General features: G+C 56.7%; 51 protein-coding genes, 3 tRNA genes, 1 other RNA gene and 3 pseudogenes. 36 read left to right on the top strand and 22 right to left on the bottom strand.

The annotated features are described in order from the left end of the window. Positions 1-14: 14 nt before the first annotated feature. The 7 genes from prfB (at position 15) to ssrA (ending at position 6,600) form a co-directional block, all read left to right on the top strand. Positions 15-1,151 carry a peptide chain release factor 2 gene (gene prfB, locus BLT47_RS06455; RefSeq protein ID WP_074662954.1) on the top strand — a complete coding sequence of 379 codons (1,137 nt, stop codon included), beginning with the start codon at positions 15-17 and terminating at the stop codon, positions 1,149-1,151. 82 nt (positions 1,152-1,233) lie between these two features. Then, a complete protein-coding gene (ftsE, locus tag BLT47_RS06450; protein WP_049619302.1) occupies positions 1,234-1,926 on the top strand; it encodes a cell division ATP-binding protein FtsE in 693 nt (230 codons plus the stop codon). Further along, on the top strand, positions 1,926-2,840 hold the full coding sequence (ftsX, locus tag BLT47_RS06445; RefSeq protein WP_049619303.1) for a permease-like cell division protein FtsX: 915 nt from the start codon (positions 1,926-1,928) through the stop codon (positions 2,838-2,840). Before ftsE ends, ftsX begins: the two co-directional genes overlap by 1 nt. A 95-nt stretch (positions 2,841-2,935) precedes the next feature. Beyond that, positions 2,936-4,276, top strand: coding sequence for a M23 family metallopeptidase (locus tag BLT47_RS09650; RefSeq protein WP_276330073.1), 1,341 nt, complete (start codon positions 2,936-2,938; stop codon positions 4,274-4,276). A 52-nt stretch (positions 4,277-4,328) separates the two neighbouring features. Further along, positions 4,329-5,216, top strand: coding sequence for an ABC transporter permease (locus tag BLT47_RS06435; protein WP_074662947.1), 888 nt, complete (start codon positions 4,329-4,331; stop codon positions 5,214-5,216). 262 nt (positions 5,217-5,478) lie between these two features. After that, positions 5,479-6,009 carry an SsrA-binding protein SmpB gene (gene smpB, locus BLT47_RS06430; RefSeq protein WP_049619306.1) on the top strand — a complete coding sequence of 177 codons (531 nt, stop codon included), beginning with the start codon at positions 5,479-5,481 and terminating at the stop codon, positions 6,007-6,009. 213 nt (positions 6,010-6,222) lie between these two features. Beyond that, positions 6,223-6,600: a transfer-messenger RNA gene (gene ssrA, locus BLT47_RS06425) on the top strand. A gap of 154 nt (positions 6,601-6,754) precedes the next feature. Here ssrA and BLT47_RS06420 read toward each other — a convergent pair. Both BLT47_RS06420 and BLT47_RS06415 read right to left on the bottom strand, forming a co-directional pair. Next, positions 6,755-7,021, bottom strand: coding sequence for a hypothetical protein (locus tag BLT47_RS06420; RefSeq protein WP_074662943.1), 267 nt, complete (start codon positions 7,019-7,021; stop codon positions 6,755-6,757). Continuing rightward, positions 7,018-7,260, bottom strand: a complete 243-nt coding sequence (locus tag BLT47_RS06415) for a helix-turn-helix transcriptional regulator (protein WP_083078392.1) — start codon at positions 7,258-7,260, stop codon at positions 7,018-7,020. Before BLT47_RS06415 ends, BLT47_RS06420 begins: the two co-directional genes overlap by 4 nt. A gap of 46 nt (positions 7,261-7,306) precedes the next feature. Between BLT47_RS06415 and BLT47_RS06410 the strand changes: the two genes are divergently transcribed. The 5 genes from BLT47_RS06410 (at position 7,307) to BLT47_RS06390 (ending at position 11,964) form a co-directional block, all read left to right on the top strand. Further along, positions 7,307-7,570, top strand: a complete 264-nt coding sequence (locus BLT47_RS06410) for a helix-turn-helix domain-containing protein (protein ID WP_049619307.1) — start codon at positions 7,307-7,309, stop codon at positions 7,568-7,570. Then, positions 7,563-8,780: a type II toxin-antitoxin system HipA family toxin gene (locus tag BLT47_RS06405; RefSeq protein WP_074662939.1), complete on the top strand. Its 1,218-nt coding sequence runs from the start codon at positions 7,563-7,565 to the stop codon at positions 8,778-8,780. The genes BLT47_RS06410 and BLT47_RS06405 overlap by 8 nt, the downstream gene beginning before the upstream one ends. A 355-nt stretch (positions 8,781-9,135) precedes the next feature. Beyond that, positions 9,136-9,846: a CAP domain-containing protein gene (locus tag BLT47_RS06400; protein ID WP_176764493.1), complete on the top strand. Its 711-nt coding sequence runs from the start codon at positions 9,136-9,138 to the stop codon at positions 9,844-9,846. A gap of 22 nt (positions 9,847-9,868) precedes the next feature. Continuing rightward, on the top strand, positions 9,869-11,089 hold the full coding sequence (locus BLT47_RS06395) for a hypothetical protein (RefSeq protein WP_074662930.1): 1,221 nt from the start codon (positions 9,869-9,871) through the stop codon (positions 11,087-11,089). A 164-nt stretch (positions 11,090-11,253) separates the two neighbouring features. After that, the gene (locus tag BLT47_RS06390; RefSeq protein ID WP_074662927.1) at positions 11,254-11,964 is read left to right on the top strand and encodes a DUF6518 family protein; all 711 of its coding nucleotides are present in this window, start codon (positions 11,254-11,256) and stop codon (positions 11,962-11,964) included. Here the strand turns inward: BLT47_RS06390 and BLT47_RS06385 are convergent. From BLT47_RS06385 to BLT47_RS06370, 4 genes are all read right to left on the bottom strand, one after another. After that, on the bottom strand, positions 11,961-13,043 hold the full coding sequence (locus tag BLT47_RS06385; protein ID WP_083330125.1) for a glycine betaine ABC transporter substrate-binding protein: 1,083 nt from the start codon (positions 13,041-13,043) through the stop codon (positions 11,961-11,963). The two genes, BLT47_RS06390 and BLT47_RS06385, sit on opposite strands and share 4 nt — an antisense overlap. An 8-nt stretch (positions 13,044-13,051) precedes the next feature. Further along, on the bottom strand, positions 13,052-13,939 hold the full coding sequence (locus tag BLT47_RS06380; protein WP_049619312.1) for an ABC transporter permease: 888 nt from the start codon (positions 13,937-13,939) through the stop codon (positions 13,052-13,054). After that, positions 13,939-15,384 (bottom strand): quaternary amine ABC transporter ATP-binding protein, encoded by a 1,446-nt coding sequence (locus BLT47_RS06375; RefSeq protein WP_083330133.1) that lies wholly within the window; start codon positions 15,382-15,384, stop codon positions 13,939-13,941. The genes BLT47_RS06380 and BLT47_RS06375 overlap by 1 nt, the downstream gene beginning before the upstream one ends. Positions 15,385-15,878: 494 nt before the next feature. Continuing rightward, positions 15,879-16,475: a TetR/AcrR family transcriptional regulator gene (locus BLT47_RS06370; RefSeq protein WP_074662920.1), complete on the bottom strand. Its 597-nt coding sequence runs from the start codon at positions 16,473-16,475 to the stop codon at positions 15,879-15,881. Between the two features lie 265 nt (positions 16,476-16,740). Here BLT47_RS06370 and BLT47_RS06365 point away from each other — a divergent pair, with 265 nt between their 5' ends. Next, positions 16,741-18,183 (top strand): ABC transporter permease, encoded by a 1,443-nt coding sequence (locus BLT47_RS06365; protein ID WP_074662917.1) that lies wholly within the window; start codon positions 16,741-16,743, stop codon positions 18,181-18,183. 291 nt (positions 18,184-18,474) lie between these two features. Next, entirely contained in the window at positions 18,475-19,326 is an 852-nt protein-coding gene (locus BLT47_RS06360) for a nucleoside/nucleotide kinase family protein (RefSeq protein ID WP_083330123.1), read from the top strand. Positions 19,327-19,530: 204 nt separating this feature from the next. On the opposite strand, the gene BLT47_RS06355 is transcribed toward BLT47_RS06360, so the two are convergent. Next, positions 19,531-20,628, bottom strand: a complete 1,098-nt coding sequence (locus BLT47_RS06355; RefSeq protein ID WP_074662913.1) for a PfkB family carbohydrate kinase — start codon at positions 20,626-20,628, stop codon at positions 19,531-19,533. Between the two features lie 567 nt (positions 20,629-21,195). Here BLT47_RS06355 and BLT47_RS06350 point away from each other — a divergent pair. Both BLT47_RS06350 and BLT47_RS09745 read left to right on the top strand, forming a co-directional pair. Beyond that, positions 21,196-21,495, top strand: a complete 300-nt coding sequence (locus BLT47_RS06350) for a ribosomal protein L7/L12 (protein ID WP_074662910.1) — start codon at positions 21,196-21,198, stop codon at positions 21,493-21,495. A gap of 86 nt (positions 21,496-21,581) precedes the next feature. Further along, positions 21,582-21,803 (top strand): pentapeptide repeat-containing protein, encoded by a 222-nt coding sequence (locus tag BLT47_RS09745; RefSeq protein WP_083330132.1) that lies wholly within the window; start codon positions 21,582-21,584, stop codon positions 21,801-21,803. Positions 21,804-21,869: 66 nt separating this feature from the next. On the opposite strand, the pseudogene mprF reads toward BLT47_RS09745, so the two are convergent. Together mprF and BLT47_RS06340 are read right to left on the bottom strand one after the other, a co-directional pair. After that, a pseudogene (gene mprF, locus BLT47_RS06345) lies at positions 21,870-24,320 on the bottom strand (bifunctional lysylphosphatidylglycerol flippase/synthetase MprF); the annotation flags it as partial. Continuing rightward, on the bottom strand, positions 24,317-24,562 hold the full coding sequence (locus BLT47_RS06340) for a hypothetical protein (protein WP_074662907.1): 246 nt from the start codon (positions 24,560-24,562) through the stop codon (positions 24,317-24,319). The pseudogene mprF and the gene BLT47_RS06340, both read right to left, overlap by 4 nt. Before the next feature lie 258 nt (positions 24,563-24,820). On the opposite strand from BLT47_RS06340, the gene BLT47_RS06335 reads away from it, so the two are divergent. From BLT47_RS06335 to BLT47_RS06315, 5 genes are all read left to right on the top strand, one after another. Then, the gene (locus BLT47_RS06335) at positions 24,821-25,102 is read left to right on the top strand and encodes an HU family DNA-binding protein (RefSeq protein WP_049619317.1); all 282 of its coding nucleotides are present in this window, start codon (positions 24,821-24,823) and stop codon (positions 25,100-25,102) included. 343 nt (positions 25,103-25,445) lie between these two features. Continuing rightward, the gene (locus BLT47_RS09740; protein WP_083330131.1) at positions 25,446-26,021 is read left to right on the top strand and encodes a DUF3039 domain-containing protein; all 576 of its coding nucleotides are present in this window, start codon (positions 25,446-25,448) and stop codon (positions 26,019-26,021) included. Further along, the gene (locus BLT47_RS06325; protein WP_074662905.1) at positions 26,018-27,799 is read left to right on the top strand and encodes a DEAD/DEAH box helicase; all 1,782 of its coding nucleotides are present in this window, start codon (positions 26,018-26,020) and stop codon (positions 27,797-27,799) included. Before BLT47_RS09740 ends, BLT47_RS06325 begins: the two co-directional genes overlap by 4 nt. Before the next feature lie 345 nt (positions 27,800-28,144). After that, positions 28,145-29,875: a purine-cytosine permease family protein gene (locus tag BLT47_RS09590; RefSeq protein ID WP_074662903.1), complete on the top strand. Its 1,731-nt coding sequence runs from the start codon at positions 28,145-28,147 to the stop codon at positions 29,873-29,875. Positions 29,876-29,938: 63 nt separating this feature from the next. Further along, positions 29,939-31,699 carry an adenine deaminase gene (locus BLT47_RS06315; protein WP_074662901.1) on the top strand — a complete coding sequence of 587 codons (1,761 nt, stop codon included), beginning with the start codon at positions 29,939-29,941 and terminating at the stop codon, positions 31,697-31,699. Between the two features lie 276 nt (positions 31,700-31,975). Here BLT47_RS06315 and BLT47_RS06310 read toward each other — a convergent pair whose 3' ends face one another. Beyond that, entirely contained in the window at positions 31,976-33,340 is a 1,365-nt protein-coding gene (locus BLT47_RS06310; RefSeq protein WP_256332563.1) for a nicotinate phosphoribosyltransferase, read from the bottom strand. A 153-nt stretch (positions 33,341-33,493) separates the two neighbouring features. On the opposite strand from BLT47_RS06310, the gene clpS reads away from it, so the two are divergent. The 6 genes from clpS (at position 33,494) to rdgB (ending at position 38,252) form a co-directional block, all read left to right on the top strand. Beyond that, on the top strand, positions 33,494-34,306 hold the full coding sequence (gene clpS, locus BLT47_RS09670) for an ATP-dependent Clp protease adapter ClpS (protein ID WP_083330121.1): 813 nt from the start codon (positions 33,494-33,496) through the stop codon (positions 34,304-34,306). Continuing rightward, entirely contained in the window at positions 34,303-34,986 is a 684-nt protein-coding gene (locus tag BLT47_RS06295; protein ID WP_074662899.1) for a DUF2017 family protein, read from the top strand. The genes clpS and BLT47_RS06295 overlap by 4 nt, the downstream gene beginning before the upstream one ends. 9 nt (positions 34,987-34,995) lie before the next feature. Continuing rightward, on the top strand, positions 34,996-35,805 hold the full coding sequence (murI, locus tag BLT47_RS06290; protein ID WP_065414543.1) for a glutamate racemase: 810 nt from the start codon (positions 34,996-34,998) through the stop codon (positions 35,803-35,805). Next, on the top strand, positions 35,805-36,737 hold the full coding sequence (locus tag BLT47_RS09580; RefSeq protein ID WP_049619323.1) for an MBL fold metallo-hydrolase: 933 nt from the start codon (positions 35,805-35,807) through the stop codon (positions 36,735-36,737). The genes murI and BLT47_RS09580 overlap by 1 nt, the downstream gene beginning before the upstream one ends. A 133-nt stretch (positions 36,738-36,870) precedes the next feature. After that, positions 36,871-37,632, top strand: coding sequence for a ribonuclease PH (gene rph / locus BLT47_RS06280; RefSeq protein WP_074662897.1), 762 nt, complete (start codon positions 36,871-36,873; stop codon positions 37,630-37,632). After that, entirely contained in the window at positions 37,629-38,252 is a 624-nt protein-coding gene (gene rdgB / locus BLT47_RS06275; protein WP_074662895.1) for an RdgB/HAM1 family non-canonical purine NTP pyrophosphatase, read from the top strand. Before rph ends, rdgB begins: the two co-directional genes overlap by 4 nt. Positions 38,253-38,263: 11 nt before the next feature. Here the strand turns inward: rdgB and BLT47_RS06270 are convergent, their stop codons facing one another. Then, positions 38,264-38,794, bottom strand: coding sequence for a DUF4916 domain-containing protein (locus tag BLT47_RS06270; RefSeq protein WP_074663007.1), 531 nt, complete (start codon positions 38,792-38,794; stop codon positions 38,264-38,266). 94 nt (positions 38,795-38,888) lie between these two features. On the opposite strand from BLT47_RS06270, the gene BLT47_RS06265 reads away from it, so the two are divergent. From BLT47_RS06265 to BLT47_RS06255, 3 genes are all read left to right on the top strand, one after another. Further along, positions 38,889-39,206, top strand: a complete 318-nt coding sequence (locus BLT47_RS06265; RefSeq protein WP_049619326.1) for a hypothetical protein — start codon at positions 38,889-38,891, stop codon at positions 39,204-39,206. Beyond that, positions 39,199-39,741: a peroxiredoxin gene (locus BLT47_RS06260; protein WP_074662892.1), complete on the top strand. Its 543-nt coding sequence runs from the start codon at positions 39,199-39,201 to the stop codon at positions 39,739-39,741. Before BLT47_RS06265 ends, BLT47_RS06260 begins: the two co-directional genes overlap by 8 nt. A 185-nt stretch (positions 39,742-39,926) precedes the next feature. Next, positions 39,927-40,011 (top strand) — tRNA-Leu (locus BLT47_RS06255). 79 nt (positions 40,012-40,090) lie between these two features. On the opposite strand, the gene BLT47_RS06250 is transcribed toward BLT47_RS06255, so the two are convergent. Next, entirely contained in the window at positions 40,091-41,914 is a 1,824-nt protein-coding gene (locus BLT47_RS06250; protein ID WP_074663004.1) for an AMP-dependent synthetase/ligase, read from the bottom strand. 387 nt (positions 41,915-42,301) lie between these two features. Between BLT47_RS06250 and BLT47_RS06245 the strand changes: the two genes are divergently transcribed. Next, entirely contained in the window at positions 42,302-43,063 is a 762-nt protein-coding gene (locus BLT47_RS06245) for a fumarylacetoacetate hydrolase family protein (RefSeq protein WP_049619329.1), read from the top strand. Between the two features lie 274 nt (positions 43,064-43,337). On the opposite strand, the gene BLT47_RS06240 is transcribed toward BLT47_RS06245, so the two are convergent. Continuing rightward, positions 43,338-44,492: a MalY/PatB family protein gene (locus BLT47_RS06240; protein ID WP_065414544.1), complete on the bottom strand. Its 1,155-nt coding sequence runs from the start codon at positions 44,490-44,492 to the stop codon at positions 43,338-43,340. A gap of 26 nt (positions 44,493-44,518) precedes the next feature. Here BLT47_RS06240 and gltX point away from each other — a divergent pair, with 26 nt between their 5' ends. From gltX to BLT47_RS06225, 3 genes are all read left to right on the top strand, one after another. After that, complete coding sequence (gene gltX / locus BLT47_RS06235) at positions 44,519-46,045, top strand: glutamate--tRNA ligase (RefSeq protein WP_074662889.1); 1,527 nt, start codon at positions 44,519-44,521, stop codon at positions 46,043-46,045. 182 nt (positions 46,046-46,227) lie between these two features. Then, positions 46,228-46,299: transfer RNA gene (locus BLT47_RS06230), tRNA-Gln, on the top strand. Positions 46,300-46,319: 20 nt separating this feature from the next. Further along, a tRNA-Glu gene (locus BLT47_RS06225) sits at positions 46,320-46,392 on the top strand. A gap of 68 nt (positions 46,393-46,460) precedes the next feature. Here the strand turns inward: BLT47_RS06225 and BLT47_RS06220 are convergent. The 3 genes from BLT47_RS06220 to BLT47_RS06210 form a co-directional block, all read right to left on the bottom strand. Continuing rightward, on the bottom strand, positions 46,461-46,658 hold the full coding sequence (locus tag BLT47_RS06220; RefSeq protein ID WP_049619332.1) for a helix-turn-helix transcriptional regulator: 198 nt from the start codon (positions 46,656-46,658) through the stop codon (positions 46,461-46,463). Between the two features lie 3 nt (positions 46,659-46,661). Continuing rightward, complete coding sequence (locus tag BLT47_RS06215) at positions 46,662-47,102, bottom strand: hypothetical protein (RefSeq protein ID WP_256332561.1); 441 nt, start codon at positions 47,100-47,102, stop codon at positions 46,662-46,664. Between the two features lie 676 nt (positions 47,103-47,778). Then, positions 47,779-48,384: a hypothetical protein gene (locus BLT47_RS06210; RefSeq protein WP_218122551.1), complete on the bottom strand. Its 606-nt coding sequence runs from the start codon at positions 48,382-48,384 to the stop codon at positions 47,779-47,781. A 278-nt stretch (positions 48,385-48,662) separates the two neighbouring features. On the opposite strand from BLT47_RS06210, the pseudogene BLT47_RS06205 reads away from it, so the two are divergent. Continuing rightward, positions 48,663-48,847 (top strand): annotated as a pseudogene (locus BLT47_RS06205) (IS30 family transposase); the annotation flags it as partial. A 15-nt stretch (positions 48,848-48,862) separates the two neighbouring features. Here the strand turns inward: BLT47_RS06205 and BLT47_RS09575 are convergent. Continuing rightward, positions 48,863-48,967 (bottom strand): annotated as a pseudogene (locus BLT47_RS09575) (terminase); the annotation flags it as partial. Positions 48,968-49,024: 57 nt separating this feature from the next. On the opposite strand from BLT47_RS09575, the gene BLT47_RS06195 reads away from it, so the two are divergent. Next, on the top strand, positions 49,025-49,498 hold the full coding sequence (locus BLT47_RS06195; RefSeq protein WP_074662879.1) for a hypothetical protein: 474 nt from the start codon (positions 49,025-49,027) through the stop codon (positions 49,496-49,498). A gap of 335 nt (positions 49,499-49,833) precedes the next feature. Here BLT47_RS06195 and BLT47_RS06190 read toward each other — a convergent pair whose 3' ends face one another. The 5 genes from BLT47_RS06190 to BLT47_RS09570 form a co-directional block, all read right to left on the bottom strand. Continuing rightward, positions 49,834-52,881 (bottom strand): type I restriction endonuclease subunit R, encoded by a 3,048-nt coding sequence (locus BLT47_RS06190; RefSeq protein ID WP_074662876.1) that lies wholly within the window; start codon positions 52,879-52,881, stop codon positions 49,834-49,836. Continuing rightward, the gene (locus BLT47_RS06185) at positions 52,874-54,010 is read right to left on the bottom strand and encodes a restriction endonuclease subunit S (RefSeq protein ID WP_074662873.1); all 1,137 of its coding nucleotides are present in this window, start codon (positions 54,008-54,010) and stop codon (positions 52,874-52,876) included. The genes BLT47_RS06190 and BLT47_RS06185 overlap by 8 nt, the downstream gene beginning before the upstream one ends. Then, positions 54,010-55,716, bottom strand: a complete 1,707-nt coding sequence (locus tag BLT47_RS06180) for a type I restriction-modification system subunit M (RefSeq protein WP_083330120.1) — start codon at positions 55,714-55,716, stop codon at positions 54,010-54,012. Before BLT47_RS06180 ends, BLT47_RS06185 begins: the two co-directional genes overlap by 1 nt. A 68-nt stretch (positions 55,717-55,784) precedes the next feature. Then, complete coding sequence (locus BLT47_RS09150; protein ID WP_141670063.1) at positions 55,785-56,087, bottom strand: hypothetical protein; 303 nt, start codon at positions 56,085-56,087, stop codon at positions 55,785-55,787. Between the two features lie 119 nt (positions 56,088-56,206). Further along, positions 56,207-57,671: Abi family protein (locus BLT47_RS09570; RefSeq protein WP_256332558.1), on the bottom strand; the 1,465-nt coding region annotated here is incomplete at its 5' end.

The following is a 57,671-nucleotide window of genomic DNA, read 5'->3' as shown; positions in this document are numbered from 1 at the left end:
GTAGCCTGGAACGCGTGGCAAGCGAGTATGCAGAAAGTATTGAAAAACTCCGCGCGGTTCTCACGCAGGTGGAGGCAGTTACTGACCCCGCGAAACTGCGGGAACAAATAGCGCAACTTACCCGCGAATCGAGCGCTCCGGATCTGTGGGATGATCCGGAACACGCGCAAGCGGTGACCTCGCGGCTCAGCCACGTGCAAGGCGAACTAGCGAAACTAACCGCGATGGAGAATCGCATTGACGATATCGAAGCGCTCCTCGAAATCGCGGAAGAAGAAGCGGAAACCGACGCCGCATCCGCGAAAGCTATTTACGCAGATTTGCGCACGGAAATTAATGACGTCGAAAAAGAGCTCGATGACCTGCATATTCGTACCCTGCTTTCCGGAAAATACGATGAGCGAGAAGCGGTGGTTACGATCCGTGCGGGTGCGGGCGGGGTAGACGCCGCCGACTTTACGCAAATGCTACAAAGAATGTATTTACGTTGGGCGGCGCATCACGGATATGCCACGAAAGTGCTCGATACGTCTTATGCGGAAGAAGCGGGCATAAAATCCACGACCTTCGAGGTAAAAGCACCCTACGCGTACGGCACGCTTTCCGTGGAAGCAGGAACGCATCGTTTGGTTCGCATCTCGCCCTTCGATAATCAAAGCCGGCGGCAAACTTCTTTTGCCGCGGTGGAAGTAATCCCCGTTATTGAACAAACCGACCATATTGAGGTTCCCGATTCGGAAATCCGGGTAGATGTTTTCCGTTCCTCCGGCCCGGGCGGGCAGTCCGTGAATACTACCGATTCGGCCGTGCGAATCACGCATATTCCTACCGGAATCGTGGTTTCTATGCAGGATGAAAAATCGCAGATCCAAAACCGGGCGGCGGCAATGCGGGTGTTGCAGTCGCGGTTGCTGCTCCTGAAACAGCAAGAAGAAGAAGCGGAAAAGAAGGAACTGCGCGGCGATATTAAAGCCTCCTGGGGAAACCAGATGCGTTCCTATGTGCTCCAGCCCTTCCAAATGGTAAAAGACCTGCGCACCGGGTATGAGACGGGGAACACGGATGCGGTGTTCGACGGCGAAATTGATGGCTTCATTGAGGCCGGAATCCGGTGGCGGGCCACTGGCGAAACACACGAAGGAGAACAATAACGGGAAATGCGGCGCGCCGCCGCGCGAATTCCAGTTGAGTTTCGTAGGGTAAGCGCGAAACGTCTCGAGCTAGGCAACTTATATGATCAGATTCAGTAACGTAACGAAGTTGTACCAGAAGGGTGCGAAACCCGCACTCGACGGGGTCAACTTGAATATCAACCGAGGGGAATTCGTATTCCTGGTAGGCCCTTCGGGCTCCGGAAAATCCACGATGCTTTCGCTCATTATTGTGCAGGAGCGGCCTACCGCCGGGCACGTGGAAGTCTTGGGGAAAGATCTTTCGCAGGTCTCCCAGCGGCGCGTACCTTTCTTGCGCCGCCAGATTGGCACCGTGTTCCAAGATTTCCGTTTGCTCATGGATAAGAACGTGTATGACAATGTGGCGCTCGCCCTGCAAGTAATTGGGGCGCCGCGGCACCGGATCAAAACCGAAGTGCCGGAAGTGCTTTCTATGGTTGGCCTAGACGGGAAAGAAAAACGGCGCATCCACGAGCTGTCTGGTGGGGAACAGCAGCGTGTAGCCATCGCCCGCGCGATGGTAAACCATCCGGAAATCCTCCTCGCAGACGAACCAACCGGAAACTTGGATAACAACACCGGGCTTTCGATTATGCGGCTCCTGGATCGCATTAATCGGCAGGGAACCACGGTTATTATGGCTACCCACGATTCGGCGATTGTGAATCAGATGCGCAAGCGCGTGATCGAACTTTCGAACGGGGTAGTGGTCCGCGATCAAGACCGTGGCGTGTACGGAGGGGTCCAAAACTAATGCGTTTCCGCTTTATTATTTCGCAGACCTTTAAGGGACTGGTTGGCAATAAAGCCATGACGGCTTCCGTTATGCTCGTGACTTTCGTTTCCCTGCTGTTCGTGGGAGCGGGGGCGCTTTTGCAAACCCAGATTTCCAATCTGAAAGACGAATGGTATGACAAAGTAGAAGTCTCCGTTTTCATGTGCCCGCGCAATGGCGTGACCGAAGCTTGCGCGGCCGGAGAAGCCACCCAGGAACAAATTGACGATATTGATGCTTATCTGAAAACTCCCGAAATGCAGGCCTACGTAGAAAACGTTATGTTTGAAACGAAAGAACAGGCGCTGCAAAACTATCGGGAACAGATGCGAGATACCGCCTGGACGGAAGATATTACCGCTGATCAAATGCAGGTTTCCTTCCGCATTAAGCTCAAGGATCCGCAGCAGTACCAGGTGGTGGCCGATCAGCTTTCCGGCCGGCCCGGGGTAGAAGTGGTGCGTGACCAACGCGAACAGTTAGAACCGATTTTCGCGGTGATGAATAGGTTTACCGTGGTGGCTGGTTTGTTGGCTGGGGTCATGATCCTCACGGCTCTGCTACTAATCCCGACGACGATTCGCCTTTCCGCGATGTCACGCGCCACGGAAACGGGGATTATGCGCCTGGTGGGAGCTTCAAACTTCTTCATTGAATTACCCTTTGTGCTGGAAGGAGCTATCGCAGCCCTAATGGGATCACTGCTCTCCGTGGGCGGTTTATTTTTGGTAGCAAAATTCTTCCTCGAAGACTGGATCGGCGCCGCTTTGCCGTGGATGAAAATCGTGGGCACCGCCGATGTGTGGATACTCGCCCCCTGGCTAATAATCGGCGCGGTGCTGGTGGCAGGCTTTGCCTCCTGGCTCTCTTTGCGCCGGTATGTGCGGGTATAAGTTTGCGGTAGATAACAGTGTGGATAGCAGTAGATAAATAAGGGGCTCGGGGCCCGGCAGTTCATATAATCCGGAGAAGGAGGATTGAATAAAGGGTGACACGGCGAAAGCTCATGCCGCTAGCTGCGGGTTTGGTGTTGGCTTTGACCTTGGTGCAAACAACTGCCCAAGGCTCAGATCGCGACGATTTGGTACGCCAAAAAGAGCAACAAACCCAGCAAATGGAATCCATTCAATCCGAACTGGAAGGTGTGGACGTTAACCTGCAAAAGGTGTACATGGATTTGCAGGAAACTCGGGGAAAGCTTCCGGGCGCCCAAGCTGAACTGGCAAATGCGCAAGCAGAAGTAGCCACAGCCCAGCGTGAACAGGAAGCGGTAGGGGCCCGCTTGGACGCTGCCCAAGGGGAACTGGAAACGATTGGCACGGAGATAAAAGCGGGGGAGGAGAAGCTCGCCCAAACCCGCGATCAGATTGGGGAAATCGCCCGCGCCCAATACCGGGGTGAAACCACGCCTTCTACGGTAGAGCTCCTGGTGGGCTCCCAATCTTCCGAAGATTTTTTGACTGCCTTTGCTGCGAACGAGACCGCGCAACGCGTCCAGTCGGTAACTTTGACCGAGGTTTCGCAAACGACGGCGAGTAACCGTATGCGCCAGCAACGCCAGACTGCCGTGGAATCGGAAATCGGGGAATTGAAAGCCCAGGCCGATCAAGCTTTGGCCGATAAAAAACAGAAAGAACAGGCGGCTACCGAAAAGAAACAGGCTCTAGATGAACTGGAAGCTTCGATTTCTGATCAGCAAAAAGCCTTGGAAGGGCAAAAGGACGCTTTCCAAGCTTCTCTAAACCAGATGGCTGCCGACCGTGATTCCACGGCCGCGCAAATCGCGGCTATCGACGCCGAAAATGCGCGCAAGGCAGCCGAAGAAGCACGCCAGCGGCAAGCTGCTGCGGCAGCCCCGCGGAGCGGCGGAGGTGGCGGTGGCGGTGGCCGCGGAGGTAGCGCGCCGAATACCGGCCAGCAGATTATCCCGCCAATTTCCGGCCCGCTCTACGTGACCTCGCCCTTCGGGTGGCGGATCTATCCCTTCGATGGGCAGCGTTGGTTCCACAACGGTGTTGATTTGCGTTCCGCGTGCGGAAATCCGCAATTTGCGGCCAGTGATGGTACGGTTTCGGCGGTGCGCCCGGCCGCGGGCAATGGCACCCACGGAAACCAGGTGATCCTCAATTTGGGCAATATCAACGGTTCGAGTTACGTGGCCGTGTACAACCATCTTTCCGGTTTCAATGTAAGCGTTGGCCAGCGGGTTTCGCGCGGCGATATTATCGGCTGGACGGGCCAAACCGGCATGGTGACCGGCTGCCACGTACATTTCGAAATTTGGAAAGACGGCCAGGTTATCGACCCCATGACGCTCCCCGGGTTCTAGAATTGAAAGGTCCGGGTAAGCAAGGTTCGCTTCGGGAATGAGGGCTCACATTATGGCAACTGAGGAAAAAGGCCAATTCGCTACGGCTCCACAGGGCCCGGCGTCCGAATCTGGCAGAACTGAAAAAGGGGCGGAAGATCCGGCGTCGTACGCGGCCACCAACGCTAACCCTAACGCGGCGGCGTTCCCGACCAAAACGGCAGCTACCGGGCAGGAAAGTAGCGGCGGGCGGCAAGTTTTGCAGCCGACGTCGATAATCTCGGCAGGTGCGCGCGGGAAAGAAAACGAAACCGCGGCAAATACTGGGGAACCGAGCAAGACGCCCGGCGGAAAAACTGCGAATAAACTTGGCAAGACTGCGCGCAAGTCAATTTTCGGGCGCCCGGGGAAAGCTGCCGGGAAGCAGTCTGCAGGTAAGCAAGCCACCAGTAAACCGGCTTCTGGGGGAGCTTCTGGGGGAGCGGCTTCTGGGGGAGCTACGAAAGCAGCGTGGGATAAGGCTGCCGGTACGAAAACTGGGAGCACAGCAGCTGCGGTGCGTGAGTCGAATGGCTGGTGGGAGATTCTTACCGGCGCCTTGGCGATTGTGCTTGCCTGGTTCGTGTGGGATCGGGCGAAGCTAGTGGACTCGCCATATTCTACCGGGACGCTGTTCTTCTCTTTGGGGTTGGCGGTTTCCGTGGTTTTGCTGCTAATCCGGCGCATGTTGGGTTCGCGGCAGGTGCGGCGAACTCTAGCGCTAATCGGCCTGGCGGTATCGATTGCGGCTTTTGTGCTCGGGCTGGTTTTCGCTTTTACGGCTTCCACTGATCAAGCAGCCACGCAGTATTTCTTTAGCATGCACCTGCTGGATGTTACCGCACCGGCAATCGTGGACCTAATATTTGTGTTCGTATTTCTTTGGTTCTCCTTCCGGGACAACCGGGCCACTCGCGATTAACACCGCTGGGCAAACGCGCAACTAGTGGAACGCGCAACCTGGGGAATTCGCAACCAGGGAAACGCACAACCCGCAAATATACAGGCGAGGGAGCGCGTAACCAGGGAATGCACAAACGGCAAACGCGCAACCAGGGGAATGCGCAACTTGGAAGCGGCGCAACCTGGGGAACTCGCAACCAGGGAAACGCGCCCGGGGGATCGTGCACGCTAACGGGTACGATAGGCGCTCAGTACGGTAGCGAAGAGAGAAGGGGGATGAGATGGCTAAAAAGCGAGGGAAGCTTTCGGCAGGGGAGAAAGCGAAGGCAGCGGCAGATGCGAAGCAGGTGATTGCCCGCAACCGCAAGGCTCGGCACGATTATTTTATTGAGGACACTTACGAGGCCGGGCTTTCCCTGGCAGGCACGGAAGTCAAGGCACTTCGCATGGGCCGCGCCTCGATTACAGAAGCGTGGGTGGAAATCGACGAAGACTTACAAGCTTGGGCGCATGGCATCAATATTCCGGTGTATGCGATGGCCTCGTGGACGAATCACGCGCCAACCCGGAAACGGCGGCTGTTGTTGCACAAGCGCGAGATTGCCAAGCTTGCGCAGGCGGCAGACCGGAAGGGCTACACCATTGTGCCCTTGGAACTGTATTTCATTCGCGGGATCGCCAAGCTGGAAATCGCCGTGGCTCGCGGTAAACAAGAATGGGATAAGCGCGAAACCATTAAGCGGCGAGAAGCTGATCGGGAAGCAGAACGCGCAATGAGTGCGGCCCGACGCCGTGAAGGGCTCGTCAGGTAGCGTGGCTGTTAGTGCCGCGGGAACCTAGGGGAGCATTAGAAACGATCAGTTTGCGCAAGCACCGGTGTTGCGAAGAAGCCTAGTGGCGCGAAAACACCGGTGTAAGTAGGGGCCTGACCTGGTAGGGCTGGCATAAGTAGAACAGATCAGCTATACTGTTATACCCGAGAAGTTCTGGGTTAGTGATTTCTCGGGTTGGTTCATAACCGCATAGGGGATGATCGGTTTCGACGGTGGTAGTTAGTTGGAGGGAAGCGGGTCGAGGAGGCAGGGTCCACTCGATAACGATCTCTGCAAACCAATAGGTGCCAACAAGAACAAGAGCACCGATTTCGCCCTCGCTGCCTAAGATAGCGAGCTTCGAAATCTGTCGGCCTTAGCGTAGCTTTCCGCTAGGGGTCCGGCATCGTTTAGAAAGCCACTGGGTGGCGGGCCTGCTACGGGTTCGTCTCCGACATTTAGTAGATAGGTTCGTCAGGGCCTGGTTCGCGTGGAACCCTGGAGCCGAAAATAACTAGCAAGCGAACTGCACCCGGAGAAGTCTTCAGTAGGTACCATCGGACCGGGGTTCGATTCCCCGCATCTCCACAACAAGAAGCCTGAACGGCGATTGAAGTCGTTCAGGCTTCTAGTCATTAAGGGGAGGTGACCATTAAGGGAGGCGACGAGGTGGTTGCAGCTTTCCCCGAAGGTTGCAACCATCAGGTGATGTCTCGCCGCGACGTCTTAGTGGTATCGCGGGGCCTCACAGTTTATGGCTCCAGTAGCCAGTTAGGGCGAATGTGGTAATTAGTTGGAATGATGCTACGCATTGGAGGGTGATGAACGCGGGAATGCTGAATGGACCTACAATTAGTGAAGCGCCAACGAGAGCCATGGAGAGCACGGTGATAATGGGCCTGCCAGACTTTACACGAATGGCCGCTTCTCGCTCGTCGGTTTCGCGGATGTAAGCCTGCTTGAGAGTGTGGCGTTTCGTCAGGTCGCTGCGGTATTGTTCGAGTTCGTTCATTTTGATTCCTCCAAGTCGGTAAAGTCGAAGACGTCCTCAATGGCGTAGCCAAAGTAGCGAGCGATTTTGTAAGCCAGTGGCAGAGAAGCCACGTATTTGCCGGTCTCAATCGAGGTGATTGTTTGCCGGGTGACGCCAACAGCAGTGGCTATGGGTGGAGTGCCGGGACGGCGTTTGACGTGGATAATGACGTCATAGTGTTTGACGTCAATAATGGAGTCAGATACTCTGACTCTCATAACGAAGTCAGTTTGCGAGCAGTGTTGCGGTGGGGTGGGATATTGAATGCAGTACGAAGGTAAGGTCACGGGTCCGGAGTCTCTTGGGCGCATACTGCAGCAGGCCCGTCTTGTGGCTGGGTTGACGCAACGCGAGTTGGCAGCGCAGCTGGGTACCACCCAGAAATATATTTGGGAGCTAGAATCTGGCAAGCCATCCATCATCATGGAACGGCTGTTTGCTGCGATGCGGGCCACCGGCATGGAGCTTACTGCCACCATCAATGTTCCTGACGGTGATTTAGCGCGGGATGAGGTTGACCATGGGTGACCTCGTGGTTGAGCTATATGGCCAGCGGCTTGGGGTATTGCGCGGCGACTGGCGTACATTTGACCTGGTTCCCGATCCGGCTAGTGTGCTTCACTTCGGCCTTGATTCAATGGTGATGTCGATCGCCGTCCCTTTGCAAGTACGGTCTACGCGTTCACGGGCGCCCACCCGGCGTAATTTTTTTGCTGAACTGTTGCCGGAAGGGCGAATGCGAACGCGACTAGCGCAGATCTCTCGCGTGGCGGAGCATGACGTGATCGGGCTGCTCCGCCAGTTTGGGCGCGACGTAGCCGGAGCTCTGCAAATCTGGGATCCAGAGGAACCCGGTGAACCCAAGATTCCTAGATGCGAACCCGTTACGCACGGCGATATTGCACGAATGCTTACCGAAGTGGCGGAAGAGCCGCTGGGAAATAAACTGCCCGGTGGAAAGACGTCACTTGCGGGCGTCCAAGACAAGATAGTTTTGGCTCGAAGCGGTGATGGCTCGTGGAACCGAGTGCTCGACGGAGCGCCATCCACGCATATTCTCAAGCCTATTAATTCGCGATTTCCTACACTTATATACGACGAAGAGTACGGGGCCAGGCTAGCGCGCTTCGTTGGTTTGACCGACTACGCCACCTGGGTCGAAGAATTCGAAGGGGTGCAGGCCCTGGTGATTGAACGCTATGACCGTGATCCTGCGGCACCGCGAGGGCGGGTGCACCAAGAGGACGGTAACCAAGTGCTTGGTGCCTCCGGCGTGCAGAAGTACCAACGCCAAGGTGGAGTGGTCACCCTGGAACGACTCGCACGCGCTTTCCGGCGGACGGGTAACGCGGCGCTGGCAGAAACACTGTTCCGGCAGCTCGTGGTGGCAGTAGCCGTCGGCGACCTTGATATGCACGCCAAGAACATTTCTGTCCTTCACCTGCCAGACGGATCTCTCCGATTGGCTCCCGTATACGACATGGTGCCGCAAACTCACCTGCCTACCGATGGGGAGCTAGCGCTGGCGGTCAACGATATATATCAGCATGCCCTGGTGACAGGCGCTGATCTGGTAGCTGAAGGCGAACGGTGGGGGATAAATAATGCGGCCTCCATTGCGGAGGAGACGCTCGCCCGTCTAGCCGTTGTGGTTAACTCCGAGGCGCCACTACCGGGCGCCCATCCTGGCTTGGTGGATGAGATTGGTGGCTTTATCGAACGTCTCCGTCAGCAATAGTGTGGAGAAGTTGTTCCTCTACTGCTGGCCCGGCACTTCCTTTTCGTAGCAGTTGCCTGGCATGCCTATGCTGTGCGGCACCGTGAGGACTTGCGCAGCTTGCGCCGGTAATGTGAATAAAATGCGGCAAACCGGCACCCAGTAGCATGAACATTAAATACTTGTCAACTTGGTTGAATGTTGCGATTTTTTCAGTGTCGTTGAATAAACAAGTGGTGCCACCTGCATTGCCTGTTCTGATAATTCACCCTTATTTTTCGTTAAGGATCGGTTTTGTAGGTAGCGGTACCTTGGTGCAGCAAAAGTAAAGGTGCTGGAATTGAGCAAAAACTTCAGGAAGCATATGCAGCGCGGCGTGGCTGCAGTGCTCGCGATAGCAATTTCTGGTTTTGGGGGAGTTGCGCAAACATTTGCGGAGGAACCGCAAGATCCGCAAGTGGAAAATGTTGAGCAAGCAGCGGACGCGGCGGCCGTGCAGGCAGCCTACGAGGCAACTGTTTCGGCGCGCGATGCAATAAAAGCGAAGGTGGAATCCGCTCAAGAAGCGTACGCACAGGCAGCCGCCGAGCAAGCACAGGCGCAAGCCGCTTATGAGGCGGCAACCGGTGGCAAGAAAACTCACCAGTTAGTTTCCCGAGATTCACTGAATCGCCAGGAAGAACTCGCTCTCGCGGAAGCAACCATTTTCGAATACGTCAACGGTTTCCGTGAACAGTTGGGGATTGCGCCGGTGGTGCGAGTTGATGGAACTCTGGCTGAAGAAACACGGGACTTCACGCAACGGATGGCCGATACCGGCGTGTTTGGTCACGACTATTCTTTGCTCCCAGGTAACGATATTGGGCGATACAGCCGCGAAAACATCGTGATGTCCACGATATTCACTGATCTGGAAAACATGGCAGATCTATTCTTCGAGCTTTGGTTCAATTCCAAGGACGGCCATTACGATGCGCTGATTTACCCGCGGGCGGTCGCAGTTTCGGAGGCCGCGGCGCTTACTGGGCTTTCTGAGCGCGATTTACCCGCGGGCGGTCGCAGTTTCGATATCCGTTCGGGAAAATGATCGGGGCGAGGCTTACGCAACTTTGCGTTCCTATACGAAGCCTTATCTGGAGATGCGGGAAAAAGAACAGCACGATTTCTCGTTTGATAATCTCTACCAACCAACGGCGATTGCAGATACGGTGAGCAATCCTGCGGCGTCGTGGGAAAAAGCAAAAGAGTCCGGCCGATTTTACGAGCGTCCGGCGGGGCCCGGTGCGAGCGTGATCAGCCCGGAACAGAAAAAGGCAAGCTACGAAAACCGGCTCAAAGTCGAAAGAACCGTGGATTTGCTGAGCGGGCAAGAAGTTTCTGCAAACAATCCGGATGCGCGGGGGCAAAACTTGGCCAGCGCGAGAGCAAACCTTGCCGCCGCAACGGCTAAAGCAGACGCCGCAAAATCTGCACTCGAAAGCGCAAAAGCCGAACTGGCACAAAAACAAGCAGAAGTGGATTCCGCGAAAGCTGAACTTGACCGCCTCACACACGGAGAAGGCGCCGCGTCCGCTAGTGAAAATCCCGAAGACGCACCGGGAGCTAATGCTGGTGACGGCGAGAAGGCAAGTGTGTGGACAGATGCTGCTAGCCAGAATGGGGCGCTATATGTAAACAGCTGGGATAAGGAACGGGCCGATCGGGCTGTCAACTACGGAAATCCGCAAGATGAAATCATTTTTGGGGATTGGAATGGGGATGGTGTAGATACGCCGATGGTGCGGCGTGGCAACACATTCCTGGGCACGAATCGGTTTAGCGGCCTGTCCCAGTTCCAGTTCACTTATGGGGTACCGGGAGACACGATTCTGGTAGGGGACTGGAACGGAAACGGTAAAGACACGATCGCGGTGGTACGTGGTAACAAGGCCTACGTGCGTAACAGTTTGACAACGGGCGTGGCCGATAAGGTTTATGCCTACGGCAACCCGGACGATACTCTGGTTGCCGGTGACTGGGACGGATCTGGCCGTACTGCTTTAGCAGCCGTGCGAGGTAATAGATTCTATGTACAAAACAAGCTAGAAGATCCTTTTGCTTCGTTCCAATTTGCCTTTGGTTCACCTGGTGACCGTGTGATCGTCGGTGATTGGCGCGGTACCGGTAAAGACGGCGTTGGCGTAGTACGTGGAAACAAGTTCTTCCTCAAGTTGGGTCTCAATAGCGGCATTGCTGATCTGGTGTTTAGCTTCGGCAATATGCGAGACGCATCTGTAGTGGGAGATTGGGACGGAGACGGCGTCGATACTCCGGCCGTAGACCGCCGCTGACCGTAGACCGCCGCTGATCGTAGACCGCCGCTGATCGTAGACCGCCGCTGACTGTAGAACGCCGCTGACCGTAGCCCGCCGCCAAATGTAACTCGCTCGAACATGGAAATCCGTGCACCGATGCGGTGAAGCGTGCCATAATTTGAATCGTGCGCGAGGCGAATGTGACCGAGACGCGGTCTGCAGAAGTCGAAATACCCGAGGAGCCGGGGGAGAAGCTACTTGCCAAAGCTCGGCAGTATCCGCCGAGTGGTTTCACCGCGGCACTCGGGGCGGGCCTGGCGATGCTGATTGGAATTGGTTCCGTGGCTCATGACGCGCTGGCTTTTCCCGGCCCCTTATTACGCGTACTGACGCAGCTGGCCAGTTCCGGTTTGGGGTATGTCATGATTGCGGTGCTGGTGGGCTGGTTTTCCAGGTCCTGGCGGGTTGCGGCGGGCGTGGCTAGCGGTGCGATTCTGGGCGCTTTGCTGATCTATTACGGCGCTACAGTTGTGTGTAACTTGCGCCCGAGCGGGGGCGGCACAGAACTAGCGCGAATCGCCATCGTGTGGATAATTCTTGGTTTAGCGTGCGGGGTGATTGTGGGGCCCACGGCGTTCTTCGCCCATTATGGGAATTTGCCGCAACGTTCCATTGCTACGGGACTGCCGCTGGGCCTAATTCTTGGCCCAGCGGCAGCATCCATCTTTAGCGGCGTTGACCTGCGCAGCCCCGAAATCCTGGCCGTAGTGTTAGTCACCGTAGCCATTCCCTGCGTGGGCCTGCTTATATCGCTTCGCCGCACCCGGCCGGCGTTACTCCTAGCTTCTACCCTTACGGGCACGATCCTCGCCGGCGGGCTGTTCCTGATCGTATATACCTTGTACTACTAGCTCTTATTCACATTGAATTTGGCCCGGGTTTCCGGATTATCAGCAAACCAGGCTTTGATGGCATCCATCCGGTCCAAATCCTTGTTTTCGTTGAGCACATAGTTTTCTGCGTCCGCGAGCTCTTCTTCGGTCAACTCCAGCTCGGCCAACATGGCGGCGATTTCCGGCCGGTCTTCCGCAAAGCCCGTCCGTCCAAAAGCGTGGAGCTCTTCGGCGTCGCCCATGGCACCGAGGGGATCTTCAAGGTTGCGGATATCGTACGCGCCGTAGGCCCAGTGCGGCGTCCACAGCGTGACTGCGATATCTTCGCCCTTTTTCATTGCCCCGTCTAGTTCGGCGAGCATCGCCGCGGTAGAAGAGGTTTTCAGTGGCATTACGCCGTCCAAATCATATTGCGGGATTGCATCTTCTTGCACAACGCGCGTGATCCCGGCACCGCCGTCGATCCCAATAATCTGGTTACCAAAAACGCCGGCATTATCTTTCAGGTCCGCAATAGACTCCACCGGAGCGTCATTGTTAACTGTGATGGCCAGCCGTGCGTCGTCGTACCACACGCCGAGGCTTTCAATGGAATCCCCGTAACGTTCCAGGTAGTTTTCGTGCGTATTGGGCAACCACACGTCCAAGAGCAAATCCATATCACCCTTGGAAAGCGCGGCGAAAATCAACCCAACGTCGGCATCGGTGAGCCGTACCGTGTACCCCTGGTCTTCCAGTGCTTGCGCAAACATTGCGGAGACGACGACGCCTTCATCCCAACCCGTCGGTACCCCCACAGAAATTGCGTCGGCGGAATGTTCCCCCAGAGAACAGCCCACCAAACCCAAGGTACAGGCCAGCGCTAGGAGTATCCGTGCCAGCAAGGTTCGCACCCGCCCGCGCGGCCGGGCCCCCGCACCCCGGGAAGCATCATCCAGGGTACTGGCCGGCCCTGCATCGCCTTGCGAAAAAGCTTGCCGAGCCGCTGCCTTTTGTGAAGTGTGCTCCCGGGAAACGAGCTGCCGGGTTGCCAGCTCCCGGGAGGCGATCTGCCCCGCCGGCGAAGAGTGAACCGGAATAGAAACGTGTGTAGTCATTACGCCTCCTACTCTGCTTCTACTTCGCGCCGGCCGCGGGCGGAAAGCCCGGCGGTAACGCGATCGAGGTAGACGGCGAGGATCACAACCGCCAGTCCGGCTTCCGCGCCGAGCCGCATATCTACCGAGGTCAGCGCCGAGTAGACGGCCTGCCCCAAGCCTCCGGCACCCACCATGCCGGCCGTAACCACCATGGAAAGCGAGAGCATAATTACCTGGTTCACGCCGGCCATAATCGTGGGCAGGGAGAGGGGCAGTTCGATTTGCCCGAGCACGCGGCGCGGGGAAGCCCCAAAGGAATAAGCAGCTTCTACCACGGAAGCATCCACTTGGATAATGCCCAAGCGGGTGAAGCGCACGGCCGGAGCGATGGCGAAGAAGATCGTGGCCACGATGCCCGGTACTACCCCCACGGAGAACATAACTACCAGCGGAATCAGGTACACGAAGGCCGGCATGGTCTGTAAGAAGTCCAGAATCGGCCGCAACACTCGCCATGCGGTAGCAGATTTGGCCGCCCAAATCCCCAGTGGGATGCCGAGCAGAATCGCAATCAGTGACGATTCGAGCACCAAGGCCAAGGAGGCCATAGAGTTATCCCACTGATTCGTAAACACGAGCAGGAGCATGCCCAAGGTAGCGGCAATCGCCATTCCCCACCCGCGCGCGAAGTACGCGAGTACCGCGAAAACTGCGATCACGAGCCAGAACGGCGGGGCGGAAAGAATCAGGAAAAATAGGTCGTAAATCCAGGTGAGTGCCACCTGCAAAGCATCGAATAGGCCCTCCAGATGGGTGGTTAGCCAATCGATGAAAGTATCAACCCACTCGCCGAGTGGGATGCGGAAGCGTTGTGCCGCTTCACTAGCATTTAGAGCCACACTCAGATGAGTCATTAGTTTCGGTCCTCTTTCCCTTCGAAGGAATCACGCGTACGCCGCCGGTTTTCCTTTTTCGCGGCTTTCTCCATAAGTGCACCCGTTGCCGAACCGAGGGGGCCGCTGGCCACGCCTTGGCGCCGGCCCTTGCGCAAGATTGTTTCAGAAGGCGTCTCTAAGGGTTCGTGGAATTCGGCACTGGTGCGGGCTGCTTCCCGCCGTGCCCGCCGGCCCGCCAGTACTTCTGTAGCGTCTGCGGATTCTGCCGGGTAGGGAACCGTATCGGGAACTGCTTGAATTTCGTCTGCGGCTGGTTGTGCCGGCTCGATCGTTTCGTCCTCAAAGTCATCACGATCCGAAAGAGCACGCAGGATCTGAATGCGGGGTACTACGCCCAGCAAGCGTTCATGTTCGTCAACTACCGGCACGCGAATCGCGGTTTCCGCCAGCGCGGTAACCAGTTCTGCTACCGGAGTTTCCGGGGAAGCAGCCATATAGTCAGTGCGTACCAGATCGCGAACCGTGCGGGGCGGTTCTGGCCCGCGCATCGCCGCAATAATGTCTTTCGAGTAGAGCAAGCCTGCCAAACGGCGCGAACCGGGGTTTACCACCCAGCCGGCTTCATCATCCACGCTGGAAAGCTTGCGCAATACCAGGTTCGGACCATCCGTCGTGTAAAGCCGTACGGGCGGGGGAACCATAACGGAACCGGCGGTGATTACCCGCGAACGGTCCACATCGCTAATGAATTTCTCGATGTATTCATTGGCCGGATTCGTCAGAATTTCTTCAGCGGTACCGATCTGGTCTACTTTGCCGTGGCGCATTACCGCGATGCGATCGCCCAAATACATGGCTTCGTTCAGATCGTGCGTAATGAAGACGATCGTGCGCCGCTTCTGGTCTTGAATTTCCAATAGCAGTTCTTGCATTTCGCGGCGAATTAGCGGATCGAGCGCGGAGAAAGCTTCATCCATCAGCAAGATCGGCGAATCGGCAGTAAGCGCACGGGCAATACCTACGCGTTGCTGCATCCCACCCGAAAGCTGGTCAGGATATTTATTTTCCCACCCCAAAAGATTGCAGGTTTTGAGGGATTCCAGGGCACGCTCTTCACGTTCAGCTTTGTCGATTCCGCGAATTTCCAGCGGGTAGGCCGCATTTTCTATAACAGTGCGGTGAGGTAGCAACCCGAAATGTTGGAATACCATGGCCATTTTTTCGGCCCGGATCCGGCGGATCTCCTCGTCATTAGCGGCAGTTATTTCCTCGCCATCCACCCAAATTTTGCCGCCCGTAGCCGGGCCGAGCGCATTTAAGGTGCGAAGTAAAGTGGATTTGCCGGAGCCCGAAAGCCCCATGACAACGAATATTTCGCCTGCCTTGATTTCTAGGGAGACGTTATTGACAGCAACTACGCTTCCTTCGGGAAGCTCCTCGGGCGAGGCTCCCTGCTGGAGCATGCGAGTTGCTTTATCGGCGTCCTTTCCAAAAACTTTATATACGTTCTCACATTTGAGAGCGATCAATTACCTTCACTGTCCTTCCGTGGGTGCGCGCCGGTAATTGCGGCGGCGAGACCCGCGCGCAAGGCATGCACCCGATCGGCTGTCGATGGAATGCATCCGCGAAGGCCGGGTTGGCCGGACGAAAGTTTAGGCACATTCCTTGTTCGCAAGCGCTCTCACGTCGCGAACCAATAAGCACCATTGCAAGGATGAGAATCGAGCGCAAGGAAATAAACCCTATGCGTGGTGCAAAAAGTTCAAAAAATCTGATTTGTGGATCACGGGAAATCGGCACGGTTATGCGGAAAAAGGATGACGCCCGCAAGAATGCAGGAGATCTTACAGTGCGATATTTATCACTGGGAGGTCGAGGTTATTTTTCTTGCAAACAATAATATTCGGAAATTGAAAATCGGGCTTAAATGGTATTTTCTCGCACCATTAACTAATTAGGACGTGCTGTTTTCTTCTGGTTTCGAGACGTTTTTGAGATGCGGAATGATGATGTGATCTACCAAGCTGAGTAGTTCCGCCTCATCTATGGCCCCGCGGGCAAGTATGTCGCCCACGAGTAGCAGTAGCGGGAAGCGAATGTAGAGCGGTTCGAGTACGGCCTCGCTCAACTCGCCGCGCGCAATGGCAAATTTATATGAATTGGTCAGTGCTACGAAACCTGGGAGCACCGTGGTGGTAAGTAGCTCTTCGCGCACTTCCGGGCCTGCTTCCGAAAGTAAGCCAAAAAGTGCGGAGATGCCGATGTGGTCCAGGCGCGTGCGCGTGGCTTCGATGAGGGCTACAAATGCGGCGCGCAGCGAAGGAGCGGTGGCGACGTCGTGGAGCATGGCGGGTGCGGTGCGCAGGGCGGCAAAAACTACCATTTCCGCGCGCGAAGCAAAGCGCCTATACAGCACCGACTTGCTGGTCTGGGCGGCGCGGGCCACGCCTTCAAAGCTCAAATTCTGGTATCCCTGCGCGGCAAGTTCTTCCATGATGGCGGCGGCGAGGGCATCCTCCAGCTCTTTCCCAGTGCGGCGTTGCTTCGTCATATAGCGATTATAAGCAGGATTTTACAGGGGTTTGGAGCCCGGCAGCGTTTTGGTGCTGGGGGTTTAGGGGGTCGGACCTGAGGAGCGATGAAGGCAGTTTCGCCTGGCAGGGCGTGGAGCGCTTAAAGAAATGGCGCGGAGTGCTTAGAGAATTTGGAGTTAAGAGACGCTTAGCACCCTACGAGACGCGAGCCGTATCTAGTGTGCTACCTTCTGCAAGGTACGAACCGTATCTAAAGTGTGAATTAATTTGGAGGGTACTTCCATGTCCGAAAAAACTCCCAGCGGCAAATGCACACAAACTACAACCGCGCAATCGCCCTCGCCCGGCCTTAGGAAAACGGCGGCAACTGCACCGGCGCAGGCACCGGCAACGGCGTCGGCACGAACTAAGCAGTCAAGTTTTAGCGGCCTGATACAGGCCGTGCTGGCGGCAAGCCTCACTGTGCTCGTGTTTTGTTTCGCTTTCACACCTATGTTGCGAATGGACGTCAAAGAGTTGCCGGTAGTGGCATTTTCTGCGGATACGGGCGTAAAAACTCCGCGCGGCGAAATCAAAATTGGCGATCAGGTGCTCGCGCAAATGGTGGAGAAAGTAAATGCGCAGGGCGCATTAAAAGTCACGGTGGTAGATGCTCCGCTCGACGCCGCGCACTTAGATTCCTATTACGCGGCACTGGTTATCCCCGCGGATTTCAGCCAAAAAGTATTAGCTACCGCGCAGCCACCCGCCGCGGCTACAACCGTGCTGCCGGATTCTGCGCCGGATTCTGCTCTGGAATCTGCTCCCGAATCTGCAGCGGTATCTGCAGCGGGGGAGGTGCCGGCGCCGGCAGACACAGGCGCTGCAGGCCCAACGATAACGCTGAAAATAAACCAGGGGAAGAACCCGTTAGCGGCTTCGATTATTGCCCAAGGAGTGCAGGAACTGACTGGCGCACTAGCCAGCGAACTAGAACTGACCGGTGAACTGCCCAGTGAACTAGCTAGCGCACTACCGGGCGCGCTAACTAAGGAAAATATGGGCAACCCTAACGCAGACAGCGCGAACTTGGCCCGGGAAGGGCAAGCTGCCGCGTCGCTTCCCGAATTGCAAGTGGAGTACTACAACCCGGTTCCCGCAGCTTTGGGCATTGCGGGCAGTTTGGCTCCGATGGGTTTCGTGATGTTGCTTCTGTGGCCGAGTAATGTAGGTGGCCTCCTTCTCGCTAACGCTACGCGGCAGCAAAATGGCTGGAAAGCTTTTGCTAATCAGCTACTTGGCATGGTGGTTACGGCTGCGGCCATTGCCGCAATAGCGGTGGGGTTATTGAGTGCATTGCTACGCACACAGGTACCTTTTGGCACCATGTTCGCATTTTCGTGGATCGTCACGCTGGCGTTACTGGCCCTTGTGGTCGGATGCGTGGGGTTGTGCGGAAGATGGGGGATGGCTATCCCCGTCTGCGTGCACATTATTTCCATGACTACCGTGACCTTCCCGGCAGAGTTCTTGCCGCCACTGTGGCGCGACTGGATTTACCCTTGGACTCCCTTGCAGTTCTTTGGCAACGGCGTGCGGGAAGTGCTTTACCTCGACCAAACTTCCTTGCCCTCGCAAACCGGCGCCTTCCTGGTGATTTTCGGAGTGGGTGTGGTACTCATGCTCCTGGGTTTGGGGCGCACCGCGTTAGCACGGCGAAAGGCTGGCGCGACGGTAGCGGTGTAAACGCGAGCCAAACCCGTAGCGCGGGTGCTAGGTGCCGGGCGCGGGGTGCCGGGTGCTAGGTGCCGGGTGCGGGGTGTCGGGTGCTAGGTGCCGGGTGCGGGGTGTCGGTGCCCAGTGGCTAGGTGTCCGGTGGCCAGGTGCTTGGCGTGGATGTCCGGTGGCCAGGTGCGGCGAGCTTGACCCCAGCCTAGTTTGCTGCCCCTTTTTTTCCAACTCGCAAGTACTCGCAAGTAGCTGGCTCGAAGTTTTACCATAACTTGCAGGAAAGTAAGGAAAAGAAGGAGGTGGAAAGTGCGCCGAATCGAGTTCGCAAATATTGCGCAGGCAAGCGCTTTCATCGAGTCCCTGGTATCCATGGAATCCCGGCCAACCTCGGCGTCGGAGGCGCCCACTCCGGCAAGCATGCCGCCCGTGCCAACCCAGCTGCCGCCGGTGCCAACCCAGCTGCCGCCGGTGCCAACCCAGCTGCCGCCCGAGTCAACCCCGGCGTCGCAGGTGCCAACCCCGCCTCCACCTGCCGCTACTTCGCGTGGCGTGCGGCAAATCATCGGGGTGAGCGGGCCGCCCGGTACAGGTAAATCCACCTTCGCAAAGGATTTGGTGGCGGAGCTAAACCGGCGAGCCGGTACCAATTTTGCGGCCTATTTGCCGATGGACGGATTCCATTTCTCGAATGCGATCCTGGAGGCCAAAGGCCTGGCCGCACACAAAGGCGCCCCGCAGACTTTCGACGTAGCTGGGTATTGTGCTTTGCTACGCCGCGTGCGGGAACGCCCTGCCGGCAGTATTTACGCGCCCGACTATGTGCGATCCAAGCACGAGCCGATCGCCGCTTCCATAGAAATAGGGGAAGAGGTGAGCGTCGTCGTCACGGAAGGGAACTACCTGGGGTTGGAAACCGGCGGGTGGGGCGGGGTGCGCGCATATCTCGACACCCTGCTCTATCTGGATACCCCGCACGCAGATTTGCACGAGCGGCTAATCGCGCGGCAATTGGCGGGCGGCAGAACGCGCGCGCAGGCGGAGGAGTGGTTCCGTACCGTCGATGAGCCGAACGCGTTTTTGGTGGAAGCTACCGCGGCGCGTGCCGATTACGTAGTGCGTATGCGGTACGACGCCGCACCTACCGGCACCGCTTCCTAAACGCTTTCGAACCGCTCTTGAAACTGCTCTCGAAACCACACCCGAAACTGTATTCAAGCCGTTCTTGAACCACTCTGGAAGGGCCCTAAAACCGCTCCGAAGTACTTCCGAAGTGTCCGCGAACTATTCTCGAGCCGTGGCACTGAGCTTAGATAGCTTGCTTCGCATAAGAAGCCAAGCGGCGAAGAACCGTGGCACCCCGGCTTAGCGTAACCAGGTGCGCGTGCCGAAGGACTGGATGGATTGCGCGGCGATTTGGGCGCCGTGATGCAAGCCGGCAACGAAAGTGGTTTCGTTGAGGGGTTTGCCAGCGATGGATTTGGTGAAGGCCCCGTGGAAGAAATCCCCGGCGCCCAGGGTGTCTACCGCCGCTACTTGGCAGGGCCGGACTTCGCCGTATTTTCCGGCGGCGTGGTAGAGGATCGGCCGGGGGCCGCGCGTGATGGCCGCATACTGGACGCCGAATTGTTCCAGGTAGGCAAAGAGCGCGTGCGAGGCCTCGCTTGCCCGGGTGTGCCTTACCTGGCTGCTGCTCTCGGGGCCGGGGCTAAGCTGCGCACAAGTGCCCACGAAAGCTTCGGAAACGATGGCGACGTCGATATAAGGCAGTAGCTGCTCCATGTAGGGTTTCCAGCTACCGCCATCGAGGACGGTAGGGATACCGTGGGCGCGGCCTGCCTGCAGGACGGCCAAAGTGAGGTCAGTTTCGTAGCCGTCGGTTTCGATTACATCAATATTGCGCAGATCGTGCAGATCGAGACCAATTTCAGCCGGTTCGGGTTGGACCGGGCGCTGATCGGTAGCAGAAATAACGGCGCGTTCCCCGGTGCTTTCCGTTACCAGAATCGTGGCCACGGTAGACGAAACCCCAGCCGGAAGGGACTGCGCGTGCACAGTAACCTGGTGTTCTTCTAGATCAGCACGGATAAGATTGCCAACCAAATCGGCAGAGAGGCGAGTCAGCAAGATAGCCTCATCAGCTCTGTTCAGCGACGCACAAGTATGCGGGCCGGGGGCCTCCTGCGGGTGAGCAGCAGTATGCGGGCCAGGGACCGCCTGCGATGGACCAGCCGTATGCGGCTGAGAAGCAGACTGCGGTTTAGAGCCAGAATGTGGCTGAGAGCTAGCAGAAACAGTAGAAACGCGCGGGAAACGCTGCGCGAAGGCAACGGCCGCGTTAGCAGCCGGGCCACCTGCCGCGAGTGCCACCTGGCGCGCCCGGATTTTCTCATCTGGCTGGGGAAGCGCAGAAACGAGCTGGATTACATCTAAAGTCGCTAGACCGACGAACAACCCGCGCATAAGTACCCTCCTGCCGCCAATATAAGAGGCGTCGTTACGGCCCCAGATATACCCTGCCGATGCTGCCTCGTATACCCAAGCTTTTGCATACCCAAGCTTTCGTATCCCCAAGTTTTTCCCGGGGAACATTTAGCACAATGCTATGCTAGCCTGACGGCGAAGCCGGCCCGATAATGCAAAACCGGGATATGCTGCAGAAAGCGGGGACATAGTGCGAAAAACCGGGATAATATGCGCGGCCCTGCTTTTGCTAGTTGCGCTCGCGGTCCTTGCGGTTGTCATTTGGGGCCGTTCCGGCCAGCCGGTTCTCCCGCCGGAGCAATCAGTTTCCACGCACGCCCCAAGTCCAAAGAGTGGTAGCAATTACTGGGATGAGGAACGGATACAATCAGCAATACCACAACCGATGCCCACTGCGCGCTAACCTCAGCTGAAAATCAATTCCCAACTCGTAAACACAGACAAACCCCATTGAGGCCACACTCACATCGTTGAAACTTTAGGAAGTGTCCTAGGTCCTGAGACAATGAGCGCACATTCAGTGTTCGATGCGAAGGGAAATGATTCGTGGGTAAGTGGTTCGGGCAAGCGGCGGAGATTGAAAAGCTCCGCGCGCAAGTGCGTCAGCAAGAATTCACCATTGCGGAGTTTCGTAAGCGTATCGCCGATTTAGAAGTGGCAAGCCTCTATCCCGAGACCAGTGCCGAACCAGCACCGCGCCCGGTCAGCAGCTACTTTCTTACGGCGGAAGAGCGGGAGCTGATTGCTAAAGGTCAAAAGTTAGCCGCAATTCAAGCTATCCGGGCTCGCACCGATCTTCCTTTAAAGGACGCCAAAGATTTAGTCGACGGCGCCGCGGCCGCCTAGCCCTACCTTTTCGACGCCGTGGGTGCTTCCGGTGCCGGCGCACTCACGGTAGCTGCCGGCGCAGGCGTAGCTTTCGCGGCCTTCGCCTGCGCGGCGCCCGCTTACATAGTTTTTGTAGCGCCCGCTTTCGTATCCTGCGCGGTGCCCGTTTTCGCGGCCGCTGGTTTTGTAGTAGCGGTTTTCGTAGCTTTTGCTTTTGCGGCTGCCGGTTTCGCAGCTGCCGGTTTCGCAGCTGCCGGTTTCGCGGCTGCCGCTTTCACAATGCTTGTTTCTGTAGCCGCAGGTTCTGCGCCTTGCATGGTAGGTAAGTGTTCGAATTCTTGCCGAGTGAGCGGGATTGCGCCCGCGGTGCGGTCTGGCTTTTGCACCAAGTTGATGAGGTTCACCAGGGTAGGGGCGAGAGAAGAAGGCCCCGAATACACCAAATAGCGCGAATGCCAACGCGGCTTGAATTTCTCCTTGTAGGAACGCAAGCCCTTGAAGTTGTACATGCGATTCCCGAAGTCGTAAATGTAACGCACAATTCGTTCCTGGGCGCGTGAATGGCGCCGCGTACCCGTATTTGAAAGCGGTGCCATGCCCAAATTGAAGTGGGCGTAGCCATTCTCTTTCGCCCATTCAATGAGGGAAACAAAGATCCCATCCATCGTTCCGCCCGGTGCATCCGGCCGGATCCGCATAATGTCTACGGAGGCTACGCCATCTTCCATGGGCATCAAAGAGGCAAAACCTTCCACGCGTTCCGGCCCGCGTACCACCGCAATCGGCGCCCGGGAAAGATAGTTTGCGTCAAAGAAGCCGAGGGAGAAGCCCATTTCTTCCCGGCCGTTCAACCACGCATCTGAAACATCGCGGATCTCGCGGATAAATTCCTCGGTAAAGGGCGGCATCACCATTTCGAAATGTGTGCCCTTTTCACCCATGCGGTTACGCATCCGCCGGAAAATCTTGCCCTTATTACCCACATTGGAATAGCAACTCAGATCCACGGTGGCATCCTCGCCGATTTTCACGAAGCTATACCCGGTATTGGCTGCCGCCGCGAGATATTTCGCGGAAATTTCGTAAATCGAAGCCTTACTTCCGTGTTCTTCCGCGTAGGAAACAAACTCGTCTAGCAGATCTTCAAAGGAATCCGGATCCCCAATCGGATCGCCCAAAGCTATGAGTGTATTGCGCCGGCTGCGATACATGAGGGCGGCTTTACCGTCGTCGCTATAGAACACTTGTTTATCACCCAGGAAATACAGGTGCGTATAAGCGGTGGCACCCCACTTGTTTACGAAATCTTCGAAACGCGTCACGTCCTCCGTGGTGGGAGGTTCAAATTTGGGTGCCCGCGAGTTGGAGAACAGCAGGGCGAAGGCGATAAGCACCACGAGCAAGAAATAGAACAGCGCGGTACGCCACCCGGCGTGCGGGTAAACCTGTACGCCTACCGGGGTCTTGATCCACCGCCACGCGAAAATCAGGGCGGGAATACCGATAGCGGTTACTAGCGAGACCAGGAAGGAACGCGGTTCGAAAGGCAAAGGTTCGCGCACAAAAGCCCCGCGGGAAAAGTACAGCAATAAGGCGAACAAAGCCAACAGTACGGTCATCTGGATATCGAGCCCGCGGGCTACGGAAGCCACAATTCCTACTACCAGCAATATCAAGCACGCCGAACGCACCCGAGAAACTCGCAAGCGAATACCGCGGGAGAGGATCACCAACATGAGACCTACGCCCAAGCAGGCGGCGCGCGAGGCACGCGCAACTTCGTGGGGCATCAAGAACCGTAAGAACCCCGGGAAATTAATGAAACGCGGGAAAATAGCACTAACCATGAGCACTACGCCGGCGCAAAACATGCCGATCCACAAGATCGTGACCAGTAAGTTCTCACGCTTTTCTTGCTTTTCCAAACCGATCTTGGGCATCACGGTTTCGGCGGCCCAATATAGTGCCGCGGCCAACCAAGGGAGCAGGTAGTAAGTAATTCGGTACGCCACCAGGGCAAGTGCCAGGCCGGAAGGATCGGCGCCCATGCGTTCAAAGAAGAAGAAAACCGTGACGTCGAAGGTACCCAAACCGGCCGGGATGAAGGAAAGCAAACCGACCAAAGTGGCGGTGGCGTAAACGAAGATCGCCTGAATCAAACTGACATCGGGCACAAATACGCACACGCAAATCCAGAAGAACACCGCGGCTGCTAGCCAATCGGCCAGGGAGGCGAGGAACATGCCCAGTTTGGTGCGTGCATTTTGCTGGCCTAGTACCGATTTGCGCAGGTCAATCTTCCAAAAATGGAGCCGCCCGGCCAAGAAATAGAAGGGGATATACAAGCAGGCAACGATTGGCACGATCAGAAAACGCCCGTCGTAATGCGCGGCAAAAGGCAAGGTCACTAACAGCATCGCGAAAAGCCCGAGCAGGTTCGCCGCCCATACCGCTACCGAAACCCCTACCGCTTTCTTCGGGTCGGCACCGGCCCGTGCATAATAACGTGCGCGAATCGTGCCTCCGGTGAGCCCACCCAAACCCGCAAAATTATTGAAGGCCTGCGCAATCCACCCGATTTTCAGGGCTCGCATGGTAGGCAGCTCCACCCCTACTGATTTGGCGGCAAAGACGTCATACAGCCCGGTGGCGGAAAAAGCCACAAAAGCCAGGATTACTAATTCTGCCAGCACCGGCCGCGGCGTGCTTGCCAGAAGCTCATGCATGCGCTCCCCGGAGAGCTCTGCCACCTGGTTCCGAGCGATCAACACCACCGCAATGGCAATTATCACGTAGAAAGCGATCTTTAGTACGCGGGAGTGCTTTTTGATGAAGTCCTTCACTCATTCTGCCTTTCCAGTTGGCCGGTAACCGAACCCTTGCGGTGCTCGACTACGAGCGGGGCTTGCGGCCCGATACGTTCGCGGCCGCGATTGGCTATCGGGGCAAGCAATACCGGGAGCGGTGAAAACACCGGGGATGAGCCGCTGAAAACCGCGAAATCCCGCGGTTCTTCCAGCTCTATAAGGCAAATCTTACCGCGGCGGAGGCGGGTGGCGGAAATAATATCCTGCAACCTTGGCATGGGGGCTCGTACGCCTCCAGCATGATACCCACGTTTTTTGCAGGTAGCGCGAGTTATTGCCCTCACTCCCATAGGGCCAGGTTAAGGTGCGAATTATGCACGGATGCGGCTAAAAGTAAAAGTAAAATAGCGAGATGAGTTACGACACGCGCAAAATTGCGTTTTTTGAGGGAAAAAACGGGAAGATTCCGCTACATTTCTGCCTAGTGGCTTCAGATGAGCCATTGACAAAAGAACAACTTATCGAGAGGAATTCGAATGTCCCTCAACCGTACTGAACTTATTGCAGCTATCGCCGAAGAATCGGGCCTCACCAAGGCTGATTCCGATCGTGCCATTGCTGCTCTGCAGACCGTGCTTGTTGACTCCCTTTCCAAGGGCGAACCGGTAAAGATCACCGGTCTTATGTCCTTCGAGCGCACCGAGCGTGCTGCTCGCAAGGGCCGCAATCCGCGCACCGGCGAGGAAATCGAAATTCCTGCTGGCTACGGCGTGAAGATTACGGCCGGTTCGAACCTGAAGAAGGCCGTGCAGAAGTAAGCTGCGCGAGCATTTAACAGGTAACGAGAGGCATATTGCGGATGCACACGTTATCGCTGCATCTGCAACATGCCTGAAACACTTGCGAGTGCGAGTGATGCGAGTGCAAGTGAATTGAATGCGGGGGCTCCGGGAACGGGGCCCCTCGTTGTATCTAGCGGGCCCCTTGGCTCTTCGGCCCTGGTTGTGTTTGGCGGCGCCGGTGCGGTGCGGGTGTGATTTCGGTACGGTGCTGGTGCGGCGGTGCTGTGCCGGTGCAGTGTCGGCGCCGGTGCAGGGCGCCGTCGAGTTTCTCACCGGGGCGGGGCTGGCACTCCCAGAAACTACCACTAGAATCAGGGCCATGATCGATTCCTCCTGCGCGTACTTTGTTTCTGGCTCTGCTCCGGCCGCTACGTCTTACGCGGCCCCGGTAGCCTCGGCGGCCCCGGCAGCCTTGGCGGCCCCAGCAGCCTCGGCAGCCTCGGCGGCCCCGGCAGCCTTGGCGGCCCCAGCAGCCTCGGCAGCCTCGGCGGCCCCGGCCGTATCACCGGCCGCTACCGGCACGGCCGCACCGGTTTCGGCTGCGCTTGCTACGGCGAAGGCTACGGCCTCACAACCGGAACCGCCGGCAGGGCCCGGGCAGCCGGAAGGGCCGAATCCGGAAGGTTCCCAATCGGTAGGTATCCTCGAAAGAACCGAGGAGCAGCTCTCAGATGGCGACGATGAACGTTTCGCCCACTACGTGCGTAAGGACCGGCAACTCGAATCAGCTTTCACCGGTAAGCCGGTGGTGGCCCTGTGCGGGAAAGTGTGGGTACCTACTCGCAACCCTGATAATTTCCCGATTTGCCCCATGTGCAAAGAAATCCATGAACAGATGGGCAACCAGGGTTCTGCCTGGCCCTTCGGCCCGGACGTTCCGGGAAGCGGCCAGTGAGGCCCGAAAGTAACCAGCCGCGCAATCCACAATCTCCTTCGCGTCACGCCGCCGAAACACTTTCGCCGGCGTATCCACGGCGCGCGGCTTGGGGTACGACGTCGTCTTTGCGCGCCTGGCAGGCAGAAGCACTCCAGCAATACATGGATTTGCAAGCCCAGGATTTCTTGGCGGTAGCGACTCCGGGGGCTGGGAAAACGACTTTTGCTTTGCGCGTGGCCGTGGAACTACTCGCGCACGGAATTATCGAAACTATTACTGTGGTTTGCCCTACCGAGCATCTGAAAACGCAGTGGGCGAATGCGGCAGCGCGGGTGGGCATCCAACTGGATCCCGATTTCACTAATGCGCAACGCTGGGAAGGCGATTTCTTCAACGGCGTGTGCGTGACCTATGCGCAGGTGGCGGCCAATAGTGCGCTACATAAGAAACGCACCCAGGCGCGGCGTACCTTCGTGATTTTGGACGAAGTACATCACGGCGGGGACGCTTTGAGTTGGGGTGAAGCTATCCGGGAAGCCTTTGATCCGGCCGTGCGGCGGCTTTCCTTGACGGGAACGCCTTTCCGTTCGGACACTTCGCAAATTCCCTTCGTGGAATACGAAAAGGATGCTTACGGTAATCTCACCTCCAAACCGGATTACCAGTACGGCTACGAACAGGCACTACGGGATGGGGTAGTGCGCCCGGTCATGTTCCTTTCCTATTCGGGGCAGATGCGCTGGCAAACCAAGCACGGGGATGTGGTAGAAGCAACCCTGGGGGAGCCGCTTACGAAGGACATGACTTCCCAGGCGTGGCGCACCGCGCTCAATCCGGAAGGGGAGTGGATCCCGGCGGTAATGGCCGCTGCGGATGAACGGCTCACCGTGGTGCGGCGTTCGATTCCCGATTCGGGTGGTTTGGTGATTGCCTCCAACCAGGCTGATGCGCGGGCTTATGCGCAAGTTTTGGCGCAAGTGTCTGGAGAAGAACCCACCCTGGTGCTTTCTGATGATGCTTCCGCTAACGATAAGATCGCCGAATTTTCCGAGGGGACGAGCCGGTGGATGGTGGCGGTGCGCATGGTTTCGGAAGGGGTAGACGTACCGCGCCTAGCGGTTGGTGTATATGCCACTTCGGCTTCCACACCGCTGTTCTTTGCGCAGGCGATTGGCCGTTTCGTGCGGGCGCGCCGGCGCGGAGAAACCGCAACCGTGTTCTTGCCTTCCGTGCCGCAACTGCTGGAATTGGCTTCCGAACTGGAAAAACAGCGCGACCACGTGATTTCGGTCCGGAAGGGCGAAACCGGGTGGGATGATGCGGCGCTGGAAGCGGCCAACCGGGAAGAAAAAGCGGAAGAAGATCTGGCTTTGCCAGGGTTTGAGGCGCTCGAATCGGGTGCCGCTTTTGACCGCGCGCTTTTCGACGGCGGCCAGTTTGGCCTGGGTGCAGAGGTCGGTTCGGATGAAGAAGCAGACTTTTTGGGGATTCCCGGGTTGCTCGAACCCGAACAAGTGACTACTTTGTTGCGCCAACGCCAGGCGGAGCAAGCACGCCATCGCCGCAATGGAGAGAAGAAACCTGCCGCCCAATCGGAAACTCAAAGGCGGCGTAAAGCTCGCAAACAGCTTTCCCAACTGGTGGCGGCCTATGCCCAAAAGACGGGCGATCCGCACGCGCTCATCCATACCGAATTGCGGCGGGCCTGCGGCGGGCCGGAAGTGGCTCGCGCCTCTGCCGAGCAGATCGAAGCCCGCGTGAAGAAGATCCAAAACTGGTTCGTCGGCCGCCGGTAGGCGCCGGGCGCGGTAGGCGACAGGCGCGGTAAACATCGGTCTGCGGTAGCCGGCGACCGGCAAGCGCAGTCGCCGGCAAGCGCAGTAGCTGGCGCGTGAGCTTTGACACGGCGGGTGGTACGTACAAATTCGTGAAAACCAACTGAGCCGCGAAAAGTTCTCACAGCGTCTCACATGGTGAGCGGAATGCTGTCCACTTGGTGGACGAGGGCTCGATTTTTGGGTTTTGCGGCGCTTGAATAGTGGCGTGGCGCGTCAAAGCGCCACGTTCTATTCATGTGTTTGGTTGCGCCTCACGTGCCGCCCGCCTGCGGCCAGCACCGAACGCACGTCCGTAGGAGAACGATGGCAGGCACGCTCGAAAAGCGCGGTATTGATCTAGTCCCAGAAAACGAACGTTATGGCAAACCCCGTGATCTTTTCTTTTTATGGGCTGGCACCACAACAAATATTTTCACGGTAAGTTACGGAGCAATGTTGCCCTTGCTATATGGGCTCACCTTGCCAGAATCCTTACTAGTAATCCTCATCGGTAACCTGTTGGCCTACCCCTTACTTGGCTTCACTTCTTTGCAAGGCCCGGCTACCGGCACCACCACCATGACGATTTCCCGCTCCTGGTTGGGCACGCGCGGGGCGCGCATGAACGGCGTCTTCTCTTGGCTCATGCTGCTCGGCTTTGAAGCGGGCGGCTTAATCCTGGTCTACTATGCGGCCGCCGCGCTCCTGGAGCGTTTCGGAATCATCTTGGCGGGCCCGCAAATGGTGGTAGCCGTCGTCGTACTAGCGGCCGCGCAAGCCATTATGCCGCTCGTGGGGCACCGCTTCCTCATGGCCGCGCAAAAATACGCGACCATCGTTTTCGCGCTTGCTTTCGCAGTTCTCGCGGTACTGATTGTGCCGCAAGTACAGCTGGGCGGGCAGGTAGGAACCGGGGCCGACGCCGCCGCGGGCACCTCCCTTGCCACGTTCGTTTCCGCGATCTCGCTGGTCATGGTTTCGGGCGGACTGTCCTGGGCACCGAGTGGTGGTAACTTCTCTCGCTATCTACCCATTCCGGATAACTCGCGCGGGCACGGAAAACGCGCAACTGGTTCCGGGCAAGCCAAACGGGCCGCCGGTTCCGGGCAAGCCAAGCAGGCCGCTGGTTCCGAGCAAGCCAAGCGCGCAGGAGGCTCTACTTGGGCGCAGATTGCGTGGGCGGCGAGCCTGGGCGGTTTCGTACCGTATGTGCTGCTGCAGAGTTTGGGTGCGGCGATGGCCACGGTAGCGGTGGGGCCAGACGTAGACCTTTCCAATCCGCTCGCCGTCCCCGCGGTATTGCCCGCAGCTTTCGCGATTCCCTTCTTGTTGCTCGTCATGTTCGGCCTGCTGATCCAAAACGGGACGAACCTCTATTCTTCCGGTCTGAATTTGCAGACTGCAGGTTTTAGGGTTTCGCGCGAAAAGATCGTGATTCTTGATTCGGTGATTTGCGCGGTGGTCGCTGTGGTCGCGGTTTCCCAGTCCAGTTTCTACGATCTGCTCAACGCTTTCGTTGCTTCGCTTTCGATTTGGTTGGCACCTTGGGTGGCAGTGTACGTGTGCGACGCCGTCTCCCGCGCCGGCCGTTATGACCTGGCCGGCCTGGCCGCCGAGGGTCCGGGCGGCCCGTACTGGGGAAGGGCCGGGATTCGCTGGGACGGTATGGGCGCAATGCTCGCCGGCATGGTCGCGGCCTGGCTGTTTTCTAATACCGGGTATTTCACCGGCCCGCTAGCCGCGGCGATTGCGCGCGGTGCCGGGTTAGAGGCGGCCAGTGCTCCCGACCTTTCGATCGTGGCCGGCGCTCTCGTGGCCAGCTTCGTGTTCCTGCTGGTCAAGCGCGGCAAGCACAATGCGGCCGCCCTTCCGCAAAACAACGAAACTCGGCTAGATCGTTTCGATAATGAAACTTCGTTAGACCGTCACGCCAGCGAAAGCCGGCTAGACCGTGACGATAACGGGACCGCGCTAGATCGTCACGATAATGAAACCCCGCTAGACCGGGCGGTACAAACAGTAGCGGTACAAACCGTTCCTGTATCTAATAACTAACAACATCAACAGCAGATTTTGGGAACGCAAACCTGTTCCCGGGAAACACACAAAGGAGAAAACATGCCGAATCGGCACCTACTCGATGTTGCTTATGGACGTGCCCACGCAGACGTGATTATTGACGGCGGGCAGCTGGTCAATGTGATGACCGGGGAGATTTACCCGGCTTCGGTGGCGATTGCGGAAGGCCGGGTGGCGGCTGTGGGTGATGTGGAAGCCCAGCGCGGCCCGGAAACCAAGATTATTGACGCGGAGGGGCGCTATCTCACCCCAGGGCTGATTGATGGCCACCTGCATATCGAATGTTCGAAGCTTTCGGTCACCATGTTCGCGGATTTGGTTTCGCGCTATGGCACGACTTCGGCGATTTCTGGGTTGGACCAGATTTTGGTGGTAGCCGGGCTGGAAGGTGTTAAGGAATTCTTGGCGGAAGCGGAAACTGCGCCCATGCGGGTGTGGTGGGGCGCGCCGGCCAAGGCTCCCTACACGGTTCCGGAATCGAATGTGGGCCACCGGTTTGGTGTAGCTGAACACGAACAGGTGCAGCATCTGCCAGAATGCGTGGGTTTGTGGGAAACCGTGCAAGAGTTCGTGGAATACGGGGATGAAGAAGTTTTGACCGCCATGGATATGGCGGAGCGGAACCGTTTGCAGGCCTTTGGGTGTGCGCCGCTGGTGGATGCGCGGCGAGTGGCTGGCTATGCGGCGAGCGGGGTAGCACTGTGCCACGAGTCTTATTCGCCGGAAGAAGAGCTCGAAAAGCTGCGCAACGGGATCAATATTTTGATCCGCGAATCTACGGCGGCTCCCATGCTGGAAGAAAATATCAAGCTGGTTACGCAAATGGGGGCCCCGGCCGACCGCGTTGGTTTTTGCACGGATGACGTGATGGCTACCGGGATTTTGGAACGCGGCCACCTGGATTACGTGGTGCGTTTGGCGATCCAACACGGGGTAGATCCGGTGACGGCGATCCAGATGGCCACGGTGAACACGGCTCGCATGTACCGTTTGGATCACCAGATCGGTTCGATCACGCCGGGCCGTTTTGCCGATATTTTGCTGGTAGATAGCTTGGAAGATTTCCGGCCGGCGGTAGTGATTAAGGGCGGGGAAGTGGTGGCCCGGGAGGGTCAGCCGGTACGGCCCGCTCAAGCTCCGGAGCGTTCCGAAATCCTGCTCAATACTTTCCACCTGCCTGAAGTTACACCGGCGCGCATTGCGGTGCCGGCCGAAGGTACGCGGGCCCGCGTGCAAACCATCGTCCTTTCCACCGGTGTGGCTTTCAAACGCCCGGGCGAAGAAGTGGAATTGGAGATCGTGGAGGGGAAGGTCCAGCCCGATATTTCCCAAGACGTTATTTACGTGGCGTGTGCGGAACGGTACGGAAAAACTAATAACTTGCCGGTGGCTTTCATTAAGGGCTTCGGGCTCAAGCGGGGAGCTATCGCCACCTCGGCTTCCCCGGACGATAACAATATTGTGGCAGCGGGTACGACGCCGGAAGACGTGGCTTTTGCGATCAACCGGGTAGCTGAAATTGGCGGCGGCCAAGTTGTAGTAGCAGACGGCGAAGTGCTCGCCGAACTGCCTTTGCCCGTGGGTGGGATTGTGGCCGACCTGCCGGCCGAAGAAATGGCCCGGGCAGAAAGCCATCTTGATGAGGTTGCACGCGAGCAGCTCGGGGCCACCCTCGAATCGGTTTTCGGCCAGCTCCTCTTCCTAGCTATTACCGCGATCCCCGAATGGGCGATTACAGATCTGGGGCTTATCGACTGCGTGAGCTTCGAAGTAACCGATCCCGTGCTTTCCGCCAAGTAAAACTGGCATTCTATGCCGGCTAAATACTGCGCTTTCTGGCGCGCAAATCCGGCGCTGCTTGCCGAAATGTAAATCCGGTGCTTTTCACCGGGTAAACGAAGGCACGGCCAGAACCAGATATGGCAACGGGCCCGGTCCGCAAGACGATGCGGACCGGGCCAGTCGGTATGCACTGGGCATCCACGGAGAACGCGCGGTTCGCAGCACATCCCGGTGCGCTAAGCGAATCTCTGTGTACTTAGCGAATCCCGGTGTACTTAGTGAATCCCGGTGTGCTTAGTGGATAACAGGGGCGTTGATATTGCCTTCGAAGATATCTTCACGCACGGTGGGGATTGCCGGTTCGCCGCCGGAAAGGCGCCAGCCATCGTAGGGGAGTTCGGCGCGGGATGCTTCGTGCCGGGAACGCGCGGCGGGCAGTACTGCGCGGGCCCGGTAAGCGGCGTCGATCTTTCCGTTTTCGATGAGCTGCACTTGAACCGGCCGTGCACCGCGCGCCTGCACGTAATCGAGCCCTTCCGCAAAACTACGGGCAGAAACTACAAGTTCTTGATTTGCTCGGCCTTCCCGGTAGAGCCGGCCGGCTACCTTCAGGCCGCCTACGGAAGCCTTGTTTTCGGAAGTTTTGCCAACTTCGTGCATCTTGCCGTCCGCACCTTGGCGTTCCACCAGTTTGTAAACCAGTTGTGCGGTGGGGTAACCAGAACCGGTTACCATGCGCGTACCCACGCCATACGCGTCTACGGGAGCGGCCTGCAAGGCAGCAATCGAATACTCGTCAAGGTCGGAAGTAACCGTAATATGCGTGTTTTTTGCACCTAGAAGGTCGAGCTGTTCCCGCACTTTGAAAGCGCCGGCCACTAGGTCACCAGAATCGATACGCACCGAACCAAGTTCGCCGCCGGCCTCGCGGGCGGCTTGTACCGCATTTTCTACACCGCTGGAAATCGCGTAGGTATCAACTAGGAGCGTGGTATCTACTCCCATATTCGCGATTTGAGCGGCAAAAGCTTGGGGCTCGGAATCGTGGACGAGGGTGAAGGAATGGGCGGAAGTACCAGAAACTGGTATTCCGTATTGGCGGCCTGCTTCCAGATCCGAAGTGGAAGTAAAACCGGCAATATAGGCGGCGCGGGCCGCGGCCACGGCAGACATTTCGTGGGTGCGGCGAGCTCCGAAATCGGCGCAAGGCCGCCCGCGGGCTGCCATAGTCATCCGGGAAGCCGCCGTGGCTACCGCGGAATCATAGTTGAGGATGGAAAGCAGCACGGTTTCCAAGATGCAACATTCGGCGAAAGTGCCGGTTACGGTGAGAATCGGAGAACCGGGGAAATACAATTCGCCTTCCATATAGCCATATACGTTCCCGGTGAACTTGTAATTGGCAAGCCACTCTAAAGCAGGCTCGGAAACGATCTGGTTTTCCCGTAGATATTCAATTTCGGCTTCGCCGAACCGGAAGTTTTCGATCGCTTCGAGTACGCGGCCGGTCCCTGCCACCACGCCGTAGCGCCGGTTGCCGGGCATACGCCGGCTAAAAACTTCGAAAACCGAAGGTCGAAGGGCAGCGCCGGACTGCAGCGCGGCGTCGATCATTGTCAACTCATACATGTCCGTCATGAGTGCTGTGCTCTGGGTCATGAGCAATAGCATAGCGTGCCAAGCCGCGCCAGGGACCACCAGGGACTATTTGGACCGCAAATTTCGGAAATACGCGATGCTCGTAGCCGCTAGCTGGCGCCGTACATATCCCTTTCCCTGCTGGTAGAAAGCGCTCGTAGTAGGATGGGAGGCATGAAAACGCCGGATCCGGGTAGCAATGGGAGCAAAGCGCACTCCACTTCGCAGCCGCATGCGGGGGAGGGCAATCCTGGAGCGAGCGCAGCTGAAAACACCGCCGCAAATGAAGCGGCCGCAAGTAATGACGCGAGTAATGCCGCAAATGAAGCTACCGGTAATGCCGCGAGCAAAGCTACCGGCAAAGCCGCGCGCAAAGCTGCCAGTGAAGCTAAAGCCGGTACGGCTACCGGCAAAGCCGCGCCGTGGCAAACCGTTGTTCATAATGATCCGGTAAATCTTATGAGCTACGTGCGGTGGGTGTTCGAATCTTATTTTGGTATGAGTACCGAAACCGCGCAGGAAGTGGCGATGCGTATTCACCGGCAGGGCCGGGCCACGGTTTCGCGAGGCCCGCGCGAAATGATGGAAGCAGATGCTACGGCCATGCACACCTACGGGATTATTGCCACCATCGAACAGACCAGTGCTAAGGGTACTAATAGCGCAGACGACGCCGGAAGTACCGGGTGCGCTGGAAGTACCGGGGATACCGGAAGTACCGGGCGCACCGGGGATACCGGAAGCACCGCGAGTGCCGGAAGTACCGAAGACGCCGGAAAAGGTGCGAACCGCACGCCGAGCGCGTCAAGTGCGTCGGCGGGAGAGCCGGGCGCGCCTGCAGCAGAACCGAGTGCGCCTGCGGCAGAACCGAGTGCGCCTGCGGGAGAACCGAGCGCGTCTGGGAGAGAGCCGTGCGTCCCTCCGGCAGAGCCAAGCGCGCCAAGTGAGCCTCTGGCAAATCCGAGTGCACCGCAGGAGGAACAGTGAAAGCTTTCCTGCCCTGGCGCGGCGGCTACATGGCTCGCGCTGATGAAGTGGAGCGCCGCTTTTTTAGCGGTATTGCCCGTGATGTAGCCCATTTGTTGGGCCGCCATTTGGAACCTTTGCCGCCTACTTTGCCGCCCACGCCACGCGAACCGGAAGATATTCTCGAAGCCTATGCGGCAGAACTGGCAGACCTAGCAGAGCTAGCAGAGATAGCAGAGCTAGCAGACCCCGCGGAACTTGATGAAGACCAGCAGGAACCCGATCTGCCCTTGCCGCCGCTCGATAATGCGCTGATTCGGCTTTTGCCGGATATGGCAGAAGATCCGGATATGGCCTATGAACTGCGGGCCATTACAGAAGAATCCATTCGCACCGCAAAGGTGGAAAACTTGCGCTTCTTTACCCATTCTTTACAGCAGGAAGCCGTTTGGGTGGGGAATGAAGACGTTCGTACCTGGGCGGGTGCGGCTAACGATATACGCCTCGTGCTCGCCGCCCGGCTCGGTATCCACAGTGAAGAAACTGCCTACCAAATCACCGAAAAAGGGTGGCGGATCATTCAGGATACGAACCACCAGATAGAAAACTCGGACGATTTGATGTGCGTCTTGTATGTTTTGCTCAGCTGGTGGCAGGATTCACTGATACGGGCGGTGCAAGCGAAGAAGCTTCGCGGCTAGATTTGGCGTGTGGATGAACGACCGATTGGTATTTTTGATTCCGGAGTGGGAGGCTTGACGGTCGCACGTGCGATTCTGGACCAAGTTCCCGGAGAACCCGTGATCTATATCGGCGATACCGCGCACAGCCCCTACGGCACCAAAAAGATTTCGGAAGTGCGCCACCACGCACTCAACGTTATGGAAAAACTGGTGGCTTCCGGCGTGAAAATGTTGGTCATCGCCTGCAATTCCGCTTCCAGCGCGGCCCTGGCCGACGCTCGGCAACGTTTCGAAATTGATGCCGGAATTCCGGTAATAGAAGTTATCCGGCCGGCCGTGCGGCGCGCCGTGAAAACCACGCGGAATAACAAAGTGGGGGTGATCGCCACCCAAGCCACCATAGAATCCGGTTCCTACCAGGATTCTTTCACCGCGGCCCCGCAAATTGAGGTGTATACCGCAGCCTGCCCACTTTTCGTGGAACTCGTGGAAGCTGGGATCACCGCCGGGCCGCAAGCCCAAGCGGTTGCCGAAGAATATTTGGCACCCCTGCGCACAGCCGGCATAGATACTCTTGTGCTCGGATGCACGCACTACCCACTTCTAGCCGGAGTTATCTCCTATACCATGGGTGAAGATGTGGCTATCGTTTCTTCAGCAGACGAAACCGCAAAAGATGTATACCGGGTACTAGCAGATCGAGACCTGTTCGCAGCCTCCTCGCATCCGCAGCACCGCTTCTACGCAACGGGCGATCCCCATTCCTTCGGCGTCCTCGCTCACCGTTTCCTGGGCCCGGAGGTAGGTATCCCCTTATCCACGGAGGAATTAGGTTAGTGAGGCTTACGATTATTGGGTGCTCGGGTTCTATGTCTGGCCCGAAATCACCGGCGTCGTCGTACCTAGTACAAGCAGAAGGGGAAAGCCCCGAGGGAGGTACGCGCACGTACTCCCTGCTCCTCGACATCGGACCGGGAGCCATGGGGCACCTGCTGCGCTATCTTGACCCGGCCGCGCTTGACGCGATCGCTATTTCCCACCTACACGCAGACCATTGCGCAGATCTGGTGGGCATGCAGGTGTACCGGAAATGGAACCCGTATGGCGCGCTCGGCCCGGTACCCGTGTACTCTCCGGAAGATGGGCACAAGCGTATGCTCCAACTTTCCGGGGACGACCCGGAAGATACTTACGAAGGAGAATACGAGTTTCACCGGATCCGAGCCGGGGATAGTTTCACCGTGGGTCCCATGCACGTGGAAGTATTTGCCGCCTTGCATACGGTAGAAGCGGTAGCGTTCCGAATCACGGGACCGGCGGAAGCCAGCAAAATCCCGCCGGCCATCACGCGCGCTCCGATGCTTGCCGATTTTTCGACGACGACGTCTCTCCCCGCCATCCGCCCCGCCAGCACCACGGCACTACCGGCCGGCGCTCCACAACCGCGCGAAACCCTGGCCCAACCCGGCCGGCAAATGGTACTCACCTACACCGGAGATACCGACCTGTGCGAAAGCCAAATCGCGGCCGCTAAAGACGCCGATTTCTTGCTCGCCGAAGCCGCCTACCAAGACGGGCGAGAAAAAGTACGCGGCGTGCATATGACGGGCGGCCGGGCCGGCAAACTCGCCCGCATGGCCGGCGTGAAAAGGCTCGGCCTTACCCACCTGCAACCCTGGACCCAACCGGCCGAAATCTTGCGAGAAGTACGCGGAGAATACGCCGGGCCGGCTAGCTGCGTAGCGGCCGGCGAAGTGTATCGAATTTAGCAAACGCCCGGGCGGAGAGAGCAGGCGAGCTGGGGCAAGCAGGCACCAGTCGCACGCCCAGCCGGCACCCGTAACACCGGGTGCCGGCATTTTGGATTTAGCGGCCGCCAGGTTAGCGCGCTAGCCTTACAGCATGGCTTTTGAACGTGCTGATGGCCGCGCCATCGATGAAATGCGTCCGGTAACAATCTCGCGCCACTATTTCGAAGCGGGAGAAGGCAGCGTGCTGGTCACCTACGGCCGCACCACGGTACTTTGCGTTGCCTCCTTCGTCGAAGGCGTGCCGCGGTGGCTGAAAGGGCAAGGCACCGGCTGGGTAACCGCCGAATACGCCATGCTCCCACGCGCCACAAATGAACGCTCCTCCCGCGAGTCTGTGAAAGGCAAAGTTGGCGGGCGCACCCACGAAATCTCGCGGCTCATAGGCCGGTCCCTACGCACCGTCGTAAACATGAAAGCCCTCGGCGAAAACACCATCACTTTAGACTGCGACGTACTGCAAGCCGATGGCGGAACCCGCACGGCCGCAATCACCGGCGCTTTCGTCGCCCTGGCCGATAGCCTCAACTGGGCACTGGAAAAGAAAATCATCCGGCCCCGGCCCGTACTTTCCGATACCGTTTCCGCCGTCTCCGTCGGATTCGTAGACGGCACCGCCGTGCTCGACCTACCCTACGAAGAAGACGTACGCGCCCAAACCGACATGAACGTGGTATCCACCGGCTCCGGCGAATACATCGAAATCCAAGGCACCGCCGAACACAAACCCTTCTCCCGGCAAGGCCTGGGCCAACTCCTCGACCTTGCCAACACCGGCACCCAACACCTGGCCCGCCTGCAACGCGAAGCCCTATTCACCACCAACCCGATCGACGAAAGGATCATCGCCCAATGAGCACAGCCTCCCCACACACGATCGCGCTCGCGACCCGCAACGCCCACAAAGTTGCGGAACTAGAAGAGATTTTGGCGCCCTACCTGCCCGGGGTGCAGGTGATTTCGGCCCGCGATCTAGACCTTCCCGAACCGGTGGAAGACGAAATTACTTTCGCCGGTAATGCGTTGATCAAGGCCCGGCAGCTAGCGGCGGCCGGGTACGTGGCGGTTGCGGATGATTCGGGTATTTGCGTGGATGCTTTAGGCGGAGCACCGGGCCCGTTTTCGGCGCGGTGGGCGGGGAAGCACGGCGACGACACCGCTAACCGTCGGCTCTTGCTCGCTCAACTAGCGGAAGTGCCAGACAGATATCGGGGAGCCCGTTTCCATGCCGCGGCGGTGATGGTCACTCCGAACGGCCGGGAAGTGGTGCGAGAAGCTGATATGCCCGGCGTGATTTTGCACGAAGAACGCGGCGAACAGGGTTTCGGTTACGATCCGATTTTCCAAGCGGAAGGCCAAACCCGTTCTAATGCGGAGCTCAGCATGGCCGAAAAAGACGCGATTTCGCATCGGGGCAAAGCCTTCCGCGCCCTCGCCCCGATTATTGCTGCCGAGCTGACCGGCACCGCGCACTAGGCCGCTGGCCGTTAGGCGAGGTAGGCGAGGGCGCGGCGGAGCAGTTCGGCATGGCCGGGCGCCATTTCTTTTTGCAGGCTCGGTGTGCGCGCTTCCCCGGGGGTGAACCAGGAGAATTCCAGGGCGTCATCTCCGGGGTTGCAATCGCCTTGAATGGGCACAATGTAGGCGAGGTCGATGCGGTGTTGGCGAGCGTCGAAGAAAGTACCTTCCCCGGAAGGGGTGGGGAAATATTCTTGGATGGTGAAAGGCACCATGCAAGAAGGAATCTGGGGGAGTGCCATTAACCCGAGGTCTTTTTCCACGTGCCGGAGCACGGCGTCGCGCAAAGGTTCGTGGAAAAGTACGCGCCCGGCCGGGAACTCGCGGGAAATACCAGCAGAATCTAGCCGTAAGAGCATACCGATCAGTTCTAGGCGGCCCTTATCGTCGAGCCGTACCGGCACAATATCCACGTAGATAATTGGTACTTTGCCACGTACAAATTCTAGGTCGTCCGGGTTTAACCAGGGGCCCATATCGGCCGCGTCAATTTCGCTCATGTCCCAATATTGCCAGCCGAGTTTTTCAACAGGAGGGTTTGCGCTCCGCATTTCTCCGAAGGCCTAACTGGAACCAAGCTAGTAATCTGAGCGTATGCGTTCCTCGAAAAATGTGCGGGTTATGAGTTTGGTGGTGCTGTTATATGCCCTGGCCCTCATTGTCTACTCCTGGGTAGCAGTGGGGATGGCCGGGTTTTATGCCGGTTTCCTAGTGCCCCTGATTATTGGGACTATTGGAGCTGTGGTTGGCGTTATTGGTTACTGGATCGATAACGCGTGGGTTTTTGCCGGTGGGGTGGTGTTCGCGCTCTGGTTTTCCCCGGGAACCCTCGGCTTTTGGCCCAATGGTATTGGTTTCGTAGCACTGTTGATTTGGGGATTCATCTTCGGAAAGGAAAAGCTCCATGAGTAGCACACCAGCAACCACTTCGGGCCGTCTCACCGCGGGCCAGGAAGCACCCGATTTCAAACTTGCCGGTCCGGATGGCGAAATCAGCCTGCATAGCGAATTAGAGAAACTGCGGGCCGCTACCACACCAGCCGCTGGCGTGATCCTATATTTCTATCCGAAGGCAGGAACCCCGGGATGTACGAAGCAAGCTTGCGATTTTCGGGATAACCTCAACTCTTTGCGCGCGGCAGGCTATACGGTGGTCGGGATTTCCGCGGATTCGGTGGCGGCACTGGCCAAATTCAAAGAAAAACAGCAGCTCAATTTCCACCTGGTTTCTGACCCAGATCACGCCGTGCACACAGCGTACGGTACTTACGGGGAAAAGAAGATCTACGGGAAAACCACCGTGGGTACGATTCGCTCTACCTTTGTAATTGACCTTGCGGGAAAGATACGCCTGGCTCAATACACTGTGCGTGCCACCGGGCACGTTGCCCGGCTCCGCCGCGACCTCGGTATCGATGGTGCAGCCGCGGGCGCGGACGCCGCTTAGACCCAAGCCGCCGAGTATCTACGCCGCTGGGTACGTAAGCTGCCTACGCCTGCTGGGTATCTAAGCCAATTAGTAGTCAAGCCAATTAGTGCCCAAATGGTATGAGATGGTATGAGTAGGTACTCACCTTTACGCGAAACATTTGAAGCGCGCTCGCAATGCGGGGTATGCTATGCGAGTTGCCTGCGCGAGTGGCGGAATTGGCAGACGCGCTGGATTTAGGTTCCAGTGCCTTCGGGCGTAGGGGTTCAAGTCCCCTCTCGCGCACCAAAAACGGGAGGTTGGGAGTTTTTGTGGAAACTCCCAACCTCCCGTTGTGTTGTATCAGGACTTGCTGGCCCTAAGGCGGCTATTTCTCCGCTTTGGGCCGGTCGTCATGAGTGTAGATATCCTCAATTACCCCGGCATAGCGTTCGAGCACTACTTCTCGCTTTACCTTTAGGGAAGGCGTGAGCATACCGTTTTCGAGCGTGAAATCGTCGGGAATAATCTTGAATTTGCGGATGGATTCGGCCCGGGAAACCTGCCGGTTCGTGCGTTCGATTGCGCGTTGCAAAGAAGCAAGTACAGCCGGGCATTCGCGTGCCTGGGCCGGCGTCATCTCCGGTTCCCCGTGCGACTTCAACCAGGCCGGCAGCATTTGTTCATCGAGCGTAATCAAAGCCGAAATGAACGGTTTTTGATCTCCTACCACCACCACTTGCGAAATGAGGGGGTGGGAAACCAGGCGATCTTCCAAAACTGCCGGGGCCACGTTCTTCCCGCCGGCAGTTACGATCAGGTGCTTCTTGCGCCCGGTGATCGTCAGATTGCCCTTCTTATCGATCGTGCCGATATCACCGGTGTGGTACCACCCGTCCCGCAAAGCTTCGGCCGTGGCCTCCGGATTATTGTGATAGCCACGGAAAACGATCGCACCCTTGACGAGCACTTCGCCATCTTTATCCAGCTTGACGGTAGTTCCCGCCATGGGGATCCCCACGGTGCCCAGCGCCGGATTTGGTGGCCGAGTGGCAGTAGCAGCGCCCGTCGTCTCCGTAAGACCCCACGCTTCAATCACCGTAATACCAGCACCCCGGTAGAACCGGCCCAGCCGGGTGCCCAGGGGAGCGCCCGCAGAAACCGCCCACCGGACTCTGCCGCCTACCGCTTCCCGCAACTTACTCAACACCAACTTGTTCGCCACACCGCGTTGCAGGCGATGCCACGGCCCCCGGAAGCGTTTCGTCGCATCCTTCACGGCCACATTAGCTGCCCAGCGGAAAATCTTGCGGCGCAACCCGGCTCCCGCCTTAGCCTCGGCCGCGTTATATACCTTCTCCAAAACGCGGGGTACTACCAGCAAAATGGAGGGGCGGAAGGTCGCTAGATCGGCCAGCAAGTTTTTAATGTTAGGGACGTAGCCAAGCTGCACGCCCGTAGTCAAAGCCGTGTAGTTAATAATCCGCGCCATAATGTGGGCGAGAGGCAAGAACAAGAGGAGGTTCGCACCTTCTTCGAACACCAGATCAGGTTCGGCTTGTTCAATACTGAGCGCCGCGCGCGCAAAATTCCCGTGCGTGATTTCCACGCCCTTCGGTTTCCCCGTAGTACCGGAGGTATAAACAATGGTCGCCAAATCGTCGGCCCGCACCGCCGCAATCCGCTCGTCAAGTTCCGCGGTACCTATTTTGAGGGCTTCTTGGTCGAGCCGGGTGCGGGCCTGTTGCGAAGTAAATACTTGCGGGTTTTCTTGCCCGCGCCGCACGGAATTGACCAGTTCGGCATGCGCGGTGGAATCGGTGAACACCATTTTCGCGCCGGTATCTTCCAACATCCACTCGATCTGTTCGGCGGAACTGGTTTCGTAGATAGGTACCACGACGACGCCGATAGACATCGCGGCCGCATCCAAAAGCGCCCACTCATATGAAGTAGAACCAAGAATGCAGATCGTATCGCCAGGCTTGAGACCCATCCCGATCAAACCGCGAGCGCCGCGCCGCGCCAGCTCTATATATTCGGCCAGGGAAACCCGTTTCCAGCCCGTGCCCAAAGAATTCTTGACCCGCACCGCCGTGCGGTTAGGGTGATCTTTCAGCCGGCGAGTGATGAGCCAGTAGATCGTCTGATTCGGATCATCCACGGAAAACCGCGGCTTTTCGTACAAGGAACCGTCCCGCAACTTCTTCATCAATCCTCCAGAGTGCGTGCCGCTCACGGTCGGGGAACCGCGAAAGGTAACGGCTGCGTCGCCGAGCAAAGGGATACGGCCACAATGCCTGTTTAAGCGGTGTTTCCGCGCAAGTAGCGTTGCCACCTAAGCAGTGTTGCTACGCAAGCAGTACTACCACCGAGGCATTTGCGTCCGCAGTCCGTCTTAGTTCATTTTAACGTAGTTGGTCTGCGCCGTTTTGTCTTTACGCACCTTTGCGCGGGCCGCCCTTACCGTGGATGGGTTCGCACATAGACACGCCGGCGATGCTGCTACACCTGTACCGGCGATGCCGCTACGTATTTACCTTTATCTTACTGGGCGCGGGAAGCTCCCGCGGCAGGCCCCGCCGGGTAGGCTAGAACCATGAAAATTGCGCGCCTTTCCATGCAACAGGGATACCGTTACGCGATCTATGATCCGGACGCAGATGATTACATTGTGTTAGCTGATGATCCGCTTTTCGCGCGGGAAGTAAAACCCACCGGGCAGCGGGTAGCGAAGGCCGACGCCGAACTAGTAGCGCCCATGCTCCCGCGCACCAAAGTATTTGGTTTCGGCGGCACTTACCGCCAAGGGGCTACCGCAGCAGATCTATCGACTTTCTTGAAGCCGAGCACCTCGGTAACCGGCCCGGAAGATCCGATTATGGTTCCACAGTGGGCGCCGGGGCTCGTGCACGAAGCAGAAATTGCAGTGGTAATCGCCCATCCGCTCAAAGACGCTACGGCCGCACAAGCCCGCAAAGCGATTTTGGGTTACACCGTGATTGATGACCTCACCGTGACGGGTGTGGGCCCAGCCCAAGCCAAATACTGGGATAGTTCGTTGCCGCTCGGCCCGGTAATCGAAACCGATTTCGACTACCAGCAAGCCCGTATCACCTCCCGTGTGAACGGGAACCTGGTGACCGATGTGCAGGCAGCCGATCTTGCTTTCTCCCCGGAAGAACTCGTAGCCATCGCCTCTCAGCACACTTCTTTGCTGCCCGGCGATATTGTGCTTACCGGAACCGGCACCGCCAACGGTGAAGTGACGCATCAGGATGTAGTGGAAGTAACCGTGGAAGGCATCGGTACCATCCGCAACCAAATCTTCGCCCCACACCTGGCGCCACAGGCGAATTAAAAGTAATGGTGCGGTGGTGGCTGGCGGTTGGCGGTGGCAGCTGGCGCTTGGGGGTAGGCCGCAGATAACTGGCAGCTGGCGGCAGGTAGCAGGCGGCAGGCTACCGGCCGGCGGGCAGGAGTACTGCTTTTGCTCGCCTTGCTGGCGTGGCTGGACCCATAGTCGCGGGTACAAGCCACGCCAGTCTGCCCGTGCCTCACAGCTGTGCTGCCCGTGCCTCGCGGCGGCGCTAGCCGCGCCCCGTTGCCGTGCTAGCCGCGTCCCCTCAGCCATGCTAGCCGCGGGGGAGAACCTTCTCGATGGCATTCAGTGCGGCCTCGAGTACGGCGCGCGGGGTGGCAACGATCATCCGCCCGTAGGTTTCGTAGCCGGCCCCGCAAGCCCCACCCGCGGTGAGGGAAACTCCGGCCTGGGTGCGGAGAACTTCGATCGGGTCGGAGCCCAGGCCCGCGTCCGTAAAATCAAGGAAAGCAATATAGGTGCCTTCCACGTGGGCCATGTGCACGCCCGGCCAGGTTTCCACGCGCGCTTCCAAAAGCGCCAGGTTCTGGGCCACGTACTGGCACATTTCGGTGCGCCACTGCTCGCAGTGCGTGAAGGCAATGCGCGCCGCGCGCGCCCCGATAGTGCTAGTGGGGCTGCTGGCCGCGCCGGCCTTGGGGGCAAAAGCCTGCCAATCGGCGTCGTTATGGAAAATCAGTTGCGCCGCTTTCAAACCGGGGATGTTCCACCCCTTGGACGCGGCGATTGCGGTGATCGTGTGGCGGCGCGTGGCTTCGTTGAGGGAACCGTAGGGGATGTATTCGCCGTCGATAAGTATCGGCGCGTGAATGGCGTCTTCGAAAACGCGCGCGCCCTTCGCTTCCACAATCTGTGAAATTCGCGTCAGTTCGGAACGGTCCAGGCAGCGCCCCGTCGGGTTCCACGGGTTGCACAAAATCAGCAAACCGCCCTCGGGAAGCGCTTCTTCCAGAGCTTCAAAATCGAAGGCCCAGCGCCGCGCCTGCGGATCAAAGTGGGAGGGAACCTGCACCACTTCGCGCCCAAACTCGGCAGGTATTGTGAGGAATGGCATATATGCGGGGGTGGGGACGACGACGTCCGTACCCGGCGTGGTGAAATCACGAATAGCGATACGCAAGCCCTCTAATACTTCCGGGATGAGGATCATGCGTGAGGTATCAGGGCGCGGACCAAAATTGGCCATCCAAGAAGCCGCAGAATCCAGGATTTGCGGGGTTTCCGCGGCCGGAAGGTAGCCGAGGGTACCGCGCTGAGCTTCCCCGATCAGGTAGTCCCGCAATTCGGGCGCAATGCCAAAATCCATTTCCGCGAGCCACATGCAGATCGTGCCCGGGTATTTGGACCACTTAGAAGAACCTTCGGTCTGTAGCTGCGCAAGTGTTTTCGAATCGAAGTTGTATGCCATGTTCCTAGCGTATCCTTGTATTCATCATGGCTACGACATTGGCAGCGGGCAAAGATATCCGCGTACGTTTCTGTCCATCTCCGACCGGCACCCCGCATGTGGGAATGGTCCGCACGTGCCTTTTCAACTGGGCATATGCGCGCCACACCGGCGGAACTTTCGTTTTCCGCATCGAAGATACCGATGCCCAACGTGATTCGGAAGAGTCATACCAGGCGATCTTGGAATCCCTGCGCTGGCTCGGCCTGGATTGGGATGAAGGTATCGATGTGGGCGGGCCGCACGGTCCTTACCGGCAATCCGAACGCGGGGATATATACCGCGAGGTAGCCGCCAAGCTCCTGGAGGCAGGGTATGCCTACGAATCCTTCTCCACCGCGGAAGAAGTGCGGGAGCGGCGCATTGCGCGGGGCGAAAATCCAGACCTCGGATACGACGGGCGTGACAGATATCTCACCGAAGAAGAAAAGCAGGCTTTCCGCGAGGCTGGCCGCAAACCGTCTTTGCGGATCGCGATGCCGGACGAAGACATTACCTTCACGGATCTGGTGCGCGGCACGATCACTTATAAGGCGGGCACGGTACCCGATTACGTGATCGTGCGCGGTAATGGCGATCCGCTCTACACGCTCACCAACCCGGTAGATGATGCGTTGATGGAGATCACACACGTATTGCGCGGGGAAGATTTGCTTTCTTCCACACCGCGCCAGATCGTGCTCTACCGTGCTTTGGAAGAGCTGGGGATTGCCAAGTTCACCCCGCAGTTTGGGCACTTGCCCTACGTGATGGGGGAGGGCAATAAGAAGCTTTCCAAGCGCGATCCGGAATCAAACCTGTTCTTGCACCGGGATCGCGGGATCATTCCGGAAGGGATGATCAACTACTTGGCTTTGCTCGGCTGGTCGATTTCCGCCGACCGTGATGTATTCTCCCGCGAAGAGTTAGTGGAGAAGTTCGATATTGCGGACGTGAACGCCAACCCGGCGCGTTTTGACGATAAGAAGTGCGTGGCGATTAACGCCGACCATATCCGCATGCTTGAAACGGAAGATTTCACCCGCCGGATTGTGCCTTATATGGAAGGCGTACTTTCGGCGCCAAACTACGAGGAACTGCCGGAAGCGGAACGGGAGATTTTGGATGCGGCCGCGCCTTTGGCGCAAACCCGCGTGCAACTGCTCGGGGAAATGAAGGAACTGTTGCGGTTCTTGTTCGTTCCCGCCGCCCAGCTCGAATACAACGAGAAGGCGGTGCGCAGGCTCCGCGATTCTGCTCCGCAAGCTTTGGCGGCCGCGCGGGAAGTGTTTGCTTCTTTGGGCGACGCCGATTTTACCGCGGAAGGCCTCAAGCCGGCTTTGGATGCCAAGCTCGTGCAAGAGTTGGAGATTAAGCCGCGCTTGGCCTACGGCCCGCTCTTCGTGGCCATGACGGGAACCAATGTTTCCATCCCGGTAATCGATTCGATCGCTATCTTGGGCCGCGAAGAAGCTATCGCGCGCATCGACCAATTGCTAGCCAAACTCGCTGCCGACCAAGCAGCGGCAGAATAAAGAGCGAATAAGGGCAGCAAAGTAGCGGCAGGGGAGTGGGGGCGGCGTGCAACGGCAAATCGGTAAGGTGAGCGGTTGCACGCCGTTTCAATTTGCAAGAACCGCTGAGTATGAGTAATGTTGATGTTCGTCGCCAAGCGAGCAAATATGAGAAAAGAGAGTTCGCAAAGGCGATGAACCCTTGGGGTATGGTGTAATTGGCAACACAGGTGATTCTGGTTCATCCATTCTAGGTTCGAGTCCTAGTACCCCAGCGAAACGCGATAGCGTTTAGGCCCCGTTCGTCTAGCGGCCTAGGACACCGCCCTCTCACGGCGGCAACACCGGTTCAAATCCGGTACGGGGTACATAGTATTTTGCAACTATTTTATTGCTGATGTGATCCCGGGAGGGTTTAGGCCTCGTTTAGGCCCGTTTAGTCCTCGTCAGGGGTGAAGATGTCTTCTATAGTGCACTCAAAAACTCTGGCGATGGAAAATGCTAAGGGCAGTGAGGGATCGAACCGGCCTTTTTCAATAGAGATTATTGTTTGTCTACTTACGCCGAGCAGTTCAGCAAGTTGTTCTTGGGTCCAGCCCGCCTGTTTGCGGCGTATGGCAAGGTTGTTTTTCATGACCTACCTATGCTTTGCCCATAGGTAGGAGACACCGTAGACGAGGAATTCGAAGAGGACTATTCCCACCAAAACGTGGGAAACGGTTCCCGATGTTAGGGCGGCGCCGATCCCAGCTACTGTGACGGTTGTGAGGAAGGCGTTCGTTGCCGCCTGGGTATGCCAGCGGTGTTCCACGGCGAGTTCTGGATGTGCAGTGGCACCAGGCAGGGTTGAACGGTCAACGAGTAACACCCACGCCAAACCGATGAGCGGGGCAGCCATACAGACCGCGAAAATCACCACGGCCGCCCATCGATATTCGCCAGGCGGATTAAATGCCACCCGTATCGCGGCGGTAACTATCGCCAGTAACGTCCCAATGATAAAAGCAAGGGGAGCGGCCTTGACTCTCGTTCCGCGTATATACTCCCATTTAGCTTGACTATTAGACGGCTTAGCCATAACGGACTCCATTTTCCTTATCGTCCTGATTTCCTTATCGCTCTGACGCCACCACCATAACGTCAAGCAAGCTTTACGTCAAGCAGACTTTACGTCAGGTAAGCTTTACATCGCGCACGCTTTAGATCGAGTACGCTTTACGTCAAGCGTATTTGACATTGCTTGTGAAAGGATGCTTCTCGCATTCGGCATTAGGTTTCCATTTGCGTCGTGGAGCGTTCCGTGACCGGCTATCTGAGCTGGTCGGTCCGAATAAGAAACTGTAACCAGTCCCGATAGCGTGAGCCGTGCTTGTGCGGCGGCTTGATGGACGTAGCCAGTTGATTAGTCCCACTGCGGCTTCCTTTCAAAAAACAGCTATGGGTGCCTCCAAAACGGAAGCACCCATAACCTTAGCTCGAATAACAGACCCTTATCTGTTGCTACGTAGTGACGCTACCTGTATTTTATTTATTCGCGCGAACAACGATCTGATCATGAAAACCCGTTTTGATTACGTGCTTGGATGTCAGTTTTGCTTTTCCAGGTTGCCATATGTCCAATAAGAGCCCCAGCGCACAAAACGCCTCCAATCCTTCCGGTACCAACCCAAAAGCTGATGGTTAACAGTACTAACCCAAGGGCTCCAATTGTGAAAAAGATTACTCGTGCCATTTTTAACTTTCGCACTCTGTCGTCATTCAAAGCAGGCACTATAAACATTACCTAGGTTAAAGAGCTCAATCAGAGTCTGTTGAGCCTCTGGTCCAGCCTTTTTTGCAGCCCGCTTAACGGCCCGCGAAACTGCCGTTTTAAATGACACTTTCGCTTTCCGCTGTGCGTCATAAACACGCTTGAAGGTCTTTACAAATTTAGTTGCGCCGCCGGCGGCCTTCAGAGCTGTGCGGATTTTCGTAATCTTAAAGATGGGCAGGTTTGTCACGATGGCAAGACCGATAGCACTAACGCAACCGACCACTCCAAAAGTTGTAACGGAGCCTGGCTGTGAGTGAAAGTCATCTCCCAGTCGCGCTTTCAACCAAGATTGCGCTGCTGCATCTCCGGCTTGAAGCACGCTATCGGGAATCTCTTCAATCGCTTTAAAAGTAGCTAATAGCTGATCCTCTGATATTACAGGGGCGGGTGTCATGGGCAGTATGCTGTGAGAATTATGTTGAGACGATGGCGTAGCCTCCCTAAGTGGTGCGGCATTAGCTACTCCGCCAAACGTAATTGACAACGAAATTGCGCAGACATTTACGATGGTAAATCTCACGAGTTTTTGAAAATTCACGGATTCCATTCCTTTGTCATGCCATCATCTTTGATGGCGGGTTGCGCAACTGGGGAACCTGAGCTGCGGCCTCCTCTTAGAGACAAGATCGATTCTAGACTTAGGCATTCCTTGTTAACAATGCATTTGGGAGCAGTATCATAAAACGAGAAGCCCCAGCGAGTCGTACACCGAGCCACCGTTTCCGCGTCTACGCCATCCGCAAAAGCGCGGTCACTCTTGGCTGCACCCCTCAAACTCTAAGTCACACGCGCTCTACACACCGGCCGTGCCCGCAGAAAACCACGCCCGCACTGCTGCGTAATACGCTCACCTGGGATCAAGGCCCTGAAATGGCATTACACAAGAAAATAGCCAGCGTCCTGAAAATGGACGCCTATTTTTTTGCGCCCCACACTCACCATGGCAACGTGGCACTAACGAAAACACCAATGGCCTACTACGTCAATATTTCCCCAAGGGAACCGACCTAGTCCGGCAGCGCGGTGAGCCGCTTGGCGGGTCGTCCCGCAGCGAGCTTCTCATACAACGGGCCCAGTTTCGCCCCAGCCCGCACGCGGCGACCGTCCCGGTTAGTGCCGCCTTGCGCCAGAAGATTTCTGTCCCCCAACGATTGTCAGTACACTTGTTTTCAGCATGGAGGTAGGAAATGAACGAACGCGATTTGATACACCGCGATATACCTTCGCTGACCGCTGCTACTTTTCTCAAATATTTCGTACTTATCGGGTCGTCCCAGCTCATGGCCGTCATATTGTTTTATTTCGTGACTAGAGTGAGCGAAGGAGGCGAACTTCTGACAGCTTTGCTCAAAAAGAGCTCATTCACGATATTGGTCGGACTGTCACTCAAAAGCGGGGTAGTAACTGCCTCAATAATAGCCTTTATACTCCTTGCCCTCCTCTTCTTCGCGTTCCTTGGGTTGTTTATTAAGATATACGACCTATCCATCTTTTCCGCATTTTCCAGCGCTAGCTTAGGCGTAATGTTGTATTCACCAACCGTCAGCAAGTTCATCCTTCCAGACAACTATCAAATGCCGCCGGTGCCCCTTGCCGTTTCCATACTTTTCGCGGTTCCTCTCGCAGCGCTAGTCCTGGAAACTCTGATTTGCAAGAGGTAACTAATTGGTCTGCGACATTTCGGGACCTGGCCCCTTTGTTGGTGGACATGGGCTAGCCCGGCGCTTTGCCGGGGAACGGGGAAAGGTAGTCTTCTGCCATGTTCCGTAAGATTCATTCCGCGGAGTTGAAAGAGGGGTGCGGTAGCCACGTACGGGTCCAGCGCGAGCAACAGGTATACAGTGGCACAACTCGCACCTGGTGCAATTACCGGGCCCAGACACCTTCGAAAAACACGCGCCAACTACACTCGACCTTGCAGCATAAACACCACCACCATGTCCACTTTCCGGGGCTCGGGCCTAAGCGTTCACAACCTCAACGGGAGGAAGTACCGCTAGAAGACGTCCGTAGCTCCCAGCCCGCGGAAACGTTCCAAGAAGGCTTGCAGTAGCTCGGTTACGCGTTGTCGCTTGCTCGCTAGCGCGTCTTCCTTCGAGAAACGGGAGACCGGTGGCAAGATCTCCGATACCGCCGTGCCATATAGCGGAATATCGGTACCATCACGGAAGGCCCGAGCAATGAGCTGATGAGTTTCTGCAGGTTTGAGATTCTCCTGCTGCACCAGGGCATTAAATTCTTCGGCGCGGCGCCGCTGTACGTAGGCCACCCAATCGTCGGAAAGGTCTGCGCCCACGTTGATCCGATCCAAGAATTCTTCGATGAGGTCCTTCTTGTTGCGGAGCGTGGGGGAGGCGTTAATCGCGCGGGTTACATCGGCGCGAATTTCTTTATCGTGCAGGTTCCCGTGCTCTTCTATGTGCTTTTGAACGAGCATGAGAATGTAGTCCACATTTACTTCTACCTGCCGGACCAGTTCGATTTCGAACACGACGTCGTTTGCAATTGACTCTTTATCAGCCTGGCTAAGTTCCCGAAACTCGCGATAAAGCTCCAAATATACGGCCTGGTAGTCTTGCATGTCCCGCGCGGGAAGCATGTTTTCATCCGCAAACTCGTCGAAGCAGTCAAGAATATTGACCAGCCGCAGGATCGATCCCCACAGGCCCACGAACTCCTTTTGCGCTTCTTCGCCAATAATGGCTTTGCCGAGTGGAAACTCGTCTTTTAGTTGCGCGATCTTCTTGGTGTATTCGTTGAAGTAATCCTGGTAGGGCTTGAGCAGTACGATGCCACCGGCGTCTTTGTTACCAAATAGGGTGAGGGCATCGTTTGTGGCGTCTTCCAGGTTGCGGAAGGAGACGATGTTCCCGAAGGTTTTCACCGAGTTGAGGATTCGGTTGGTACGGCTGAAAGCTTGGATGAGCCCGTGCTGGCGTAGGTTCTTATCCACCCACAGGGTGTTGAGCGTTTTGGCATCAAAACCGGTGAGGAACATATTTACCACGATCAACAGGTCAAGTTCCTGGTTCTTCATCCGCTCCGAAACGTCCTTGTAGTAGTTTTCGAAGGAATCTCCCTCAGTACTAAAGTTAGTAACGAAGAGCTGGTTGTAGTCTCTTATCGCCGCATCCAGGAATTCTCTGGAATCTACATCCAGCCCGGAGGTTTCCAAAGATTCGTCGGTGATTATCCCGCTCGGATCGGCCTCATTGGGATTGTATGAATAAATGATCGCGATCTTGAGCTTTTGATCCGGGGTGAGCCCGGCGGCGTCTTGCTGGGCCTTGAATTCTTCGTAGTAGGCCTTCGCCGCGGAAATAGAAGCGGTGGCCAGGATCGAATTGAAACCGCGTTTGCGTTGCCCCTTATACATGTAGCTTTGCGTGCGGCGGGTTTTCTGGTCGAAATGCTCCCGGATATAGGTAACGATGCCGCGGATGCGAAGCGGATTGAGGAGCGCTGTTTCCGTTTCGATTCCGGCTACCTGGGTGTCTTTGCTTTCGGGATTAGTGGCGATCGTATCAACGTAGTCGATTCGGAAGGGCAGCACGTTTTTGTCCGTGATCGCGTCCACGATCGTGTAAGTGTGGAGCTTATCGCCGAAGGCCTGCGCGGTGGTGCGCAGGTTAAATTTTTTCCCAGCGGCCGCGTTTTGCGCAAAGATCGGGGTACCTGTGAATCCGAACAGGTGATACTTTTTGAAGGCGCGGCGGATTGCGATATGCATTTCCCCGAATTGGGAACGGTGGCATTCGTCGAAAATAATAACTATGTGTTTCCCGAAGGCTGGATGCTTAGGATTGCGTTTCACGAAATTGGAAAGCTTTTGTATCGTGGTGACGATGATTTTCGAAGTGGAATCTTCCAGCTGTTTGGTGAGAATCGCGGTGGAAGTATTGCCGTTTGCCGCTCCGGCTTCGAAGCGGTTGTATTCACGCATCGTCTGGTAGTCGAGGTCTTTGCGATCTACCACGAAAAGCACTTTGTCTATGCCTTCTAGTTCCGTGGCTAGTTGCGCGGTTTTGAAAGACGTAAGAGTTTTTCCCGAACCGGTGGTGTGCCAGATATAGCCCCCAGCGCTGAGGGTTCCCCAGGTGCGGCTATTGGAGGAAACAACGATTCTGTTCAAGATCCTCTCGGTAGCCACAATCTGGTAAGGCCGCATGACCATGAGGTTTTTATCGACGTCGAACACGCAGTAACGAGTGAGGATGCTAAGGATAGTGTGCTTGGCAAAGAAGGTGCGAGAAAAGTCCATGAGGTCGGCAATCACTTTGTTTTCGCCGTCTGCCCACCAGATGGTAAAGGCATAACTATTGGAAGTTTTCCGGCGGCCGCCTTTTCCGGTTTTTTCTTTGATAGAAGCTTCGCGCGTGGTGTTGGAATAGTACTTGGTGAGCGTTCCGTTGGAGATCACGAAGATCTGAATGTATTCGTACAGACCGCTGCCAGCCCAGAAGGAATCACGTTGGTAACGATCGATCTGGTTGAAGGCTTCCCGGATATCGGCACCGCGCCGTTTGAGCTCTACATGGACCAGGGGCAGGCCGTTGACGAGGATTGTTACGTCATAGCGATTCTCGTGCTTACCGGCTTCGTTTTCATACTGGTTGAGCACTTGGAGCCGGTTATTGTGAATATTCTTCTTGTCTAGAATACGAATATTCTTGGTGCTGCCATCATCCCGGTAGAGGACCTGAATATGGCCACCATCTTGGAGTTTCGCCGTCTTTTCGACGATCCCTTCATTCGGGTTGGCAAGCACTTCCGCAAAGAAGCGTTCCCATTCGCTATCGGTAAAGCTGATCTGGTTGAGCTTTTCGAGTTGCGTGCGCAAATTGGCAACTAGGTCTGCCTCACTGTTGATAGTGAGGTATTCGTAAGCTTGCTTTTCGAGCTGCCTGATGAAAGCGCGTTCCAGTTGCGCTTCACTCTGGTAATCTTCCGCGCGCTGTTCTCCGGGTTCATACCGGGCGACGACGGTCGACTGCCCACCCGCCGCGACGAGCGAATACCGACTATCCGAACCGAGATCATTCATGCCCGCCCTCAATTTCCCTAAAAGTTAGTAACCTATCCCGGTAATACTCATATTGTTTCCGCCTAGCCGCAATCTCCGCTGGCAAACCAGAAGAGATGTCATTAACCAGGGCGTCGAATTTGTCTAGAATGCTCGCTATCTGGATTTGTCTAGTCAAAGACGGTAAGGGGATTTTCAGCCGATTTAGTGCTTTCTGGGTAAGGCTAGGAACCCCAGCGGCTTCGTTTAGGCGCTCGAGATTCATGCTGAGTAGCAGGTGGTATAGATACTTAGGAAAGATAGCGCTAGTATTTATGTCGGTATAGAAAATTGTGTCTACTGTCCAAAATGGTCCGTCCAAATAGTAGATATTCGATAAGGAACCCTTTCTGGGTATTAATACGCTAGGGCCCGTTGCTAGGGGTTTGTTTACATGAGTCATGACACCGCCCGAGCCATAAACGGGAACCTCACCAGAACCTAAATGTTTGTAAGGTCGGCCATTTCGGATCTTTAGAATCTCATCCAACCGCACATGAGGGTAATTGGTTGGGAAGGTTAGAAGCGCGTCGCGGTAATACTCGTATTGCACGCGGCGCGCTTCCAGCTCCGCTTCCAGCTCCGCTTCCAGCTCCATGAATTTGTCCAGAATGTCAACTATGGCATGTTGAATCTTGATCGGTGGAACGGGAATTCGTATGTCCAGCAACTTTTTGATTGGTATTCCTTTTACAGTTGTACCGCTAGCCTCGAATTTTAAAGTTGGGGACAGATGGACTAAAAATTTTGGAAGCAAAGTTGGCTTAAGATATAAAGCTCTAAGGTCCTGATTGATGGCCACATCGATAGTATTAATAAGCATCTTGCCAGGTGCAATTCGCGTAGCTACCACTACATTTCCCTCGGGAATCAAGTTCGAAGTGGATTCTTGCAGGCCTAGGTCTGTGATTCTATCAATCGTATTGTTTAGATAGAGGACATTACCAGTCATGTCTTTGACAGAGGCCCAAGGAATACTGCCTCCCCAAAATTCGTGATTTGACTTCGAGGGAGTGCCGCCACCAACATGCTTCTCAATGAGCTTACCAAGACGCTCGTATCGAACTCCATTCGGGCACAGCTCGTGGAGGAGTTTTTCGATGTGGTTCATTAGGATTCCTGCTCCTTAGTGGAAGCGGCTGCCGGAACAGAAGCATCGTCTTCGAAGTGGACGCGGACGGAAGCGGCGGCGTCGTCGGGGAAGGTGAGATCGGAAGCACCGGAAACCGGAACGGAAGGTTCGCCGGTACCTTCCAGATCGCGCACGATCGCGTCGATCTGCTCGCGCAACTGTTGCTGGCGGGCCACGATCTGCTCGATCTCCGAATTGAGTTTGACGATATCTACCGGCTCCGAAGTATCTTCCGGTTCCACGTAAGAAGAGACCGAGAGGTTGTAATCATTCTCCGCGATCTCCTCGCTAGTAATCAGTGCGGCGCGATGCTCGATAGATTCACGTGCCGTGTAAATATCGAGGATTTGCTGCTGATCTTCCTCACGCAACATGTTCTGGTTACCGCTGCGGGTGAAGAGGTCAGAGGCGTCGATGAAAAGCACGCTATTGTCAGACTTCGACTTCTTGAGCGTCATAATGCAGGTGGCAATAGTAGTGCCGAAGAATAGATCTGGCGGTAGCTGGATAACAGTCTCGACGTAGTTGTTATCCACCAGGTATTTGCGGATCTTCCCTTCCGCGCCGCCGCGGTAGAGCACCCCCGGGAACTGGACAATCGCGGCGGTACCGTCAACCGCCAACCAGTTAAGGATATGCATCGTGAAAGCCATATCCGCGCGCGATCGTGGCGCTAGCACGCCCGCTGGCGAATAACGCGGATCGTTGATTAGAACCGGATTGCTCGCGCCATCCCACTTCGTGGAGTAAGGAGGATTCGAAACTATGGCTTCGAAAGGCTCATCATCCCAGTGCTTGGGTTCAGTAAGCGTATCGCCCAAGGCGATCGAAAAATCGTTGTAGTTGATGTCGTGGATGAGCATATTGATACGGCACAGGTTATAAGTGGTGAGGTTGATTTCCTGGCCGTAAAACCCGTTGCGCACGTTATTCTTACCGAGCACCTTTTCGAACTTAAGTAATAGGCCCCCGGAGCCGCACGCGGGATCGTATACCTTATTTACCTCGGTTTTCCCAACAACCGTGAGTTTGGCGAGGAGCTCGGAAACTTCCGGGGGAGTGAAGAACTCGCCCCCGGATTTGCCGGCATTTGAGGCATACATCTTCATCAGGTATTCGTAGGCTTCCCCGAAAGCATCGATGATATGGGTTGGCGCGGAACCTAACTGAAGATCCCCGATCTTATTCATGAGGTCACGAAGCTTTTTATTGCGCTGACCTACGTTTGAGCCGAGCTTGGCAGAATTGACGTCGAAATCGGCGAATAGGCCCTTGATGTCATCTTCTGAAGCAGTACCCACAGCCGAGCCTTCAAAGTTCGCGAAAACCCGCTGCAAAGTCTCGTTGAGATTCTCGTCGGTGGCTGCCCGGGCGCGAACATTGACGAAAAGTTCGGAAGGCAAAATGAAGAACCCTTTATCTCGCACGGTTTCTGCCCGGCCGAGTTCGGCTTGTTCATCAGATATATCCGCGTAATTGAAATCTAGGCTCCCAGCCGCTCGTTCGCCCGCATTGAGGTAATTGGTCAGGTTTTCAGAGATAAAGCGATAGAAGAGCATACCAAGCACATAGGACTTGAAGTCCCAGCCATCTACGCTACCGCGGAGGTCATTCGCGATACCCCAAATGGTCTTGTGTAGTTCTGCCCGTTGTTCTGCGCTGAGTGCTGAAGATGAAGTAGCCACTTGTACATTTTGACATATGAGCGGCGGATTTGGGTGATGATACGAAACCCACGGGGGATGTGGAGTGTTTACAAGGGCCGGCTACGAAGGATTCTTTTCCAGAACGTTTCTTTTCTGGCGCGGAACGATGAATCTGGTGCGCTAGTTCGTTCGGTTTCCGTGGCAGGCGCGGTTACGTAAAACGGGGTTGTGGCAAGTGCGGCTGCGGCACGGGACTCCGCGGTGGGCAATGGCAACCGCCACGTAACTTCAGATGAGTTCCGTAGTTCCCAGCCCGCAGCCTCTTGGTCCGTGCCATGCTCCAAGCCGCCGCGGCCGGCCATCGGATCGTGATGCACGTCCACGACGAAATCGTCATCTACTACAGCCAAAACTCCGGCTTCACCGTTAAGGGCGCCTGCCGCTTCATGTCAACCACGCCCGACTGGGCCACTTGTTTGTCCTTGGAAGCGGACCGCTACGAATGCGCCCACTACCCAAAGATTAGCGTTTAAAAGGAATAGTTCCAGTCGGGTGGGATACCCAAGCTGGTCGGGCTGACAAGCGGATTGGGTAAGAAGTCGCGGCGGATGAGTCTAGTGACTTTGGCCGGCCAGGTTGTGCCAGGCGAGGCCACCCGAATGAGGCTAGACATGACGGTGAGCACGCCGAATACCTGCTCGCTTTGCCCTTCTGGGAGCGCGGCGAATTGTGGTTGCGTCCGTAGCGCTGCGGTGGGTGCCGGCGCGAAAGACTTGTTCCATAACCTGGCATGGTGTGCGCAGTAGTTACGAACGATGGTGAGTTGTTCCATCCACCGTACGAGCGGTGATTGAAGTTTGGCCTTGCGTTGCTGATTCTTCGATAAGGCCCCCAAATCGATTACGATGCCCATTTCTTCGGCAATAGTGCGCTGGTCAGACGCTGGTAACCCTTCATACAGGCGTGAGATATCCGCGAAGTCTAGTACCTCAGCCAGTACCCAAAACGGGTAGTTCCCACCGTAACAATTCCGGTAATGCTTAATCGCTTCATTGTTCCGATGAGCCCGCGAAATGCGCTTATCGAGCGTTGTCATCCATCTTTGGTGGTTAAAGGTTGGACGGAACCGTTGCGGATCGACGTATGTAAGCGGGTCGGTGGCGCTCAAGACTTCACCTACGCGGGTACGCATCGCTATCTCGACTCGTTCCATGCCGTCATGGACAAGTGAGCGCAGTTTTCGGTCTGCTTCATACAACGCAACTGCATCACTAAAACGCGTGCCCGGAAGGAACGCGTCCGCGCGAACACCGCGAGAAGTAAGTCGCCTGGCGGGATACCAGTAGGCCGATAGTCGGTAGTAGCTGACGTAGCTCAACCATTGGTGCGCAAGCGCGTCGTCTACTTCCATGCCGCGAGAACGCAATAACTCAATGTGCTGGGCAATTGTTAACGCCCGCTTTACCGGCTTACTCAATACATCCGCTCCGAGCCCTAACAGAGATCCAGCCCACTCCCGACCGGAGTCGAGGCGGGCTGAACGATTATTTCGAGTATAGCTCTCTTTGGGCTTGCACGCGAGTTGTTGACGTTTTTCTAAGTGGCTTCCACGAATGGTGCCGCGGTTATTAATTCGTATTCGACGGGTGTATGGCCGCCGATAGCCGTGTGGATCCGGGTCCGCGTGCAACACCAATTTACGTGGTGCTTGTCCCCGTAGCCCAATCGTCATATCCAAGGCTTTTAGCACGGTTTGCGTGGTCTGCTTATCAGCATGAATACCGCGCCGGCGCAGGGCTATTGCTAGACGCGGTGCCCCATAAGTTTGCCGGGAGTTTGCAAACTCTTTTGCTACCGCCTCATCAAAACGCTGCCGCTGCTGTGCCCTGGCCAGGCGTAGGCCTGGCGTAGGGCGCTTCGGGAACGCCACGCATAATAACCCTGGCCAGTAAACCCCAAGAACTGCCGCCATGAATGTAACCGAGTATCCATAA

This window comes from Actinobaculum suis (assembly GCF_900102025.1).
Classification (GTDB): Bacteria; Actinomycetota; Actinomycetes; order Actinomycetales; family Actinomycetaceae; genus Actinobaculum; species Actinobaculum suis.
Note: the sequence above shows the minus strand (reverse complement) of the source record. Positions and strands in the feature narration are given on the sequence as shown.

Coding starts and splice junctions, on each gene's coding strand:
- ftsE (WP_049619302.1), top strand. CDS start 1,234: ATGATCAGATTCAGTAACGTAACGAAGTTGTACCAGAAGGGTGCGAAA.
- ftsX (WP_049619303.1), top strand. CDS start 1,926: ATGCGTTTCCGCTTTATTATTTCGCAGACCTTTAAGGGACTGGTTGGC.
- BLT47_RS06435 (WP_074662947.1), top strand. CDS start 4,329: ATGGCAACTGAGGAAAAAGGCCAATTCGCTACGGCTCCACAGGGCCCG.
- smpB (WP_049619306.1), top strand. CDS start 5,479: ATGGCTAAAAAGCGAGGGAAGCTTTCGGCAGGGGAGAAAGCGAAGGCA.
- BLT47_RS06420 (WP_074662943.1), bottom strand. CDS start 7,021: ATGAACGAACTCGAACAATACCGCAGCGACCTGACGAAACGCCACACT.
- BLT47_RS06415 (WP_083078392.1), bottom strand. CDS start 7,260: ATGAGAGTCAGAGTATCTGACTCCATTATTGACGTCAAACACTATGAC.
- BLT47_RS06410 (WP_049619307.1), top strand. CDS start 7,307: ATGCAGTACGAAGGTAAGGTCACGGGTCCGGAGTCTCTTGGGCGCATA.
- BLT47_RS06405 (WP_074662939.1), top strand. CDS start 7,563: ATGGGTGACCTCGTGGTTGAGCTATATGGCCAGCGGCTTGGGGTATTG.
- BLT47_RS06385 (WP_083330125.1), bottom strand. CDS start 13,043: ATGACTACACACGTTTCTATTCCGGTTCACTCTTCGCCGGCGGGGCAG.
- BLT47_RS06380 (WP_049619312.1), bottom strand. CDS start 13,939: ATGACTCATCTGAGTGTGGCTCTAAATGCTAGTGAAGCGGCACAACGC.
- BLT47_RS06375 (WP_083330133.1), bottom strand. CDS start 15,384: ATGCTCCAGCAGGGAGCCTCGCCCGAGGAGCTTCCCGAAGGAAGCGTA.
- BLT47_RS06370 (WP_074662920.1), bottom strand. CDS start 16,475: ATGACGAAGCAACGCCGCACTGGGAAAGAGCTGGAGGATGCCCTCGCC.
- BLT47_RS06365 (WP_074662917.1), top strand. CDS start 16,741: ATGTCCGAAAAAACTCCCAGCGGCAAATGCACACAAACTACAACCGCG.
- BLT47_RS06355 (WP_074662913.1), bottom strand. CDS start 20,628: ATGCGCGGGTTGTTCGTCGGTCTAGCGACTTTAGATGTAATCCAGCTC.
- BLT47_RS06340 (WP_074662907.1), bottom strand. CDS start 24,562: ATGCCAAGGTTGCAGGATATTATTTCCGCCACCCGCCTCCGCCGCGGT.
- BLT47_RS06335 (WP_049619317.1), top strand. CDS start 24,821: ATGTCCCTCAACCGTACTGAACTTATTGCAGCTATCGCCGAAGAATCG.
- BLT47_RS09740 (WP_083330131.1), top strand. CDS start 25,446: ATGATCGATTCCTCCTGCGCGTACTTTGTTTCTGGCTCTGCTCCGGCC.
- BLT47_RS09590 (WP_074662903.1), top strand. CDS start 28,145: ATGGCAGGCACGCTCGAAAAGCGCGGTATTGATCTAGTCCCAGAAAAC.
- BLT47_RS06315 (WP_074662901.1), top strand. CDS start 29,939: ATGCCGAATCGGCACCTACTCGATGTTGCTTATGGACGTGCCCACGCA.
- BLT47_RS06310 (WP_256332563.1), bottom strand. CDS start 33,340: ATGACCCAGAGCACAGCACTCATGACGGACATGTATGAGTTGACAATG.
- clpS (WP_083330121.1), top strand. CDS start 33,494: ATGAAAACGCCGGATCCGGGTAGCAATGGGAGCAAAGCGCACTCCACT.
- rph (WP_074662897.1), top strand. CDS start 36,871: ATGGCTTTTGAACGTGCTGATGGCCGCGCCATCGATGAAATGCGTCCG.
- rdgB (WP_074662895.1), top strand. CDS start 37,629: ATGAGCACAGCCTCCCCACACACGATCGCGCTCGCGACCCGCAACGCC.
- BLT47_RS06270 (WP_074663007.1), bottom strand. CDS start 38,794: ATGAGCGAAATTGACGCGGCCGATATGGGCCCCTGGTTAAACCCGGAC.
- BLT47_RS06265 (WP_049619326.1), top strand. CDS start 38,889: ATGCGTTCCTCGAAAAATGTGCGGGTTATGAGTTTGGTGGTGCTGTTA.
- BLT47_RS06260 (WP_074662892.1), top strand. CDS start 39,199: ATGAGTAGCACACCAGCAACCACTTCGGGCCGTCTCACCGCGGGCCAG.
- BLT47_RS06250 (WP_074663004.1), bottom strand. CDS start 41,914: ATGAAGAAGTTGCGGGACGGTTCCTTGTACGAAAAGCCGCGGTTTTCC.
- BLT47_RS06245 (WP_049619329.1), top strand. CDS start 42,302: ATGAAAATTGCGCGCCTTTCCATGCAACAGGGATACCGTTACGCGATC.
- BLT47_RS06240 (WP_065414544.1), bottom strand. CDS start 44,492: ATGGCATACAACTTCGATTCGAAAACACTTGCGCAGCTACAGACCGAA.
- gltX (WP_074662889.1), top strand. CDS start 44,519: ATGGCTACGACATTGGCAGCGGGCAAAGATATCCGCGTACGTTTCTGT.
- BLT47_RS06220 (WP_049619332.1), bottom strand. CDS start 46,658: ATGAAAAACAACCTTGCCATACGCCGCAAACAGGCGGGCTGGACCCAA.
- BLT47_RS06215 (WP_256332561.1), bottom strand. CDS start 47,102: ATGGCTAAGCCGTCTAATAGTCAAGCTAAATGGGAGTATATACGCGGA.
- BLT47_RS06210 (WP_218122551.1), bottom strand. CDS start 48,384: ATGGAATCCGTGAATTTTCAAAAACTCGTGAGATTTACCATCGTAAAT.
- BLT47_RS06195 (WP_074662879.1), top strand. CDS start 49,025: ATGAACGAACGCGATTTGATACACCGCGATATACCTTCGCTGACCGCT.
- BLT47_RS06190 (WP_074662876.1), bottom strand. CDS start 52,881: ATGAATGATCTCGGTTCGGATAGTCGGTATTCGCTCGTCGCGGCGGGT.
- BLT47_RS06185 (WP_074662873.1), bottom strand. CDS start 54,010: ATGAACCACATCGAAAAACTCCTCCACGAGCTGTGCCCGAATGGAGTT.